General features: G+C 70.2%; 52 protein-coding genes and 5 tRNA genes (1 of these 57 running past the window's edge). 35 read left to right on the top strand and 22 right to left on the bottom strand.

What is annotated here, in order from left to right:
• The 3 genes from ACZ5VQ_RS34195 to ACZ5VQ_RS34185 all read left to right on the top strand — a co-directional run.
• Window positions 1-588, top strand: partial view of a polysaccharide lyase 8 family protein gene (locus ACZ5VQ_RS34195; RefSeq protein WP_469108332.1) — the end only. Its footprint begins 1752 nt before the window's first position; the window shows 588 of its 2340 coding nt (coding positions 1753-2340); its start codon lies off the left edge, out of view; its stop codon occupies window positions 586-588.
• Window positions 589-742: 154 nt separating this feature from the next.
• Entirely contained in the window at window positions 743-2335 is a 1593-nt protein-coding gene (locus tag ACZ5VQ_RS34190; RefSeq protein WP_469108331.1) for an acyl-CoA carboxylase subunit beta, read from the top strand.
• Window positions 2336-2395: 60 nt separating this feature from the next.
• Window positions 2396-2590 (top strand): acyl-CoA carboxylase subunit epsilon, encoded by a 195-nt coding sequence (locus ACZ5VQ_RS34185; protein ID WP_189843606.1) that lies wholly within the window; start codon window positions 2396-2398, stop codon window positions 2588-2590.
• A 287-nt stretch (window positions 2591-2877) separates the two neighbouring features.
• Here ACZ5VQ_RS34185 and ACZ5VQ_RS34180 read toward each other — a convergent pair whose 3' ends face one another.
• The 8 genes from ACZ5VQ_RS34180 to ACZ5VQ_RS34145 form a co-directional block, all read right to left on the bottom strand.
• Window positions 2878-3459: a GTP-binding protein gene (locus ACZ5VQ_RS34180; RefSeq protein ID WP_026248371.1), complete on the bottom strand. Its 582-nt coding sequence runs from the start codon at window positions 3457-3459 to the stop codon at window positions 2878-2880.
• Window positions 3440-4021 (bottom strand): DUF742 domain-containing protein, encoded by a 582-nt coding sequence (locus ACZ5VQ_RS34175; protein WP_055614001.1) that lies wholly within the window; start codon window positions 4019-4021, stop codon window positions 3440-3442. The genes ACZ5VQ_RS34180 and ACZ5VQ_RS34175 overlap by 20 nt, the downstream gene beginning before the upstream one ends.
• 92 nt (window positions 4022-4113) lie before the next feature.
• Window positions 4114-4527 carry a roadblock/LC7 domain-containing protein gene (locus ACZ5VQ_RS34170; protein ID WP_033321188.1) on the bottom strand — a complete coding sequence of 138 codons (414 nt, stop codon included), beginning with the start codon at window positions 4525-4527 and terminating at the stop codon, window positions 4114-4116.
• Between the two features lie 10 nt (window positions 4528-4537).
• Window positions 4538-7777 (bottom strand): sensor histidine kinase, encoded by a 3240-nt coding sequence (locus ACZ5VQ_RS34165; protein ID WP_469108330.1) that lies wholly within the window; start codon window positions 7775-7777, stop codon window positions 4538-4540.
• A 386-nt stretch (window positions 7778-8163) separates the two neighbouring features.
• On the bottom strand, window positions 8164-8739 hold the full coding sequence (locus ACZ5VQ_RS34160; RefSeq protein WP_055614002.1) for a GTP-binding protein: 576 nt from the start codon (window positions 8737-8739) through the stop codon (window positions 8164-8166).
• Complete coding sequence (locus ACZ5VQ_RS34155; RefSeq protein WP_055614003.1) at window positions 8720-9118, bottom strand: DUF742 domain-containing protein; 399 nt, start codon at window positions 9116-9118, stop codon at window positions 8720-8722. The genes ACZ5VQ_RS34160 and ACZ5VQ_RS34155 overlap by 20 nt, the downstream gene beginning before the upstream one ends.
• Window positions 9119-9237: 119 nt before the next feature.
• Window positions 9238-9651, bottom strand: a complete 414-nt coding sequence (locus ACZ5VQ_RS34150; RefSeq protein ID WP_044471908.1) for a roadblock/LC7 domain-containing protein — start codon at window positions 9649-9651, stop codon at window positions 9238-9240.
• Window positions 9652-9660: 9 nt separating this feature from the next.
• On the bottom strand, window positions 9661-13440 hold the full coding sequence (locus ACZ5VQ_RS34145) for a sensor histidine kinase (RefSeq protein ID WP_469108329.1): 3780 nt from the start codon (window positions 13438-13440) through the stop codon (window positions 9661-9663).
• A 602-nt stretch (window positions 13441-14042) separates the two neighbouring features.
• Here ACZ5VQ_RS34145 and ACZ5VQ_RS34140 point away from each other — a divergent pair.
• From ACZ5VQ_RS34140 to gltX, 3 genes are all read left to right on the top strand, one after another.
• The gene (locus tag ACZ5VQ_RS34140; RefSeq protein WP_186001304.1) at window positions 14043-14231 is read left to right on the top strand and encodes a hypothetical protein; all 189 of its coding nucleotides are present in this window, start codon (window positions 14043-14045) and stop codon (window positions 14229-14231) included.
• Window positions 14232-14336: 105 nt separating this feature from the next.
• Window positions 14337-15143, top strand: coding sequence for a fumarylacetoacetate hydrolase family protein (locus ACZ5VQ_RS34135; RefSeq protein ID WP_398893411.1), 807 nt, complete (start codon window positions 14337-14339; stop codon window positions 15141-15143).
• On the top strand, window positions 15136-16620 hold the full coding sequence (gene gltX, locus ACZ5VQ_RS34130; RefSeq protein ID WP_469108328.1) for a glutamate--tRNA ligase: 1485 nt from the start codon (window positions 15136-15138) through the stop codon (window positions 16618-16620). Before ACZ5VQ_RS34135 ends, gltX begins: the two co-directional genes overlap by 8 nt.
• Window positions 16621-16680: 60 nt before the next feature.
• Here the strand turns inward: gltX and ACZ5VQ_RS34125 are convergent, their stop codons facing one another.
• The 3 genes from ACZ5VQ_RS34125 to ACZ5VQ_RS34115 form a co-directional block, all read right to left on the bottom strand.
• Window positions 16681-16965 (bottom strand): type II toxin-antitoxin system RelE family toxin, encoded by a 285-nt coding sequence (locus ACZ5VQ_RS34125; protein WP_469108327.1) that lies wholly within the window; start codon window positions 16963-16965, stop codon window positions 16681-16683.
• 347 nt (window positions 16966-17312) lie between these two features.
• The gene (locus ACZ5VQ_RS34120; protein ID WP_469108326.1) at window positions 17313-17486 is read right to left on the bottom strand and encodes a hypothetical protein; all 174 of its coding nucleotides are present in this window, start codon (window positions 17484-17486) and stop codon (window positions 17313-17315) included.
• Between the two features lie 12 nt (window positions 17487-17498).
• Window positions 17499-17828 (bottom strand): hypothetical protein, encoded by a 330-nt coding sequence (locus ACZ5VQ_RS34115; RefSeq protein ID WP_469108325.1) that lies wholly within the window; start codon window positions 17826-17828, stop codon window positions 17499-17501.
• Window positions 17829-17843: 15 nt separating this feature from the next.
• On the opposite strand from ACZ5VQ_RS34115, the gene ACZ5VQ_RS34110 reads away from it, so the two are divergent.
• From ACZ5VQ_RS34110 to ACZ5VQ_RS34080, 7 genes are all read left to right on the top strand, one after another.
• Window positions 17844-18785: a hypothetical protein gene (locus tag ACZ5VQ_RS34110; RefSeq protein WP_469108324.1), complete on the top strand. Its 942-nt coding sequence runs from the start codon at window positions 17844-17846 to the stop codon at window positions 18783-18785.
• On the top strand, window positions 18782-19549 hold the full coding sequence (locus ACZ5VQ_RS34105) for an HAD family hydrolase (protein ID WP_469108323.1): 768 nt from the start codon (window positions 18782-18784) through the stop codon (window positions 19547-19549). Before ACZ5VQ_RS34110 ends, ACZ5VQ_RS34105 begins: the two co-directional genes overlap by 4 nt.
• An 89-nt stretch (window positions 19550-19638) precedes the next feature.
• Window positions 19639-19710: transfer RNA gene (locus ACZ5VQ_RS34100), tRNA-Gln, on the top strand.
• Window positions 19711-19752: 42 nt separating this feature from the next.
• Window positions 19753-19825, top strand: a tRNA-Glu gene (locus ACZ5VQ_RS34095).
• 62 nt (window positions 19826-19887) lie between these two features.
• A tRNA-Glu gene (locus tag ACZ5VQ_RS34090) sits at window positions 19888-19960 on the top strand.
• Window positions 19961-19980: 20 nt separating this feature from the next.
• Window positions 19981-20052 (top strand) — tRNA-Gln (locus ACZ5VQ_RS34085).
• Between the two features lie 29 nt (window positions 20053-20081).
• Window positions 20082-20154, top strand: a tRNA-Glu gene (locus ACZ5VQ_RS34080).
• Between the two features lie 151 nt (window positions 20155-20305).
• On the opposite strand, the gene ndgR is transcribed toward ACZ5VQ_RS34080, so the two are convergent.
• Entirely contained in the window at window positions 20306-21022 is a 717-nt protein-coding gene (gene ndgR, locus ACZ5VQ_RS34075) for an IclR family transcriptional regulator NdgR (protein ID WP_200395674.1), read from the bottom strand.
• 189 nt (window positions 21023-21211) lie between these two features.
• Here ndgR and leuC point away from each other — a divergent pair, with 189 nt between their 5' ends.
• The 4 genes from leuC to ACZ5VQ_RS34055 all read left to right on the top strand — a co-directional run bounded on the left by leuC (window position 21212) and on the right by ACZ5VQ_RS34055 (window position 24563).
• Window positions 21212-22648: a 3-isopropylmalate dehydratase large subunit gene (gene leuC / locus ACZ5VQ_RS34070; protein WP_269650694.1), complete on the top strand. Its 1437-nt coding sequence runs from the start codon at window positions 21212-21214 to the stop codon at window positions 22646-22648.
• A gap of 5 nt (window positions 22649-22653) precedes the next feature.
• A complete protein-coding gene (gene leuD, locus ACZ5VQ_RS34065; RefSeq protein ID WP_200395672.1) occupies window positions 22654-23247 on the top strand; it encodes a 3-isopropylmalate dehydratase small subunit in 594 nt (197 codons plus the stop codon).
• A gap of 302 nt (window positions 23248-23549) precedes the next feature.
• Complete coding sequence (locus tag ACZ5VQ_RS34060; protein ID WP_055614012.1) at window positions 23550-23780, top strand: SCO5555 family protein; 231 nt, start codon at window positions 23550-23552, stop codon at window positions 23778-23780.
• A gap of 138 nt (window positions 23781-23918) precedes the next feature.
• Window positions 23919-24563: an HU family DNA-binding protein gene (locus ACZ5VQ_RS34055; protein ID WP_469108322.1), complete on the top strand. Its 645-nt coding sequence runs from the start codon at window positions 23919-23921 to the stop codon at window positions 24561-24563.
• A gap of 66 nt (window positions 24564-24629) precedes the next feature.
• Here the strand turns inward: ACZ5VQ_RS34055 and ACZ5VQ_RS34050 are convergent, their stop codons facing one another.
• A complete protein-coding gene (locus ACZ5VQ_RS34050; RefSeq protein ID WP_469108321.1) occupies window positions 24630-24851 on the bottom strand; it encodes a hypothetical protein in 222 nt (73 codons plus the stop codon).
• 56 nt (window positions 24852-24907) lie between these two features.
• Window positions 24908-25540 carry a 2-phospho-L-lactate guanylyltransferase gene (gene cofC / locus ACZ5VQ_RS34045; RefSeq protein ID WP_469108320.1) on the bottom strand — a complete coding sequence of 211 codons (633 nt, stop codon included), beginning with the start codon at window positions 25538-25540 and terminating at the stop codon, window positions 24908-24910.
• Window positions 25541-25685: 145 nt separating this feature from the next.
• Here cofC and ACZ5VQ_RS34040 point away from each other — a divergent pair, with 145 nt between their 5' ends.
• The 3 genes from ACZ5VQ_RS34040 to ACZ5VQ_RS34030 all read left to right on the top strand — a co-directional run bounded on the left by ACZ5VQ_RS34040 (window position 25686) and on the right by ACZ5VQ_RS34030 (window position 28829).
• Complete coding sequence (locus tag ACZ5VQ_RS34040) at window positions 25686-26549, top strand: lysophospholipid acyltransferase family protein (RefSeq protein ID WP_469108319.1); 864 nt, start codon at window positions 25686-25688, stop codon at window positions 26547-26549.
• A complete protein-coding gene (locus ACZ5VQ_RS34035) occupies window positions 26546-27565 on the top strand; it encodes an NAD(P)H-dependent glycerol-3-phosphate dehydrogenase (RefSeq protein ID WP_469108318.1) in 1020 nt (339 codons plus the stop codon). The genes ACZ5VQ_RS34040 and ACZ5VQ_RS34035 overlap by 4 nt, the downstream gene beginning before the upstream one ends.
• A 103-nt stretch (window positions 27566-27668) precedes the next feature.
• Window positions 27669-28829: a D-alanine--D-alanine ligase family protein gene (locus ACZ5VQ_RS34030; RefSeq protein WP_055614015.1), complete on the top strand. Its 1161-nt coding sequence runs from the start codon at window positions 27669-27671 to the stop codon at window positions 28827-28829.
• 103 nt (window positions 28830-28932) lie between these two features.
• Here ACZ5VQ_RS34030 and ACZ5VQ_RS34025 read toward each other — a convergent pair whose 3' ends face one another.
• Complete coding sequence (locus ACZ5VQ_RS34025) at window positions 28933-29442, bottom strand: DUF3515 domain-containing protein (RefSeq protein ID WP_469108317.1); 510 nt, start codon at window positions 29440-29442, stop codon at window positions 28933-28935.
• Between the two features lie 20 nt (window positions 29443-29462).
• Window positions 29463-29696: an Lrp/AsnC ligand binding domain-containing protein gene (locus ACZ5VQ_RS34020; RefSeq protein WP_055614017.1), complete on the bottom strand. Its 234-nt coding sequence runs from the start codon at window positions 29694-29696 to the stop codon at window positions 29463-29465.
• A gap of 206 nt (window positions 29697-29902) precedes the next feature.
• On the opposite strand from ACZ5VQ_RS34020, the gene ACZ5VQ_RS34015 reads away from it, so the two are divergent.
• Both ACZ5VQ_RS34015 and thiD read left to right on the top strand, forming a co-directional pair.
• On the top strand, window positions 29903-30868 hold the full coding sequence (locus tag ACZ5VQ_RS34015) for a thiamine-phosphate kinase (protein WP_143640639.1): 966 nt from the start codon (window positions 29903-29905) through the stop codon (window positions 30866-30868).
• Entirely contained in the window at window positions 30865-31683 is an 819-nt protein-coding gene (gene thiD / locus ACZ5VQ_RS34010) for a bifunctional hydroxymethylpyrimidine kinase/phosphomethylpyrimidine kinase (protein ID WP_469108316.1), read from the top strand. Before ACZ5VQ_RS34015 ends, thiD begins: the two co-directional genes overlap by 4 nt.
• Before the next feature lie 179 nt (window positions 31684-31862).
• Here the strand turns inward: thiD and rpmB are convergent, their stop codons facing one another.
• Window positions 31863-32048, bottom strand: coding sequence for a 50S ribosomal protein L28 (rpmB, locus tag ACZ5VQ_RS34005; protein WP_004924906.1), 186 nt, complete (start codon window positions 32046-32048; stop codon window positions 31863-31865).
• Window positions 32049-32296: 248 nt separating this feature from the next.
• Between rpmB and ACZ5VQ_RS34000 the strand changes: the two genes are divergently transcribed.
• The gene (locus ACZ5VQ_RS34000) at window positions 32297-34135 is read left to right on the top strand and encodes a DAK2 domain-containing protein (RefSeq protein ID WP_469108315.1); all 1839 of its coding nucleotides are present in this window, start codon (window positions 32297-32299) and stop codon (window positions 34133-34135) included.
• 130 nt (window positions 34136-34265) lie between these two features.
• Here ACZ5VQ_RS34000 and ACZ5VQ_RS33995 read toward each other — a convergent pair whose 3' ends face one another.
• On the bottom strand, window positions 34266-37214 hold the full coding sequence (locus ACZ5VQ_RS33995; RefSeq protein WP_469108314.1) for a tetratricopeptide repeat protein: 2949 nt from the start codon (window positions 37212-37214) through the stop codon (window positions 34266-34268).
• A complete protein-coding gene (locus ACZ5VQ_RS33990; protein ID WP_469108313.1) occupies window positions 37211-39058 on the bottom strand; it encodes an HSP90 family protein in 1848 nt (615 codons plus the stop codon). The genes ACZ5VQ_RS33995 and ACZ5VQ_RS33990 overlap by 4 nt, the downstream gene beginning before the upstream one ends.
• 163 nt (window positions 39059-39221) lie before the next feature.
• Between ACZ5VQ_RS33990 and recG the strand changes: the two genes are divergently transcribed.
• From recG to mutM, 8 genes are all read left to right on the top strand, one after another.
• Window positions 39222-41432: an ATP-dependent DNA helicase RecG gene (recG, locus tag ACZ5VQ_RS33985; RefSeq protein WP_469108312.1), complete on the top strand. Its 2211-nt coding sequence runs from the start codon at window positions 39222-39224 to the stop codon at window positions 41430-41432.
• A 108-nt stretch (window positions 41433-41540) separates the two neighbouring features.
• Window positions 41541-42278 (top strand): 16S rRNA (guanine(966)-N(2))-methyltransferase RsmD, encoded by a 738-nt coding sequence (gene rsmD, locus ACZ5VQ_RS33980; RefSeq protein WP_469108311.1) that lies wholly within the window; start codon window positions 41541-41543, stop codon window positions 42276-42278.
• 26 nt (window positions 42279-42304) lie between these two features.
• Entirely contained in the window at window positions 42305-42784 is a 480-nt protein-coding gene (gene coaD, locus ACZ5VQ_RS33975) for a pantetheine-phosphate adenylyltransferase (protein WP_469108447.1), read from the top strand.
• A 110-nt stretch (window positions 42785-42894) separates the two neighbouring features.
• Window positions 42895-43986: an ATP synthase F0 subunit B gene (locus ACZ5VQ_RS33970; protein WP_362075663.1), complete on the top strand. Its 1092-nt coding sequence runs from the start codon at window positions 42895-42897 to the stop codon at window positions 43984-43986.
• A 128-nt stretch (window positions 43987-44114) separates the two neighbouring features.
• Window positions 44115-44768 carry a YceD family protein gene (locus tag ACZ5VQ_RS33965; protein WP_469108310.1) on the top strand — a complete coding sequence of 218 codons (654 nt, stop codon included), beginning with the start codon at window positions 44115-44117 and terminating at the stop codon, window positions 44766-44768.
• 2 nt (window positions 44769-44770) lie between these two features.
• Window positions 44771-44944: a 50S ribosomal protein L32 gene (gene rpmF, locus ACZ5VQ_RS33960; protein ID WP_006139588.1), complete on the top strand. Its 174-nt coding sequence runs from the start codon at window positions 44771-44773 to the stop codon at window positions 44942-44944.
• A 19-nt stretch (window positions 44945-44963) separates the two neighbouring features.
• Window positions 44964-45932: a ribonuclease III gene (rnc, locus tag ACZ5VQ_RS33955; protein ID WP_469108309.1), complete on the top strand. Its 969-nt coding sequence runs from the start codon at window positions 44964-44966 to the stop codon at window positions 45930-45932.
• A gap of 150 nt (window positions 45933-46082) precedes the next feature.
• Window positions 46083-46943: a bifunctional DNA-formamidopyrimidine glycosylase/DNA-(apurinic or apyrimidinic site) lyase gene (mutM, locus tag ACZ5VQ_RS33950; RefSeq protein ID WP_362075673.1), complete on the top strand. Its 861-nt coding sequence runs from the start codon at window positions 46083-46085 to the stop codon at window positions 46941-46943.
• Here the strand turns inward: mutM and ACZ5VQ_RS33945 are convergent.
• Both ACZ5VQ_RS33945 and ACZ5VQ_RS33940 read right to left on the bottom strand, forming a co-directional pair.
• Window positions 46916-47305: a winged helix-turn-helix transcriptional regulator gene (locus ACZ5VQ_RS33945; RefSeq protein ID WP_469108308.1), complete on the bottom strand. Its 390-nt coding sequence runs from the start codon at window positions 47303-47305 to the stop codon at window positions 46916-46918. The genes mutM and ACZ5VQ_RS33945 overlap by 28 nt on opposite strands.
• 104 nt (window positions 47306-47409) lie before the next feature.
• A complete protein-coding gene (locus tag ACZ5VQ_RS33940; protein WP_469108307.1) occupies window positions 47410-48543 on the bottom strand; it encodes a CAP domain-containing protein in 1134 nt (377 codons plus the stop codon).
• 131 nt (window positions 48544-48674) lie between these two features.
• Here ACZ5VQ_RS33940 and ACZ5VQ_RS33935 point away from each other — a divergent pair, with 131 nt between their 5' ends.
• The 4 genes from ACZ5VQ_RS33935 to ACZ5VQ_RS33920 all read left to right on the top strand — a co-directional run bounded on the left by ACZ5VQ_RS33935 (window position 48675) and on the right by ACZ5VQ_RS33920 (window position 55073).
• The gene (locus ACZ5VQ_RS33935) at window positions 48675-48956 is read left to right on the top strand and encodes an acylphosphatase (protein WP_143640652.1); all 282 of its coding nucleotides are present in this window, start codon (window positions 48675-48677) and stop codon (window positions 48954-48956) included.
• Between the two features lie 393 nt (window positions 48957-49349).
• A complete protein-coding gene (locus ACZ5VQ_RS33930) occupies window positions 49350-49553 on the top strand; it encodes a hypothetical protein (protein WP_028802434.1) in 204 nt (67 codons plus the stop codon).
• Between the two features lie 202 nt (window positions 49554-49755).
• Complete coding sequence (gene smc / locus ACZ5VQ_RS33925; RefSeq protein WP_469108306.1) at window positions 49756-53385, top strand: chromosome segregation protein SMC; 3630 nt, start codon at window positions 49756-49758, stop codon at window positions 53383-53385.
• 269 nt (window positions 53386-53654) lie between these two features.
• Window positions 53655-55073 carry a sugar porter family MFS transporter gene (locus tag ACZ5VQ_RS33920; RefSeq protein ID WP_469108305.1) on the top strand — a complete coding sequence of 473 codons (1419 nt, stop codon included), beginning with the start codon at window positions 53655-53657 and terminating at the stop codon, window positions 55071-55073.
• A gap of 147 nt (window positions 55074-55220) precedes the next feature.
• Here the strand turns inward: ACZ5VQ_RS33920 and ACZ5VQ_RS33915 are convergent, their stop codons facing one another.
• Entirely contained in the window at window positions 55221-56195 is a 975-nt protein-coding gene (locus ACZ5VQ_RS33915; RefSeq protein WP_469108304.1) for an LLM class flavin-dependent oxidoreductase, read from the bottom strand.
• Between the last annotated feature and the right edge of the window lie 334 nt (window positions 56196-56529).

The following is a 56529-nucleotide window of genomic DNA, read 5'->3' as shown; positions in this document are numbered from 1 at the left end:
TGGGCGCACCTGGAAGGCCACGGCGGCTGGGTGGTCCTGGACCGGTCCGCCCTGCGCACCCTCCGCGAGGACCGCACCGGCGCCTGGTCCGACATCAACACCACCAGTACCGCCGAACGCCGGACCCGCCGCTGGCAGACCCTGTGGCTGGACCATGGCACGGACCCGGTGGACGCCACGTACGCGTACGCGGTCCTGCCCGGAGCCTCGCGCCGCACGGTCGCCGACCGCGCGGCCGACCCCGGCCGGCTGTCGATCCTCGCCAACGACTCCGGCCGACAGGCCCTGTCCGTGCCTTCCCTGGGCCTGACCGCCGCCAACTTCTGGCGGGCGGGCAGGGCGGGCCCGCTCACCGCCTCGGCCCCCGCGAGCGTGCTCGTACGCCGTCGCGGCCGCACCGCTACCCTCTCCGTCAGCGAACCGCCGCGCACCGGAGAGGCCCTGGAGATCGTCTGGGACCGTCCCGTACGCCGGGTCGTTCATGCCGGTCCCGGCGTCGAGGTGCTTGCCACCGGACGCCGTCTGAGGGTGCGTGTCACTCCGGGGATGGCATGCGCCACGCATGAATGTGAGGTGGCTCTCAGCTGACGGCTTTGTGCGACCCCTACAAGCCACACGCCCCCTGAGCAGTCGGATCGCCTGCATGCGGTCGTGGTTCTGTTCAGGGGTACCAGTAAAACGGGCCGGAGACTGTACGGAGTCGACGGCCCGCTTTCCTTGGTGGGCTTCGTAAGGTCGCTACATGACCGTTTTGGACGAGACCGGATCCTCGGCAGGCGAACCCACCGACGCCCGCGGGCGCGTGGCCGAACTGCACGCGATCCGTGCGGAGGCTCTTCGCGGACCCAGTGACAAGGCGACCGCGGCGCAGCACGCCAAGGGCAAGCTGACCTCCCGGGAGCGGATCGAGCTTCTGCTGGACGCCGGCTCGTTCAACGAGGTCGAGCAGTTGCGCCGGCACCGGGCGACCGGGTTCGGCCTGGAGGCCAAGAAGCCGTACACGGACGGTGTGATCACCGGCTGGGGCACGGTGGAGGGCCGCACGGTCTTCGTGTACGCGCACGACTTCCGGATCTTCGGCGGCGCGCTGGGCGAGGCCCACGCCACGAAGATCCACAAGATCATGGACATGGCCATCGCGGCCGGTGCCCCGCTGGTCTCGCTGAACGACGGTGCGGGCGCCCGGATCCAGGAGGGCGTCAGCGCGCTCGCCGGTTACGGCGGCATCTTCCAGCGCAACACGCGCGCCTCCGGTGTGATCCCGCAGATCTCCGTGATGCTCGGTCCGTGCGCGGGCGGCGCGGCCTACAGCCCGGCCCTGACGGACTTCGTGTTCATGGTCCGCGAGACCTCGCAGATGTTCATCACTGGCCCTGACGTCGTCAAGGCGGTCACCGGCGAGGAGATCACCCAGAACGGCCTGGGCGGCGCCGACGTGCACGCCGAGACGTCCGGGGTGGCGCACTTCGCGTACGACGACGAGGAGACGTGCATCGCGGAGGTCCGCTACCTCCTGTCGATGCTTCCGCAGAACAACCGCGAGAACCCCCCGGTGACCCACTCCGAGGACGAGGCCGACCGCCGCTCGGACGTGCTGCTGGACCTGGTCCCGGCGGACGGCAACCGTCCGTACGACATGACCAAGGTCATCGAGGAACTCGTCGACGACGGCGACTACCTGGAGATCCACGAGCGCTGGGCCCGCAACATCATCTGCGCTCTCGCCCGTCTCGACGGCCAGGTGGTGGGCATCGTCGCCAACCAGCCGCAGAGCCTGGCCGGGGTGCTGGACATCGAGGCGTCGGAGAAAGCTGCGCGTTTCGTCCAGATGTGCGACGCTTTTAACATCCCGATCGTCACGCTGCTGGATGTACCCGGCTTCCTTCCGGGTGTCGATCAGGAGCACGGCGGCATCATCCGCCACGGCGCGAAGCTCCTCTACGCCTACTGCAACGCGACCGTGCCGCGGATCTCACTGATCCTGCGCAAGGCCTACGGCGGCGCGTACATCGTCATGGACAGCCAGTCCATCGGCGCGGACCTCACCTACGCGTGGCCCACCAACGAGATCGCCGTGATGGGCGCCGAGGGCGCCGCGAACGTCATCTTCCGTCGGCAGATCGCCGAGGCCGAGGACCCCGAGGCGATGCGCGTCCGCATGGTCAAGGAGTACAAGTCCGAGCTGATGCACCCCTACTACGCGGCCGAACGCGGTCTGGTCGACGACGTCATCGACCCCGCCGAGACCCGCGAGGTACTTATCCGCTCCCTCGCGATGCTGCGTACGAAGCACGCCGACCTGCCCTCCCGCAAGCACGGAAACCCGCCGCAGTAGTAACTCGACGGACCCATCGCGGCAACCCCGCGGACCCCTCTCTCACGGAGACTCACACACATGGACATCCCTGATATTCGCGTCGAGAAGGGCCACGCCGAGCCCGAGGAAGTCGCCGCCATCACGGCCATCCTCTTGGCCCGCGCCGCCTCCGCCCCGGCGGCGGCCCCGACCCACCGAGGCCGCGCGAAGGCAGGCTGGCGCCGACTGGAACGCGAGCCGGGCTTCCGCGCCCCGCACAGCTGGCACGGATAGGCTGCGCCGCTCAGGCGTATGTGAAGGGCCCCCTCCCGGCGGAGGGGGCCCTTTCTCGTGTGCCTGGACGCGGGTTCGTTCGTAGGGTGCGGGTTGCCTGTGGTTGCGCTCGCGCAGTTCCCCGCGCCCCTAAAAGACCAAGGGGCGGACCGGTGCTTTTAAGGGGTGCGGGGAACTGCGCGGGCAACCACGGCGTGCCCGCAGCCGAAGACGTACCCGGGGCCGAACACAAAGGGGGCCCCTCCCAAAAGGAAGGGGCCCCCTTCGTACGGCTGAGTGCCGCAGGCCTACCGCAGGCGCGCCATCAGCGCATGCTCCACCAGCGTGATGAGCGCCGACTTGGCGTCCGCGCGGTGGCGGGCGTCCGTGGTGATGATCGGGGTGTCGGGCCCGATCTGGAGCGCCTCCCGGACCTCGTCCGGGTTGTACGGCTGGTTGCCGTCGAAGCCGTTCAGGGCGATCACGAACGGCAGTCCGCTGTTCTCGAAGTAGTCGACCGCGGGGAAGCAGTCGGCGAGACGGCGGGTGTCGACCAGGACGATCGCGCCGATCGCGCCGCGTACCAGGTCGTCCCACATGAACCAGAAACGGTCCTGGCCGGGCGTACCGAACAGGTACAGGATCAGGTCCTGGTCCAGGGTGATACGGCCGAAGTCCATGGCCACCGTGGTGGTGGTCTTGTCTCCCGTGTGGGTGAGGTCGTCGATGCCCGCCGAGGCGGACGTCATGACGGCCTCGGTACGCAGCGGGTTGATCTCCGAGACGGCCCCGACGAACGTGGTCTTGCCCACGCCGAAGCCGCCCGCCACCACGATCTTCGCGGACGTGGTGGAGCGGGAAGGCCCTCCGCTAGAGCTTGCGAAGTCCACTGAGCACCCTTTCGAGCAAAGTCACGTCTGGCTGACCGCCGGCGTTCTCGTCGCCGCCGGGCTGATGGATGGCGACCAGGCCCGCCTCCGCCAAGTCGGCGACGAGGATCCTGGCCACGCCGAGAGGGATCGTCAGGAGGGCCGAGATTTCGGCCACCGACTTGATCTCCCGGCAGAGGTTGCAGATCCGCTGATGCTCGGGCAGCTGGCCCTGCATCTGGTGCGGCTGCGCGGTGGTGTGCACCAGTGCCTCGATGGCGAGCTGATACCGAGGCCTGGTGCGGCCGCCCGTCATGGCGTAGGGGCGGACCAGCGGGTTGCTGGCGCCCCCCGCGGGCGACGGTTCGGGAGAGCGCCGCTGCGGCTGCACGGGCTGGATGCGCGGCGCCGGCGGCTGGTCGTACGGGGAGGGCCCGGGACCCTGGGGTGCGTAGGGCTGTTGGCGCCGCGGAGACGGTGCGGAGGGGAAGTTGTACCGGTTCGGCGAGTCGTTCCCGCCCTGGCCCTGGCCAGGGCCATAGGACCAGTTGCCCGAAGACGAACCGCCTGGGGGTGTTGCCACTTTCTCCTCCTCCGACTGTGCCGGGCCCATCAATGTGGAGCCGCGTCCCGAAACCTTAAGGCCACGGGACGCCAAAACGCATCGCTTGTCTGCTAGTTGAGAAGGCTCCCCTGGAGCTCCGCACGCAGATCAGGCGTCAGGACCGTACCGGCACGGTCCACCAGAAGGGCCATCTCGTACCCGACGAGACCGATGTCCGCTTCCGGATGTGCAAGTACTGCGAGCGACGATCCATCGGAAATGGACATGATGAACAGGAATCCCCGCTCCATCTCCACAACCGTCTGATTCACGCTCCCGCCCTCGAAGATGCGGGACGCGCCCGCGGTCAGCGAGGTGAGACCCGACGCGACGGCCGCCAGCTGGTCGGCACGGTCACGCGGGAACCCTTCGGACATCGCCAGAAGGAGTCCGTCGGCGGAGACCACCACCGTGTGCGACACCCCGGGGGTGTTGTCCACGAAGTTGGTGATCAACCAGTTCAGGTTCTGCGCCGCCTGGCTCATCGGGCTCACACTAACGCTCCTGGTTGTAGGTGCTGTCAGGACCGAAGCCCTGGCCGTTCGTTTCGCTTCCTGCGTTACGCCCCCTCTGGACCCCTCGGCGCAGGTTGCTCAGCCTGCCCCGGACGTCCTCAGGAGCGCGGGAGACCTGGGGGCCGCCCTGTGGGGTCGATTCCGCGGTGCCCTCGACCAGATTGGCCTTGGGTACACGCCTCGGCAGGCCGGAGGAGGTGACCCCGCCCGCCTTGGGCTTCTTGAGCTGCTCGGCGCGTTGCCACATCTGGTCGTTGTTCGACCGCCAGTCGCCCTTGCCGCCGCTTGAGTTGCCGTCGTTGCCGCCGCCGAAGGGAGCCGGCGATTCCTGGCCCACGGACTGCTTGCCGCCCGCGCTCGCGGTGGAGCCGCGGCGGGGAAGCCCGGCGTCGGTGGATCCGCGGCGCGGAAGCCCGGCGTCGGTCAGCGCGTGGGCGGCGGGAGAGGCCGTTCCCGGACGCTCGAAGCCTACGCGGTCCTGCTCGGCCACGTCAGCGGCCTGCACGGGTTCCGCTTCGGGAGCGTACTCGGAACGGTAGCCGTTCTGGTACGTGTCCTGCTGCGGCCAGTCGTCCTGGTAGGACTGCTCTTCGAAGGCCGAGAACGTGTCCCGCGCGGGAGCGTGGGCCGGCTGCGGCTCCTCCTGGACGGGCTCCGCATAGGCGGTTTCCGGGTACCCGCCGTTGGCCGGGAAGTACGTCTCGTCGTACGACGCCTGCTGCGGCTCCTCGTACGGCGTCTGCTGGTCGTACGCGGGCGCCTCGCTGTACGCGGCCGCTCCGTTGTCGTACGCCGCGGCCCCGTTGTCGAAGGCCTGCTGACCGTTGTCGTAGCCCTGCTGCGGGTTGAACTCGTCGCTGAACGACGGGGCCCCGCCCTCCAGCTCGCCGTGCGTCTGGGCCTCCAGGGCCGCCCGGCGCTCCTCACGCATCAGCGAACGGCCCACGGGGTCCAGCTCGCGTATGTCGTCCGGGACCTCGGCGTAGCGGCTGTCGTCGAAGCCCAGCTCGGCGGCCGTACGCATCGACTGGCCGCCGCTCTGGAACTCCTCGCCGCCGAAGGGCTGCTGCTCCGGGATGATCTGCGAGACGGTGAACTCGTCGCGCTGCGGTGCCGTCTCGCCACCACCACCGTGCGTGATGATGTCGGGCAGCATGACGAGCGAGGTCGTACCGGCCTGCTCGCCCGAGGGGCGCAGCTGGACGCGGATGCCGTGCCGGTCGGACAGCCGGCCGACCACGAACAGACCCATGCGCTGCGAGATCGCGGCGTCGACGGTCGGCGGGTTGGCCAGCTTGTGGTTGATGTCCGCGAAGTCCTCGGCGGTGAGGCCGATGCCCTTGTCGTGGATCTCGACCATGATGCGGCCGTCCGGAAGACGGGTCGCGGTGACGCGGACCTTCGTCTGCGGCGAGGAGAACGTGGTGGCGTTCTCTAGGAGCTCGGCGAGCAGGTGCACGAGGTCGGTGACCGCGCGGCCGTGGATCTCGGCCTCCGGTACGCCCGACAGCTCGATGCGCTCGTACTGCTCCACCTCGGAGGAGGCGGCGCGCAGCACGTCGACCAGCGGGACCGGCTGGTCCCAGCGGCGGCCCGGCTCCTCGCCGGCGAGGACCAGGAGGTTCTCGCCGTTGCGGCGCATGCGGGTCGCGAGGTGGTCCAGGCGGAAGAGGTTCTCCAGCTGGTCCGGGTCGGCCTCGTTGTTCTCCAGCTCGGTGATCAGGGTCAGCTGGCCCTCGATCAGCGACTGGTTGCGGCGCGACAGGTTGGTGAAGATCGCGTTGATGTTTCCACGGAGCAGGGCCTGCTCGGCGGCCAGTCGTACGGCCTCGCGGTGGACCTGGTCGAAGGCGCGGGCGACTTCGCCGATCTCGTCCGTGGTGGTGATCGGGATGGGGGTGACCCGGGTGTCGACACGTCCCGGGTCGGTGCGCGAGAGCTGGTCGACCAGCATCGGCAGGCGCTGCTCGGCGACACCGAAGGCCGCGTTGCGCAGCTGGCGCATCGAGCGGCTCATCTGGCGGGCCATGAGGCCGGCGATGATGAAGGCGGCGAGCAGGGCCACGATGACGATGGCGCCGTTGACGAAGGCGTCGCGCTGGGCATCGGTGGCGATGTCGCCCGCGTCGCTCACCGCCCGGTTGATGAGCTCCTGCTCGACCTCGCTGTAGCCGTCGAACTTGAGGGTGGAGGCCGCCATCCAGGTCTCGGGCGTGACGCCCTGCTGGGCCAGGTCGCTGGGTGAGGCACCGGTGGCGATGGCCTGGATCATGCCGGTCATGGAGGGCGGGGCCTTGTAGGTACCGCCGGCGGCCTCGGTCTTGCTCTTGGCCTCGGCGGCGAGCTTCTTGCCGTCGGCCTCCTTCTCGGCCATGACCTGCTTGAGACGCGCGGCGTCCTGCGCCGTACCGCCGGAGACGTACTCCTGGACGGCCACGTTCTCGAGGTAGGCGTACGACGTGAAGGCCGTGACCTGCTGCCTGAAGATCTTCTCGTTGCTGCTGGGCTTCACCAGGAGGTGCATGCCGATCGAGCGCTGCAGCGAGGCGGCACCCTTCGACAGGGCGACGGCGTACACGGTACGGCCGTAGCTCGTGATGTTGCCCGTGCCGAGGCCCAGCTCGTTCGAGAACTCCATGAGGAGGTGCTCGACGGTGACGTAGCCCTCTTCGGTCTTCGTCGGGTCCATCGCGGTGGTGAAGGCGGCCTTGCGCAGCTGGGTCAGCGTCGGCTCGGCCTGCTCCACCAGATTCAGCCGGCGCTCCAGGCCCTGGCCGGACGGCATCCCGACGACTTCCTTGTGGAACGCGTCCTGCTTCTCGTCCGTGAAGGCACGGGCCTGCTTGACCGTCGCGTTGTCGCGGTCGCCCTCCAGCAGCGGCTGGGCGGAGACGTCGCGCTCGTTGAGGAGCGCCTCGGCGTACTGCCCGGCCGCGTCGACGATCTTGGCGACCTTCTCCGCGTCCTGGGCCTCCTGCCAGGTGTCGATGGAGCTCTTCACCTGGAAGCCGCCCATGACGAGCCCGACGATCACGGGTATGAGCAGAATGGCGTTCAGCCTGGTCGGCACACGCCAGTTGCGCGGGGACAGACGTCCGCCGCTCTTCGGGGGTGGGGCCGCCGGCTCCGAGCCGGACACATGTGCGGGTGCCGCTCCGCGCGGCGGCGGGGTGAAGTTGCCCCGTGCCGACGGCTCGGGACCGTTCTTGCTACGCCTCACTCGACCAACAACCTCTCGGCGTGTGCACCTTCGTCGTGCCGCGTGTGTCTTCCGGCCCTTACTACTGGGCAGTTCTGGCATTCCAGCACGTCAGGGTGTGCTCGTCCAAACACTCGGAACCAAGGGTTCCGAGTGATGTAAGCCCTAGATAAAACGGTCATAAAGAGCGAGCCCCGCCAAAAGGCGGGGCTTTTGTGAGCACAGCGGCATCAGACGACCGCGACGCGTGTCGGTACCACTCGATATCTCTGTCGAAACGTTATGAACACCAAGGCCGACCGTGTCAAACGACACAGCCGGCTCCAGTGCGTCTACGACAACTGCCGTACGGCGTTGCCAACTTGTGTGCCAGGCCTGCCAGGACATAGCCCTTCGCACGACGATACCTAGCGCAGACGAGCCATCAAGGCGTGCTCGACCAGGGTGATCAGCGCGCTCTTGGCGTCCGCGCGGTGGCGGGCGTCCGTCGTGATGATCGGGGCGTCCGGGCCGATCTGCAGGGCCTCGCGGACCTCGTCGGGGGTGTACGGCTGGTGTCCGTCGAAGCCGTTCAGGGCTATGACGAACGGCAGTCCGCTGTTCTCGAAGTAGTCGACCGCGGGGAAGCAGTCGGCGAGACGACGGGTGTCCACGAGCACGACGGCGCCGATCGCGCCGCGTACCAGGTCGTCCCACATGAACCAGAAACGGTCCTGGCCGGGCGTGCCGAACAGGTACAGGATCAGGTCCTGGTCCAGGGTGATACGGCCGAAGTCCATGGCGACGGTGGTCGTCGTCTTGTCCCCGGTGTGGGTGAGGTCGTCGATGCCCGCCGAGGCGGACGTCATGACGGCCTCGGTGCGCAGCGGGTTGATCTCGGAGACGGCACCCACGAACGTGGTCTTTCCGACGCCGAAGCCACCCGCCACCACGATCTTCGCGGAGGTGGTCGCCCGACCTCCGTCAGAGCTTGCGAAGTCCACTGAGCACCCTTTCGAGCAGTGTCACGTCCGGGGCGCCGCCATTGCTCTCGTCGCCACCGGGCTGGTGGATCGCGACGAGTCCGGCCTCCGCGAGGTCCGCGACGAGAATCCGTGCCACGCCCAGGGGCATGGACAGCAGGGCCGACACCTCGGCCACCGACTTCACCTCACGGCAGAGGTGGCAGATCCGCTGGTGCTCCGGGAGGAGCCCCATCAGCTGCGCCGGGTCGGCCGTGGTGCTGATCAGTGCCTCTATGGCGAGCTGGTAGCGCGGCCGGGTCCGGCCGCCGGTCATCGCGTACGGACGTACCAGCGGCTGGTCGCCCTCATCCTCGTACGGCTGTGCGTACGGATCATGAGAGGCGGTGGGCGGGGTCATTGATCCTCCGGGCGGGACAGCAGGTCGGTCAGTCGTGCCGTCTGACGGGGCCGGTGGGGGGAGGGCGGCCGACGGATTGTGCGGACGTTCGGTGAAATTCGGACGTACGTAAAACCTGACTAGTGAAGCAGGCTGCCCTGAAGTTCGGCCCGCAGATCCGGCGTGAGCACCGCACCCGCACGGTCGACAAGCAGAGCCATCTCGTATCCGACAAGGCCGATGTCGCAGTCCGGGTGGGAGAGGACCGCGAGGGACGATCCGTCCGAGACCGACATCAGGAAAAGGAAGCCGCGTTCCATCTCGACGACCGTCTGGGCGACGGTGCCGCCCTCGAAGATCCGGGAGGCACCGGCCGTGAGTGAGGTGAGTCCGGAGGCGACGGCCGCGAGCTGGTCGGCGCGGTCGCGCGGAAAGCCCTCGGACATCGCCAGAAGGAGTCCGTCGGCGGAAACGACGACGGTGTGGGACACCCCGGGGGTGTTGTCAACGAAGTTGGTGATCAACCAGTTGAGGTTCTGTGCCGCCTGGCTCATCTGGCTCAACTAACGCTCCTGCTGGTGAGTGGGGCTGGGGAAGCTGCCGGTCTGGCCGTTGCCGGCCTGCCGGCCTTGCTGGATGCCCCTACGAAGATTGGTCAGCCGGCCGCGTACGTCATCGGGCGCACGCGAGACCTGCGGACCGGTTTGGTGCTGTTGCTGCTGAGCCGTCCCCGCGACGAGGTTCGCGCGGGGGACCCGGCGCGGCAGACCCGAGACGGTCACGCCACCCGCGGAGGGCTGGCGTACCCGCTCGGCCTGCCGGCCGAGTTCGTCATTGGGGGTGGTCCGCCAGGAGGCGGACCCTGATGCGGCGGGCGCCGGACGCTGCGGGGCCGCGGGAGCGGCAGCCTGTGCGGGCTGCTGCTGCGGTGCCTGCTCGCCGTTGCCGGCCTGGGCCTGGTTGAACCAGTTGGTCTCCAGGGTGTCGTACAGCGGCGTACGCCCGTCACCGGGACCCGTCGCCGGCGGCAGCGCCTCGGGCTCCGGGGGGAGCGCGGGACGCCGACGCGACTGCGGACGCTGGGGGCGGGAGCCGTTGGTGCCGTTCGTGCCATTGGCGCCGGGACGCTCGAACTGCCCGGTGCCGCCGCCCTGCCGCTCGCCGTGGTTCGGCGCCGGGAACTGGCCGGTGTGGCTCTGCTGAACGTCCTGACCCGGTGCCGCGTACTGACCGGTGGGACCACCGTCGTAGCCGGGCATCGAGAACTGGCCGGTGGAGGCGGGGTCCTGGCGGTTGTACTGGCCGCCCGCGGACGGGTTCTGGCCGGCGCCGGAAGGATTCGGCGTACCGAAGACGTCCGGGCGGACGAACTGTCCGTTGCTCTGCGGCGCACCCGCGCCGGAACCCTGGGCGTCGTGGTCGGGCCGCGGGTACTCGCCCGTGGCACCGGCACCCTGACGGTCGTCGATCCGCGGGAACTCCGACGTGGAAGCCGGGCCCTGCCGGTCGTTGATCCGCGGCATCTGCGAGGTGGCGTCCGGCTCCTCGTGGCCGCGCGGGGCGTCCATCGAGGAACGCGGCACCGGCGGCTGCGCGTTGTCGTCGCTCCAGCTGGGCACCCGCGGCTGCGGGTTGCCGCCGGGCAGCTCGGCACGCGGACCACCGCGCGGCGGCAGCTGCGGCTGCTGAGGGGGACGACGGCCCTGGTCGCCACCGGTCGGACGCTGCTGGGGCTGCGGGGGCACGGGGCCGCGGTTGTTGCCGCCCATCGTGTCCTGACGTCCGCCGCCGAACGCGTCCTGCCGACCGGAGTCGTTGTTGCCGAAGTCGTTGAAGCCCTGCGGGGCACCGGCACCGGCCGGTGCCGGCCTGCCCTGCGGGGGCTGCTGGGGGCCACGCGATCCGCCCGGTCCGCCCGGGCGACCGCCCGCGTCCGGCCTGGGCAGCGCGGCACGCGCTCCGGTGCCGGCACCGACCTGGCCGCGCTGCGGAGGGGCGTTGAGCCGTCCGCCGTTGCCGCCGGTGGGAGCACCCGCGCCGAGGGCGGGACCGCCACCGGCGCCGCCCCGACGGGCCGCCGCGACACCGGCCGCGGCCTGCGCGGCGGCGGGGCCGCCGCCGTTCGGAACGCCCTGGCCCTGCTTGTTGCCCGGAACCTTCTTGCCGCCCTGGGCGACATCGACGGGCAGCATGACCAGCGCGGTCGTACCACCGGAGTCGGACGGGCGGAGCTGGATCCGGATGCCGTGGCGCTGGGACAGCCGGCCGACGACGAACAGACCCATGCGGCGGGAGACCGAGACGTCCACGGTGGGCGGCGAGGCGAGCCGCTCGTTGATCGCCGCGAGGTCCTCGGGCGAGAGGCCGATACCGGTGTCGTGGATCTCGATCAGTACACGGCCGTCGGGCAGCGCGTGACCGGTGACCTTGACCTTGGTCTGCGGGGAGGAGAACGACGTGGCGTTCTCCAGCAGCTCGGCGAGCAGGTGCACGAGGTCGTTGACGACGCGGCCTGCGACCTCGGTGGAGGGCACGGCCGACAGCTCGATGCGCTCGTACTGCTCCACCTCGGAGGCGGCGGCACGGAGCACGTCGACCAGCGGGACCGGACGGGTCCAGCGGCGGCCGGGCTCTTCACCGGCGAGGACGAGGAGGTTCTCGCCGTTACGGCGCATGCGGGTCGCGAGGTGGTCGAGCTTGAACAGCGAGGACAGCTGGTCCGGGTCGGCCTCGCGGGACTCCAGTTCGGAGATGAGCGACAGCTGACGCTGGATGAGGCCCTGGGAGCGGCGCGAGAGGTTGGTGAACATCGCGTTGACGTTGCCTCGCAGGAGGGCCTGCTCGGCGGCGAGTCGTACGGCCTCGCGGTGCACGTCGTCGAAGGCCGCGGCCACCTGGCCGATCTCGTCCTTGGAGTGCACACCGACCGACTCGACGGACGTGTCGACGTCCTGCGGGTCGGACTCGGAGAGCTGCTTGACCAGTTCGGGCAGTCGGTCCTGGGCGACCTTCGTCGCGGTGTCCTGGAGGCGGCGCAGCGAGCGGATCATGGAGCGGGCCACCACGAAGGCGCCGACCAGCGAGACACCGAGCACCAGCAGGATCAGCGCACCGGAGATGATCGCTTCCTGCTCGGCCTCGTTGCGCAGCTCGCGGGCCTTCTGCTCCATCTCGTTGAGCAGCGTGAGCTCGATGTTCGACATCTGCTGGTACCTGGCGGAGTCGGCGTCCACCCAGTCCAGGTACGAGCGCTTGTCGCGCAGCTGGAGACCGTTCTCCCGCTTGAGCACGCGCTCCGCGTAGCTGTCGGCTTCCTTGATGGTCGGGCTCGGCTCGTCGAGCGCCTTGGTGAGCTTGGCGGCGTTGCCCTCGTAGATGCTGGCGAAGCTGGTGAGTTCGGCCTTCTGGTTCTCGAAGGCCGAGAGGCCGTACTGCCGGTCGTTCTCGGAGAGTTTGCCGTACGTCGCGTCGGTGGCCGGCAGGGCCGCGGCGATGACCGCGCGCTGGATGGACGCGTACTCCTTGGCCGTGGAGAAGGCGGCCAGGGCGCGCGTGCGCTGGATCATCTCCGGGTTGCTGGTCGCCTGGGCCATGTCCTGGGAGAGGCCGAGCAGTTGCTCGATCAGCCGGTGGTACGCCTCGACCGACTGGGAGGAGTTGTTCTCGTCCTGGAAGGCGTTGTTGCGGATGCCGCTCAGGGTGTTCAGCTGGGTGGCGATGGCCACCACGTTGTCCCGGACGCCGTCGAGGTTCTCGCCGTTGCCCGCGTCGTCGAGCTCGTGGGTGCCGTCCATGAAGGCGGCGCGCGCACGGTCCGTCTTGTCGCGGACGCCCTTGACGGTGAAGTCGGACGCCTTCGTGCCGTTGGCGAGCGGACCGGCCGACTTGTCGCGCTCCTCCTGGAGTGCGACGGCGAGCTGGGTCGCCTGCTTGGTCATGTCGGTCAGCAGCTTCATGTTCTCGAGCTGCTGGATCTCGTCCATCGTGTCGCTGATGCGCAGGGCACCCAGCGAGGTGGCGGCGACCACGGGCAGCGCGAGCAGTGACACCAGGCGCGTGGAGATGCGCCAGTTGCGCAGAGCTATTCGCGAGCCGGGGCCACTGGGGTTCTTGGCCTTGGGCGGTGCGGCGGGCGGTGCGCCGGGGCCACCGGTCACCGCGGTCGGGCCGCCCTTGCCCTGGGCACCCTTGGGCGCACCGGGGCGCGAAGAGCGCTCACCCCCGTCGCCGGCCCGTGTCGGTCCTTGGTTCTGGGCGTGCTGGGGCGAGGAACCGGTGCCGGTCCCGCCGTGCGGCTCCGGCTCCGCCGAAGCGCTGCCATCCCTCTTGAAACGTCCCTGCACTAGCGTCGCAACCTCTGGACCAGGCGCCTCTCCGCGTGAACGGCGAGACGGTGTCGGCGTCTTGGGAGCGCCCTGAACGCGCCCCCATGTGTGGTCGTGAGTGACCGGCGCAGGCCCCCCTCCCCGCCGCCACTCGGCGCTGCGTTCGCGCCCCTTGCGCGCCGGTTCGATCCCGCGGCGGTTCCGTGGAATTCCAGCACAGTGCCGGATCTCCAACAAGGCCCATGGGTCATGCTGTGACCATCGTGACACCTAGTGAAGGCGGTGTTACGGCACGTGGAAAGCGATTCCGTTTATATCGGACACAGGTGCACGAGTCATTCGCCCGTAAGCGGTGTCCCAGTCGCCATGATCAGGAGCGGAATAGGGGCTTCGGTTAGGCAATGTCCGTTTCGGTGGCGGGAGTTGAGAGTCCGTATTGACCGGATTGCCTACCTGTGAGTGAGGAAACTCACACGACGATCACGCCGCCTTCACGCGTTCCACAGGGAAGCGCATGTTTAGCCTGACGCTTTACAGGGATGGCAAATCCGACAACCCGCGCCCGCGCGGCGGTTCCCGAAGCCGCCCGGCGCCCGTACCGACAGGGTCCGAAACCGCAGATGAAGACGACGATGATGTTCCTCAACATAGCCAACCCGCGACGCACGACACTGGCGCACCTCGAGGACGCCGAAGAACTGCGGACGCCGGAGCAGCAGGAGCACTCCGTCGAGCTCCCCGCACAGACCGCCAACCCCCGGCGCACGATCCTGATGGACGCCCCGGTCGCCGCCATGGCGGCGGAGTAACCGTCCCACGCCCCGCCCACAGCAGTTCCGCGAGGTCGCGCCCCTCTCCCGAGTTAGCCTGGAGCCTCAGACTCCAGCCAGCTCAGTGAGGGGCGCAGGCATCTCGTGCGCATCGCCAGGTTCTCCATCGACGGCAACGTCGCGTTCGGCGCGGTCGAGGGCGAGAGCCCTCCTGGGTCGACCGACGGGCTCGTGCTCGACATCATCAAGGGCCATCCGTTCACGGACTTCGAGCTCTCCGGCACGAAGGTCCCGCTGGCCCCTTCTGATTCAAAAACGAGGGTCCGGCTCCTGCCGCCCATGCTCCCCAACAAGGTCGTGGCCTTCGGCCGCAACTACGCGGAGCACGCCAGGGAGATGGGCAACGAGGTGCCCGACGCCCCGTTCGCCTTCTTCAAGCCGTCCACCTCGGTGATCGGCCCCGGCGACGAGATCGCGTACCCCTCCTTCTCCAACGAGGTGCACCACGAGGCCGAGCTGGCCGTCGTCATCGGCCGGATGTGCCGCGAGGTCCCGCGTGAGCGGGTCAAGGACGTCATCCTTGGCTACACCTGCGCCAACGACGTCACCGCACGTGACGTCCAGAAGCGCGAGAAGCAGTGGGCGCGGGCCAAGGGCTTCGACTCCTCCTGCCCGCTCGGCCCCTGGGTGGAGACGGACCTCGACCCGTCCGACCTGACCATCATGTGCACGGTCAACGGCCAACAGCGCCAGCTGGGCCGCACCAGCGAGATGATCCACTCCGTCGAGGACCTGATCGTCAACATCACCGAGGCCATGACGCTGCTCCCCGGCGACGTGATCCTCACGGGCACCCCCGCGGGGGTCGGCCCGCTCACTGTCGGCGACGAGGTCGCCGTCACCATCGAAGGCATCGGCACTCTCACCAACAAGGTTGTCAAGCGTGGCTAGCGCACCCGGCTCCCCCGTACGCGTCCGTTTCTGCCCTTCGCCCACCGGTAACCCCCACGTGGGCCTGGTCCGCACCGCCCTGTTCAACTGGGCGTTCGCCCGGCACAACGAGGGCACGCTGGTCTTCCGCATCGAGGACACCGACGCGGCCCGCGACTCCGAGGAGTCGTACGGCCAGCTGCTCGACTCGATGCGCTGGCTGGGCTTCGACTGGGACGAGGGCCCCGAGGTCGGCGGCCCGCACGAGCCGTACCGCCAGTCACAGCGGATGGACATCTACCGCGATGTGGCGGCCAAGCTCCTCGAAGCGGGCCACGCCTACCACTGCTACTGCTCCACGGAGGAGCTGGACGCCCGCCGCGACGCCGCCCGCGCCGCCGGCAGGCCGTCCGGCTACGACGGCCACTGCCGCGAGCTGACCGCCGAGCAGACCGAGGCCTACAAGGCGGAGGGCCGCACGCCCATCGTCCGCTTCCGCATGCCCGACGAGACGATCACCTTCACGGACCTGGTCCGCGGCGAGATCACGTACCTCCCGGAGAACGTGCCGGACTACGGGATCGTACGAGCCAACGGAGCCCCGCTCTACACGCTCGTGAACCCCGTCGACGACGCCCTGATGGAGATCACCCACGTCCTGCGCGGCGAGGACCTGCTCTCCTCCACCCCCCGCCAGGTCGCCCTCTACAAGGCGCTCACCGAGCTGGGCATCGCCAAGTCGGTGCCCGCCTTCGGACACCTGCCGTACGTGATGGGCGAGGGCAACAAGAAGCTCTCCAAGCGCGACCCGCAGTCCTCGCTGAACCTCTACAGGGAGCGCGGTTTCCTCCCCGAGGGCCTGCTCAACTACCTCTCCCTGCTCGGCTGGTCGCTCTCCGCCGACCAGGACATCTTCACGATGGACGAGATGGTCGCGGCCTTCGACGTGACGGACGTGAACCCGAACCCGGCCCGCTTCGACCTCAAGAAGGCCGAGGCGATCAACGCCGACCACATCCGCCTGCTCGACGCGAAGGACTTCGCCGAGCGCTGCGCCCCCTGGCTGAAGGCCCCCTTCGCGCCCTGGGCGCCGGAGGACTTCGACCAGGCCGCCTGGGACGCGATCGCCCCGCACGCCCAGACCCGCCTCAAGGTCCTCTCCGAGATCACGGACAACGTCGACTTCCTGTTCCTGCCGGAGCCGGCCTTCGACGAGGCGTCCTGGACGAAGGCCATGAAGGAGGGCAGCGACGCGCTGCTCCGCACGGCCCGCGAGAAGCTGGACGCGGCCGACTGGTCCTCGCCCGACTCCCTCAAGGAGGCCGTCCTGGCCGCCGGCGAGGAGCACGGCCTCAAGCTGGGCAAGGCGCAGGCCCCGGTCCGCGTCGCCGTCACGGGCCGCACGATCGGCCTGCCGCTCTTCGAGTCCCTGGAGATCCTGGGCAAGGAGAAGACGCTGGCCCGTATCGACGCGGCGCTGGCGAAGCTGACCGTGTAGCTCGAGCATGCGTGAGGGGCGGCCCCCCCGGATGGCGGGGGCCGCCCCTCACGACGTTCGTCAGACGGCGTCGTTCTCGTCGATCAGATACGCGCTCTCGTCGAAGATCTCAAGTACCACGACGACCATGATCGCGCCGGCCACCATGTACTCCAGCTTCACGCCAGGGGCTACGTAGGCCTTGCGCAGATGCTCGTCCGGACCCAGCTGGGCGGTTGAGTTCTTGCGGAACGGGTCACGAGCCAGTATGCGCACCGCCTTGTCCAACTGGGCTCGGCGCTCTCCGGGCAGGGCGTCGAACGTCGTGCGGGCCTCGACGGTGAACTGGACGCGGTACTCGGTCACGGCTGCAGCTCGGTCTCTCACTCGGTGGGCCCACCACGCTACGGCATCCGCCGCCCGGGCCGTCTCCGCTCCGGCAACCTGACCTGCGCCTCCCCGCGGTAACGCCACCGCACCGCTCCACCGGCGCGACCGCCACCGTCACGATCCCGGCGGGCCAGACGTACAGGGCCATGTCGGGCTGGAGCGTGCTCACCCAGGACGCCGACGGCGCCCTGCACGTCCTGCACGTCCTGCGCGCCGCCGCCGACGGCACGACCACCGATCTCCCGGTCACCGGCCTGCCGCCCGGTGCCCAGCCCACCTGGCCCGTACGTGACCGGCGGCTCGGTCCGCCGCCTCGCCGTCGCCTACACCCTGGAGGGCGCTATCCCGGTGGGTCTCGTCGATCTCGCGGACGGCACGTTCCGTACGTACGTCGGGGGCGTCGGCACCGAACCGGTGATCACCTTCAGCGACCGCTGGGTCGTGGTGAACAGGAAGGCGATCCGGGTGGACTCGGCGCCCGGCACCGAACCTGCCACGGTCAGCTTCCCCTACAACGCCCTCGGGGTCGTGGGCGACCAGATCCTCGGCGGCAACCCCGAGTTCACCTCCTCGGACGCCGATCTGGCGCTCACCGCCGTCTCACTCGTCACCGGTGCCAGGCGCACGGTCCTCGACCACGCGGACGGGACGTACAAGGTGACCACCGACGGCGGCCTGGTCGCCGACTCCGGGAAGTCGAACAGCGACCGGCACGTGTACCGCGTCCTGCCCACCGTCGACGGGGACGTCTCGGCCCAGCCGGTGTTCACCGTGCCGCCCGGCCGCGCCAGGGTGGACGGACTGATGCTCGCCGGTGGCGAACTGCTGATGTTCGGCAACGCGACCAACGTCGGATGGGACGCCGCGTACGCCGTTCCGCTGGACACGGCAGGGAAGCCCGCCGGCCCGCCGGCCCGCAGGATCGCCGCAGCCCGTATGCCGACTCGTCGCCGTGTCTCGGCGGCGACGCTGCCTGCCCCCAACTGGAGGCCCTCGGCGACGGCCGCTTCGCCTACCTCCACACCAACTCGGACGGCAAGGAGTCAGTGCACGTCGCCGGGGACACCGACACCTTCTTCACCGAACCCACCGGCTCCGCCGGCGGCCGCATCGGCACCGGCACCGGCCGCTGTGTCCTCTACAACGGCGGAACCCCCGCCACCCAGAAGATCGCCGACTTCCCCCGCGGAGCCGACGGGGAGACCGCGCTCGACCGTACCCGCAGCGCCGCCGCGGTCTGGGGCCAGCGCCTGTGGACCCCCGGCACCACCCAGGACAGCGTCGTCGCGTACGACCTCAAGGCCAAGCGGAACGTCGCCACCGTGAACACCGGCGCCCACTGCACCCCCAGCGAGATCCAGGCCGTCAACACCTGGCTCTACTGGAACTGCGGCAGCGCAGGACCCGCCGGTGTCCACGACCGGGCCACGGGCCGGAACATCACGGTCCCGGCCGGCCCGTCCCGGCTCGCCGACGGCTACCTCGTCCGTGAGAACCGCACCACCCACGAGCTGCTGCTCACGGACTTCCACACCGGTACGGCGACCACCCGGACCGCGGCCGTGCTGCCCGCCATGGACCAGAACACCGGCGGCAACACCGGCCGCTGGGCCGTCGACCGCTTCGGCGGCAACGTCGCCTACCTCACCGCCCAGGGCCAGGTGGCGATCGTCACCGCAGGCGTCCCCACCTCGCCGCTCGCGCAGCCGTGGTCCGGGACGTGGACACTGCGTTCTTCGGGGGATGACCCCCGAACCCCCAGCCGGGCCCGCGCTGCCGGTACCGTCGGGACATGACGATCAGAGCCGTGGTCTGGGACGTGGACGACACGATCTTCGACTACACCACGGCCGACCGGGCCGGTATGCGCGGACATCTCGCAGCCGAGGGCCTGCTCGACGGATACGCCTCCGTCGAGCAGGCCCTCGGCCACTGGCGCGACCTCACCGACCAGCAGTGGGCGAGGTACGCGGCGGGTGAGGTGGGCTGGGAGGAGGGCCGCCGGGACCGGGTGCGGGCCTTTCTGGGCAAGCCCCTCACCGACCCGGAGGCGGAGGACTGGTTCCTCCGGTATCTCGGGCACTACGAGGCGGCCTGGGCGCTCTTCCCGGACGTCCTGCCCGTCCTCGACACCCTGGCCGGCAGCCACCGCCACGCCGTGCTGTCCAACTCCAGCATCCGCGTCCAGGACCGCAAGCTGCGCGTTCTCGGTGTACGGGACCGGTTCGAGTCCGTGCTCTGCGCGGCCGAGCTGGGTGTCTCGAAGCCCGCGGCGGAGGCGTTCCACGCGGCCTGCGAGGCCCTGGAGCTGCCGCCGCACCAGGTCGCGTACGTCGGGGACCACCCGGAGATCGACGGACAGGGCGCGGCCGACGCGGGAATGTTCTCGGTCTGGATCGACCGCGGGGGAGTGAGGGCCGTCACGGCCCCGGACCCCGACGCCGCACCGGGCGGGGTGCCGGATCGGCTCACCGGCCTGCGCCGGATCGCCTCGCTGGCCGAACTCCCCGTGATCCTCCGGCCCCATACCCGTTTTGGAGCGCCGTCCACCTTCAGGTAATGTTCTTCCTGCGCCGCCGGAGAGCGGGCCGAAAGGCCGGACCGGAGGCGCACGCTAAAGCAGGATCCCTGCGGGGGTTTGTGTTTCAGTGGCCTATGGTGTAATTGGCAGCACGACGGTTTCTGGTTCCGTTAGTCTAGGTTCGAGTCCTGGTAGGCCAGCTCGCAGAGCTCATCTGCAACCGCGGGGATCAACTCCGCAAAGCCCCCGTTGTGTAGCGGCCTAGCACGCTGCCCTCTCAAGGCAGTAGCGCCGGTTCGAATCCGGTCGGGGGTACAGATCCTTCCCAGGGAGACAGTCCGGGTCGCACCCGCTGATTCTCATGCAGGATCGCTAGGGCCCCCGTTGTGTAGCGGCCTAGCACGCCGCCCTCTCAAGGCGGTAGCGCCGGTTCGAATCCGGTCGGGGGTACGAACTGGTATGAACCACATTGGTCTATGGTGTAATTGGCAACACTACGGTTTCTGGTACCGTCATTCTAGGTTCGAGTCCTGGTAGACCAGCTCGGATCTGCGGAAACGCAAGATCCTGGGCCCCCGTTGTGTAGCGGCCTAGCACGCCGCCCTCTCAAGGCGGTAGCGCCGGTTCGAATCCGGTCGGGGGTACGTCATCGAAGAGGCCCTCCCCAACAGGGGAGGGCTTCTTCGCGTTGGGCTTCGTGTTGAGCGCCGGGTCGACGTCAACTCCTGTCGGTCGCTGCGGCGTTGAAGCGACCGGCGGGAGGAAGTCGAATCGGGCGTCAGCCTGCGATGCACGTCAGCCGGTGCGGCGCAGGGCCTCCGAGAGGCGGGTGGCCGCGTCGATGATCGCCTGGGCGTGCATCCGGCCGGGGTGACGCGTGAGGCGCTCGATCGGTCCGGAGACCGAGACGGCGGCGACCACGCGGTTCGACGGCCCGCGCACCGGGGCCGAGACGGACGCGACGCCCGGCTCGCGCTCGCCGATCGACTGGGCCCAGCCCCGGCGCCGTACACCCGACAGGGCCGTCGCCGTGAAGCGGGCGCCCTGGAGGCCGCGGTGCAGACGCTCCGGCTCCTCCCAGGCCATCAGGATCTGGGCCGAGGAGCCCGCCTTCATGGTGAGCGTCGAGCCGACCGGGACCGTGTCCCTGAGGCCAGACAGGCGCTCCGCCGCGGCGACGCAGATGCGCATGTCGCCCTGGCGGCGGTAGAGCTGCGCGCTCTCGCCCGTGACATCGCGGAGGTGGGTGAGCACCGGGCCCGCCGTCGCGAGGAGGCGGTCCTCGCCCGCGGCCGCGGCCAGCTCGGCGAGGCGGGGGCCGAGAATGAAGCGGCCCTGCATGTCGCGCGCCACCATCCGGTGGTGTTCAAGTGCCACGGCGAGGCGATGTGCCGTGGGTCGTGCCAGCCCGGTTGCCGCGACCAGCCCTGCGAGGGTGGCCGGACCGGACTCCAGGGCGCTCAGGACAAGGGCTGCCTTGTCCAGAACGCCGACGCCGCTACTGTTGTCCATGAAACGATACTCGCGTCTCACTCTGTGAAACGCAAGTTCAATTTTCCGTGGAACGCGCCACCCTGGTAGGTACAGCGGCCCGCGGACCAACGGGCCCGGCGGAGGGCGCCCGGTACGAGGGGTACGGGCGCGCCGCATCGGAAATCTCTAGTTGGGCCGGCGCCACACAGGCCGGCCGGAGGGAAAGCGATGGGTAGGACACTCGCGGAGAAGGTCTGGGACGACCATGTCGTCCGGCGCGCGGAGGGCGAGCCCGACCTTCTCTTCATCGATCTGCACCTGCTGCACGAGGTGACCAGCCCGCAGGCCTTCGACGGCCTCCGCCAGGCGGGGCGCCCCGTGCGCCGTCTCGACCTCACCATCGCGACCGAGGATCACAACACCCCGACCCTCGACATCGACAAGCCCATCGCGGACCCGGTCTCCCGCGTCCAGCTGGAGACGCTGCGCAAGAACGCAGCCGAGTTCGGTGTGCGCCTGCACTCGCTGGGCGACGTCGAGCAGGGTGTCGTGCACGTCGTGGGCCCGCAGCTGGGCCTGACCCAGCCCGGCACCACGGTCGTGTGCGGTGACTCCCACACCTCCACGCACGGCGCCTTCGGCGCGCTCGCGTTCGGCATCGGCACCTCCCAGGTCGAGCACGTGCTGGCCACCCAGACGCTGCCCCTGGCCCGCCCCAAGACCATGGCCATCACGGTCGACGGCGAACTGCCCGAGGACGTCACGGCCAAGGACCTGATCCTGGCGATCATCACCAAGATCGGTACGGGCGGCGGCCAGGGCTACATCCTGGAGTACCGCGGCTCCGCCATCGAGAAACTCTCGATGGAGGCCCGCATGACCATCTGCAACATGTCGATCGAGGCCGGCGCCCGCGCGGGCATGATCGCCCCCGACGAGACCACCTTCGCGTACATCAAGGGCCGCGCCCACGCCCCCGAGGGCGAGGACTGGGACGCCGCCGTCGCGTACTGGAAGACCCTGAAGACGGACGAGGACGCGGAGTTCGACGCCGAGGTCGTCATCGACGGCGCCTCCCTCGCGCCGTTCGTCACCTGGGGCACCAACCCCGGCCAGGGAGCGCCCCTTTCGGCGTCCGTCCCCGATCCTGCTTCGTACGAGGACGCTTCGGAGCGCCACGCCGCCGAAAAGGCCCTGGAATACATGGGGTTGGAGGCCGGACAGCCGCTGCGCGACATCAAGGTCGACACCGTCTTCGTAGGTTCGTGCACCAACGGCCGTATCGAGGACCTGCGCGCGGCCGCCTCGATCGTCGAGGGCCGCAAAGTCGCCGACGGCGTACGGATGCTGGTGGTCCCCGGCTCCGCGCGCGTCGGTCTGCAGGCCGTCTCCGAGGGCCTGGACCTGGTCTTCAAGGAGGCCGGCGCCGAATGGCGGCACGCGGGCTGCTCGATGTGTCTGGGCATGAACCCCGACCAGCTGGCCCCCGGCGAGCGCTCCGCGTCCACCTCCAACCGCAACTTCGAGGGCAGGCAGGGCAAGGGCGGCCGTACGCACCTGGTCTCGCCGCAGGTCGCCGCCGCCACCGCCGTGCTGGGCCATCTGGCCTCTCCCGCCGACCTGAACGACCAGTCGTCTGCCGCCCGCACGCCCGCTGGAGTCTGAGAGTCATGGAAGCATTCACCACGCACACCGGCCGGGCCGTCCCGCTGCGCCGCAGCAACGTCGACACCGACCAGATCATCCCTGCTCACTGGCTCAAGAAGGTGACCAGGGACGGCTTTGAGGACGGGCTCTTCGAGGCCTGGCGCAAGGACCCGTCCTTCGTCCTCAACCAGCCCGAGCGCACGGGTGCCACGGTTCTGATCGCCGGACCCGACTTCGGTACGGGCTCCTCGCGCGAGCACGCCGTCTGGGCGCTGCAGAACTACGGCTTCAAGGCCGTCATCTCGTCCCGTTTCGCGGACATCTTCCGTGGCAACTCGCTCAAGAACGGCCTGCTCACAGTGGTTCTGGAGCAGAAGATCGTGGACGCGCTGCAGGAGCTCACGGAGAAGGACCCAAAGGCCCCGGTCACGGTCGACCTGGAGGCCCGTGAGGTGCGTGCCGAGGGCATCACGGCCCCCTTCGAGCTCGACGAGAACGCCCGCTGGCGGCTGCTGAACGGGCTGGACGACATCTCCATCACCCTGCAGAACGAGGCGGACATCTCCGCGTACGAGTCCAAGCGGCCCTCCCACAAGCCGCGGACCGTTCAGGTGTGATCGCCTTCGGGGCTCCGAACCCCTTCGGATCCGATCGGAGCCGCACCCCACAAGGCTGATTCCAGCCAGCGCAACAGGCCTCTGTACCCCCAATCGTGGACGGTTGGGGGTACATCTGTGTCTGCCTCCGGAAGGAGTGTTCAGGACTTTGTGATTGGCCTCAACTGCCCTTGTTTCAAGGGGCTTTGATGGGGTAGCCGACTCTCGGCAGAGCCTTGTGGGGAGGTGCGCAGGAGGCCCTCGGGAGGCGGTAGTTACCCCCTGCGCAGGCGACAACTCGCCCCAGATGGCACAATCTGTGCATGGAACACGACGGCCAACTCGAGCTCTATGCGGCAGTCGCGTCCCAACTCAAGGAAGCGCACACAAGGGTGCGCGCACTGCAAGTCCCGGAGGGCGTACGGATGGCGCTGACCCGGAAGCTGCTGGTCATTACGGCCGTGGCCAAGCACGATCTCGCCGATGCGACAAGGCGGCTGGAGCGGTTCACGACGGACCTCGACGAGGGCCGAATCCCCGAAGAGGAACGCTGAGGAACTTCGCAACAGCCCCAGTTCGTTGCGGCACAAGGGTGATTAGCCCGTTTCGTGTTTGATTTGCGGTATATATCTGCCTAACGTGCGAAAAAGCTTGAACACTTTCGTTCTGGCAATGTCTCCGAAGGGGAAGACGTGAACAAGGCGCAGCTCGTAGAAGCGATTGCCGACAAGGTCGGCGGGCGTCAGCAGGCCGCGGAAGCGGTCGACGCCGTACTGGACGCCATCGTGCGTGCAGTTGTCAGCGGGGACCGGGTCTCGGTCACCGGCTTCGGTTCCTTCGAGAAGGTGGACCGTCCGGCCCGCTACGCCCGCAACCCGCAGACCGGGGAGCGCGTTCGGGTCAAGAAGACCTCGGTGCCGCGCTTCCGTGCGGGCCAGGGCTTCAAGGACCTGGTGAGCGGCTCGAAGAAGCTGCCGCGCGGTGGCGAGGTCGCGGTCAAGAAGGCCCCGAAGGGCAGCCTGTCCGGCGGCGCCACCGCGACGGTCAGGAAGGCCGCCGCCAAGAAGGCCACCGCCAAGAAGGCCACGGCGAAGAAGACCACCGCCAAGAGGACCGTCGCGAAGAAGACGACGGCCAAGAAGACCACGGCGACGGCCAAGAAGACGACCGCCAAGAAGACCTCGGCGGCCGCCAAGAAGACCACGGCCAAGAAGACCACCGCGAAGAAGGCGGCGGCCAAGAAGGCCCCGGCGAAGAAGGCCGCGGCGAAGAAGGCGCCGGCCAAGAAGTCGGCGGCCCGCAAGACCACCGCCAAGAAGGCCACCGCCCGCAGGTAGACAGGGGCGCTGGGATACTCACGCGCCGGGCCGGGCTCCCTCTGGGGAGCCCGGCCCGCGGCGTTTTCAGAACGTTTGCAGCGTGATGAGTGTGATGCGCCGGGCTGTGCCCTCACCGTCCCCGCCGTCCCCGCTCTCGACCTCGATCCGCACACGTTGACCCGGGCGGAGCAGTCGGAGGCCGCCCTTGTCGAACGCCGGGGCGTCGAAGGGGACGGGGGTGCCGTCGTCCAGCAGTACCTGGCCTGTGCGGGTTTCTGGGTCGTATGTGTACGCGGTCGCCTGCATGGGGGAAGGGTATGCGGTTTGTTCGGGGACGCGCCTGCCTGAACGGGCCGAGCGGTTCAGGCTGCTTTCAGGCGCTCCACCGCCGTCGCCGTGCGCGGGCCCACCCCGAGCGCCAATGCCGCTCGGAGGTCCGCGCCCGTGTCCACGTCCTGGCGTACGGAGAGTACGTCGGCCAGGAGGAGTTCCGCGGCGCCCGAGACTCGGTGGCGGGAGCGGGAATCGGGACCGAATGCGGGAAGCAATTCGCGGTTCGGGGACGCGGCCAGGAGAGTGGTACCGATTCCGGCGGCGTCCGGGAGGAAAGCGCGGGGGAATTCGGCGGCCGCGTCGAGGACCCGGGCCAATTCAAGAGGGCGCAGGGCGGGCAGATCGGCGTTCAGAGCCGCCAGTGGACTTTGCGGGCTTCTGGTGCGTACGACCGAGGCGGCGTGCGTCAGAGCGGCGTTGAGGCCGCCCCCGGGCTCGTCCGGGACGATGCGGGCGCCCAGGGCCGCCAGCTCGCGTCCGGCCAGCACATCACCCGTGACTACGGCCACATCCCCGACCGCCGGGCTGGCCAGCGCCGCGGCCACCGTGTCCTGCGCGAACGCGAGGGCGAGCCCCGGGCGCAGACCGTCGGCCGCGGTGTCCGAGAGCCTGCTCTTCGCCCGCGACAGGGCTTTCAGGGGTATGACCAAGGTCCACTGCACGTGCGCTCCGTCCCTCCCTCGTCGCGCCCATTGTGACCCGGGCACCCTGGCGGGCCCGTGGCCGGGGCGTACGGTGTTCTCGACAGACAGGCGGCCTGGAGCGACACTTGTGCGGCCCCCCAGGCCACAGGAGGAAGGTGTACGCGTGTCCCGCCGCAGAATCGGCTTCTGGTACCGCTTCGCAGCGGTTCTCTGCAAACCGCCGCTGATGGTTCTGATCAAGCGGGACTGGCGCGGAATGGAGAACATTCCTGCCGAGGGCGGATTTATCACCGCGGTGAACCACAATTCCCACGTGGATCCGTTCGCGTACGGGCACTTTCAGTACAACACTGGCCGGGTTCCGCGATTCCTCGCCAAGAGCGGTCTTTTCAGGAAGGGCTTCGTCGGGGCGGCCATGCGCGGGACCGGGCAGATCCCGGTGTACCGCGAGAGCACCGACGCGCTCAGCGCCTATCGTGCCGCGATCGACGCCGTGGAGCGCGGGGAGTGCGTCGCGTTCTATCCCGAGGCCACCCTGACCCGCGACCCCGACCTGTGGCCGATGACCGGCAAGACGGGTGCCGCGCGGGTCGCGTTGCAGACCAGGTGCCCGGTGATTCCGGTGGCCCAGTGGGGCGCCAACCACCTGCTGGCCCCGTACGCCAAGAAGCCCGACCTTCTGCCGCGCAAGACGCATCAGGTGCTCGCGGGCCCGCCCGTGGACCTCTCGCGCTTCTACGGCAAGGAGATGACCCCGGACCTCCTGAAGGAGGCGACCGAGGTCATCATGGCCGCGATCACTGCGCAGCTGGAGTTGATCCGCGGCGAGAAGGCGCCCTCGACGCCGTACGACCCGCGCCAGGTGCGTATCGAGCAGCGGCGCAGGACGCGGGGCAAGGAAGAGGCGCGGGTGCAGGAGGAGCAGGAAACGGCCGTGCAGGAGAAGACGGCGCAGGGAAACACCGCGCCGGAGACGGCTGTGCGGGAAATGACCGAGGTTGAGCACGAAAAGGGGCACGGCAAGTGACGACATCCGGCAAGCCCGTCAAGGCGGCCGTCTTCGGGACCGGATCGTGGGGCACGGCCTTCGGCATGGTGCTCGCCGACGCCGGGTGCGACGTGACGCTGTGGGGACGGCGGGCCGAGCTCGCCGAAGCGGTCAACTCCACCCATACGAACCCCGACTACCTGCCGGGCATCGAACTCCCGGAGAACCTGCGGGCCACCACGGACGCCGCCGAGGCCGCCCGTGACGCCGACTTCACGGTGCTCGCGGTGCCCTCCCAGACACTGCGCGGAAACCTCGCGGACTGGGCACCGCTGCTCGCCCCCGGCACGGTCCTCGTCTCCCTCATGAAAGGCGTCGAACTCGGCTCCGCCATGCGGATGAGCGAGGTGATCGAGGACGTCGCGAAGGTCGGCGCCGACCGGATCGCCGTGGTCACCGGGCCCAACCTCGCCCGTGAGATCGCCGCCCGCATGCCGGCCGCCGCGGTGGTCGCGTGCAGCGACGAGGCGGTGGCCCAGCGGCTCCAGGCGGCCTGCCACACGCCGTACTTCCGCCCGTACACCAACACCGACGTGGTCGGCTGCGAACTGGGCGGCGCCGTCAAGAACGTCATCGGTCTCGCCGTCGGCATCGCGGACGGCATGGGGCTCGGCGACAACGCCAAGGGGTCCCTGATCACACGGGGGTTGGCGGAGACGACCCGGCTCGGCCTGGCCATGGGCGCCGACCCGCTGACGTTCTCCGGGCTCGCGGGCCTGGGCGACCTCGTGGCGACCTGCTCCTCGCCGCTCTCGCGCAACCACACCTTCGGCACCAACCTCGGCAAGGGCATGACCCTCCAGGAGACCATCGCGGTCACCAGGCAGACCGCCGAGGGCGTCAAGTCCTGTGAATCCGTACTGGACTTGGCGCGCCGGCACGGCGTCGACATGCCCATCACGGAGACCGTCGTCGACATCGTCCACGACGGCAAGCCCCCGGTCGTCGCCCTCAAGGAAATGATGTCGCGCAGCGCCAAGCCGGAGCGACGCTGAGCAACCGCCTTTTCCCGGTCCGCCTCCGGTGCGCCCCTTCGGCTCACTCGCGGGTCGAGGCACGCTGACTCGGGGCACTACCAACGGGTACTCTCAACGCGATATGAGCACTGAGAACCTTCCCCAGAGCCCTGAGCAGCAGCCGCCTCGCAAGCCGCGCGTGGCCGTCGTCTTCGGCGGGCGCAGCTCCGAACACGGGATCTCCATGGTCACCGCCGGAGCCGTACTGCGGGCCATCGACCGGACCAAGTACGACGTCCTGCCGATCGGAATCACCCGGGAAGGCCGCTGGGTGCTCACCGCGGACGAACCGGAGCGCATGGCGATCACCGAGCGTCGTACGCCCGACGTCGAGGAACTCGCCGAGTCGAGCGAGGGCGGCGTGATCCTGCCCGTCGACCCCGCCAACCGCGAAGTCGTCTACAGCGAGCCCGGATCGGTCCCCAAGGCGCTCGGCGAGGTCGACGTCGTCTTCCCGATGCTGCACGGCCCGTACGGCGAGGACGGCACCCTCCAGGGCCTCCTGGAGCTCTCCGGCGTCCCGTACGTCGGCTCGGGCGTGCTCGCCTCGGCCGTCGGCCAGGACAAGGAGTACATGAAGCGGGTCTTCATCTCCTTCGGGCTGCCGGTCGGCCCGTACGTGGTGATCCGGCCCCGCGAGTGGGAGCTCGACGAGTCGACGGCCCGCAAGAAGATCATCGACTTCGCGGGGGAGCACGGCTGGCCGCTCTTCGTGAAGCCCGCGCGCGCGGGGTCCTCGATCGGCATCACCAAGGTCGACGACCTGTCCGGCCTCGACGAGGCGATCGCGGCGGCCCGGCAGCACGACCCGAAGTTCCTCGTGGAGGCGCTGCTGCGCGGCCGCGAGATCGAGTGCGGGGTCCTGGAGTTCGAGGACGGCCCGCGGGCCTCCGTACCGGCCGAGATCCCGCCGGTGCAGTCGCACGACTACTACGACTTCGAGGCGAAGTACATCGACTCGACGCCCGGTCTCGTGCCCGCCCCGCTGACCCCCGAGCAGACCGCCGAGGTCAGGCGCCTGGCCGTCGAGGCCTTCGACGCCGCCTCCTGCGAGGGCCTGGTCCGCGCGGACTTCTTCCTCACCGAGGACGGCACCTTCGTCATCAACGAGATCAACACCATGCCCGGCTTCACCCCGATCTCCATGTACCCGCAGATGTGGGAGGCGACGGGAGTGCCCTATCCGGAACTGGTGGACCGCCTGATCCAGGCGGCACTGCGAAGGTCCACCGGCCTACGCTGAGGTTTCTGGTTTTCAGGGGCGCGGGGCTCTGTCGTATGCGGCTCCGCCGCGGGGGCGCGACCAGCCACGACGCACCCGCAGCCGACAAACAGCCGAGGCAGTCTCAGTCCGCAATCCCCTTGGGGATCGCCTTCTTGATCGCCCCGGCCAAGTCGACAAGCGCAGAGGCCGTGTCCCGCCCCTCCGGCACAGTCACCTCGACGTACGCCAGACGCTGAGCGGAGGTGAAGCGGGTCGACCCGTCGTCCCGCTTCTCCATCAGCCAGCCCACCCCGTTCACCCCGCCGCCGACCGCGTCGGGGTCACCGCCCTCGGCGACCTTGGGATCGACCATCTTGGGCGGCCGCTGTACACCACAGCGCAGTATGATCGCCGGGCTTCCCCAGCCCGCGGTCAGCGCGGACCGGGGCTCGGGATCCTCCCGGTCGAGTCCGTCCACCTTCCGCGGCAGCGACTTGTCCAGGTTCTGACACAGCTCGGTGGCCTTCGTGCCCGGACTGGGAACCGCGGTCCGGGTGTTGTCGTCTGCTGAGGAGCAGCCTGTGGCCGCGATCAGCAGAACGAGGGCGGGCAGCCCGGGACGAAAGAAGCGCCGGTGACGGAAGAAGTCCACCGGCCAAGGGTAGACGGGGGCTACAGGTGCACGACCGGGCAGGTCAGGGTACGCGTGATGCCGTCCACTTGCTGGACCTTCGCGACCACCATGCGGCCGAGATCGTCCACTGTGTCGGCTTGGGCCCGCACGATCACGTCGTACGGTCCTGTCACATCCTCGGCCTGGATCACCCCTTGTATCTTGCTGATCATTTCGGCGACGGTCGACGCTTTGCCGACCTCCGTCTGGATCAGGATGTACGCCTGTACCACGGAACCTCCAGGGCGGCCACGAGGATCATGTGGGGAAAAGGAACGCCACGGTATCGCGTCGCCGCGCGCCGCGGGGAGACCCGCGGGGGCAGGGGCCCCCGCGAAGGGGTGCACGGACCGCACAGGTTGACGGTCGAATCGACCGTACCCAGGTCGGAGGCGGCCCGCGACCGGGCGGACGCAGCAACAAAAGGAGACGTACAACGATGAAGGGCACCGTGGGCGAGTTGGGGGAGTTCGGGCTCATCAAGGAGCTCACCTCACGGCTCACCACCACTCCGGCGGTACGCGTCGGGCCGGGCGACGACGCCGCCGTGGTGGCCGCCCCCGACCGCAGGGTCGTGGCGAGCACCGACATCCTCCTGGAGGGTCGGCACTTCCGTCGCGACTGGTCCACGGCGTACGACGTCGGTCGCAAGGCGGCCGCGCAGAACCTCGCGGACATCGCCGCGATGGGTGCCGTGCCGACCGCGCTGCTGCTCGGCCTGGTCGTCCCGGCGGAACTGCCGGCCACCTGGCCGTCCGAGCTGATGGACGGCATCCGTGACGAGTGCCAGGTCGCCGGCGCGGCCGTGGTCGGCGGCGATGTCGTACGCGGCGACACGATCACCGTGGCGATCACCGCGCTCGGCGATCTGCGCAACCACGAGCCGGTCACGCGCGCGGGTGCCCAGCCCGGTGACGTGGTGGCCGTGACGGGCTGGCTGGGCTGGTCCGCGGCCGGGCACGCCGTGCTCTCCCGCGGCTTCCGCTCGCCCCGCGCGTTCGTCGAGGCCCACCGGCGCCCGGAACCGCCGTACCACGCGGGCCCCGCGGCCGCCGGGCTCGGCGCGACCTCGATGACGGACGTCAGCGACGGGCTGATCGCCGACCTCGGGCACATCGCCGAGGCCAGCAAGGTGCGCATCGACGTCCGCTCCGGCGCCGTCGACATCCCCTCGCAGATGAACGACATCGGTCAGGCCGTCGGTGTGGACCCCCTCCAGTGGGTGCTCACCGGCGGCGAGGACCACGCGATCGTGGCGACCTTCCCGCCGGACGTGAAACTGCCGGCCCGCTGGAAGGTGATCGGCGAGGTCCTCAACCCGTCGGCGCTGCCGCAGGTCACGGTCGACGGGGCGCCGTGGACCAGCAAGGGCGGCTGGGACCACTTCGCGGACATCGAGTCATGAGTGCCTCGTCCCGTGCGAGTGCCCCGCCCAGGGTTCTGACGGTCGCGGGCTCCGACTCCGGTGGCGGCGCCGGGATCCAGGCCGACCTGAAGACGATGCTCGCGCTCGGCGTGCACGGCATGAGCGTGCTCACCGCCGTCACCGCGCAGAACTCCCTCGGCGTACAAGGCGCTTGGGAACTGCCGGTGGAGGCGGTGCGCGCGCAGTACCGCAGTGTGGTCGACGACATCGGCGTCGACGCGGTGAAGACCGGCATGCTCGCCTCGGCCGAACTCGTCGAGACCGTCGCCGAGTTGATCGGCGGCACGGCCGTGCCCTCCGTCGTCGACCCGGTCGGTGTCTCCAAGCACGGCGACTCGCTGCTCGCCGCGTCCGCGTTGGATTCCGTACGCACCAAGCTGCTGCCCGTCGCGACGGTGGCGACGCCGAACCTCGACGAGGTGGCCCAGCTGACCGGCCTGCAGGTCGAGTCGGAGGACGGGATGCGGCGTGCGGCGGCGGCCGTGCTGGCGTACGGGCCGATGTGGGTGCTGATCAAGGGCGGTCACCTCAGTGGCGACGCCGTTGATTTCCTCACGGACGGCTCGGAGGAGTACTGGCTGCGGGCGCCCCGGTTCGACAACCGGCACACGCACGGGACGGGGTGCACCCTCGCGAGCGCCATCGCTTCGGGGCTCGCGAAGGGGCAGGCGGTGCCGGAGGCGGTCGCGGCGGCGAAGGAGTACGTCACCGGGGCGATCGCGGGCGGCTTCGCGCTCGGGGGCGGGATCGGGCCGGTGGATCATGGGTGGCGGTTCGGGGCGGGCGGCGCGTAAGCGCTTGCGCAATCGTTTACGTCCGCAGGCGAGGAAGTCACGCGCCCGTCTGCGGTCTCAGTGGACTCGGCGGGCTCAGCGAACTCGGCGGACGCTGCGGACACAGCAAAAAGCCGGTCCACCGTGAAGTGGACCGGCTTTGAGCAGCGAACCAGCAGTGGCCGCGCGCTAGCAGAGCGTCAGCGCGAGACCTTGCCGGCCTTGATGCACGAGGTGCAAGCGTTCACGCGCTTCGGCGTCCCGCCCACTACGGTACGGACGCGCTGGATGTTCGGGTTCCAGCGACGGGGCGTACGGCGGTGAGAGTGCGAGATGTTGTTGCCGAAGCCCGGCCCCTTGCCGCAGACGTCGCAGTTGGCAGCCACGGGTCACTCCAAAGACTTCAGATGCTCTTACGGATGATCCCGGCATGCCGGGATCAAGATCTAGGATCTGAGTGGCGGTGCCAGGAGGAAGGCCCGATCGGATCGGGCAACCGGAGCAGCATACAACGACTGCGTCCGTACAACGAAACTACCATGGCTGGCCCGGAGACCTGGCCCGGCCCTCTTCCGGTGGGGACCTGACCGGGGTCTACGCTGCGTCGGACGTTCGGCTGCTCAAGGAGGCGCAGGTGCCGCAGGTGCCGCAGAGACTGGACGCGTCCGCGGTACGTGCATGGTGCGGCCTCGCGCTGCGGGCACTCGGCCGCGCGCGCGAGGAGATCGACGCGATCAACGTGTATCCCGTCGCGGACGGGGACACCGGCACCAATCTGTACCTGACCGTGGAGTCGGCGGCCGCGGCGGTCGAGGCCGTCTTCGCGGGTCACGCCGCGCTTGCGGGCGGCCGGGAGGTCTTCGAGGGCCAGGCGGTTTTCGACGGCCAGGAAGCCCTCGAAGGGCGCGAAGCCGTCGCCGGGCAGGCCGTCTCTCCCGGCCGGGCGCCCGAGGGGCCCGCCCTCGCCGACGCGGTGCACGCGATGGCGCACGGCGCGCTCATAGGAGCCCGGGGGAACTCCGGGACGATCCTCGCGCAGCTCCTGAGGGGCATGGCCCAGGTGCTCGCCGCCGACAGTGACGCGACACACACCGACGGGCAGGGTCTGGGGCTCGCCCTCCGCCGCGCGGCCGACTCGGCCCGGCAGGCCGTCGTGCACCCGGTCGAGGGCACGGTCCTCACGGTCGCCTCCGCCGCCGCCGACGCGGCCTCCGGCGCCGAGGGCGACTGCGGGGCGGTCGCGCGTGCGGCGTACGAGGGCGCGCGGGCGGCGCTCGCGGCGACTCCGCGGCAGCTGGCGGTCCTGGAGCGGGCCGGGGTTGTCGACGCGGGCGGACGCGGGCTCGTGGCCGTGCTGGGGGCCCTGGTGGAGACGTTCACGGGGGAGGCGCCCGCCGCGGCGGCGGTGCCGGTTCTCGCGGGGCACGCGCGCGTGGGGGCGGGTCCGGACGCGACGGGGCTCCACGCGCGCGTGGACGACGCTGTGACGGAACCCCTCGGAGAGCTGGGGGAGTGCGCGGACGGAACCCCCGCTCCCGATGAAGGCGGGCCGGCCTTCGAGGTGATCTACCTCCTGGAGGCGGAGGACGCGGCGGTGACGCGCCTGCGGGACCGGCTCGACACACTCGGCGACTCGCTCGTCGTGGTCGGCGGGGACGGCCTGTGGAACGTCCACGTGCATGTCGACGACGCCGGCGCGGCCGTGGAGGCGGGCGTCGAGGCCGGGCGGCCGTACCGGATCCGGATCACACACTTCGGGCTCGGCGACGTGCACACGGCGGGCGCCGGGAGCAGGCCGGTCCGGGAGCGCGCCCAGCGCGCGGTCGTGGCCGTCGTCCCCGGAGAGGGCCTCGCGGGGCTCTACACCGAGGCGGGGGCCACCACCGTCCTCGCGCGCCCCGGGGAGCCGCCCGCCAGCGGGGAGCTCGTCGAGGCCGTACGGCGGGCCCACGCGCGCGAGGTGGTGCTGCTGCCGAACGACGCCGAGTTGCGCCACACCGCGGCCGCGGCGGCCGAGCAGGCCCGCACCGAGGGCGTCAGGGTGGCGCTGATCCCCACCCGGTCCGCGGTGCAGGGCATCGCGGCGCTGGCCGTGCACGAGCCCGGGCGGCGCTTCGACGAGGACGTCGTCGCGATGACCTCGGCCGCCGGCGCGACCCGGTACGCCGAGGTCGAGGTCGCGGAACGCCAGTCCTGGACCATGGCCGGCATCTGCCAGGCCGGCGACGTCCTCGGCCTCATCGAGGGCGACGTCGCCGTGATCGGCTCCGACATCACGGCCACCGCCGAGGCGGTCCTGAACCGCATGCTCGCGGCGGGCGGCGAGATGGTCACCCTGGTCCTCGGCGACGAGGCCCCCGACACGATCGCGGCCCACCTCGAAGCCCGCGTCCGGGAGTCCTACCTCGCCGTGGACACGGTCGTGTACCGGGGCGGCCGCCAGGGGGCCCTGCTGCTGATCGGCGTGGAGTAGCAGCCGGACCGGTCTCGCGCCCCGACAGAGGCGCGGGCTGTGACCTATGAGGCCCTGCCGCGCGGGCGCGACCAGCCACAGCCCGCCCGCGGACAAAGACCGGCCCCCAAGCGGAGCACTGCGCGGAGCGCTACGGGCCCGACTCCGTCGCCCGCAGCAGCCGCTCCGCCTCACCACGCCGGGCGGCCACCGTCTCGTCCGAGCCGTCCTCCTCGGCGTACGCGGCGAGAACCTCACGCGCGCGTGCGGCCGCCCAGTCGGGGTGCTCCAGGTCGGCCTCCAGCCAGCCGGCGGCGAGTTGGGCTCCGGTGCGGCTGTGCAGGGCGTCCTCGCCGAGGGAGAGGAAGCCCCCGACGGCCAGCGTGACGTGGGCCAGGGCCTCCTCGAACAGGGCCTGGATCAGCTCGTCGTCGGCGTCGTCGGGCGCGGAGCGGGCGACCAGGTCGCCGAACTGCCGGTGAGTCTGGGCGAGTTCGGCGACGAGCTGCTCGCGCGCCTCGTGGTCCTCGGGCACCTCTTCCTCGCATGCGCGGACCGCCTCGCCCATCAACTCGCGTGCCGTGTCCAGCCCCGAGCCCTCCTCGCGCACCGCGAGCCACGCGCGCGCCCGCAGGGAGCGGATCAGCCCGTGGACGTTGCCGAGGGACCGCCAGAGGTCACCGGCGCGCGCGTAGGCCTGCTCCGCCTGAGGGAGCAGCTCCGCGTGGCCGAGGGCCTCCGCGGCGAGATGGGCGAGCATCGCGTGGTCGCGCTGCTCGGGCCAGTGCCGGGCGATCTCGGCCGCTCGGAGCCAGTGTTCGGCGGCCTCGCGGTGTTCCCCGAGCTCGGTGAGACAGTCGCCGAGCCACCAGTGGGTCTGCACGATCGCCCCGTCGCCGTGCGTCTGCGCGCTCAGCTCCGGCAGCGCCGACTCCAGGACCTCCGCGGCCTCGGCCCAGTGGCCCTGACGGAGCAGGAAACCGCCGAGCTGATGTCTGGCCCAGGCGCCGAGCGTGGGTCCCTCGCCGGCCTCGTCGGCCCAGTGCGACGCCTCCAGGGCGTGGTCGGCGGCGGGACCGAACTGTCCGGTGGCGCCGAGTATCTCGGCCAGCTGGAGGTGCAGTTGGGCGTGGCCGGTCGGCTCAAGGAAGGCCGCGCCGTGCTCCAGCGCCGCCCGGGCCGCGCGCTCGGCCGCCTCGGCGTCGCCCAGGTGGCGTGCGATCCCGGTGAGCCGGGCTTCGTACTCCACCGCGAACCACGGCAGCCCGGCCGCCACGAACGCCTCCGAGCCCCGCGTGAGCAGCTCCGCGGCCCTCTCCGCGTCCCCGGCGTGCGCCGCGAGCTCGCCGAGCATGGCCTGCGCCTCCGCGGCCCGGGAGGCGACCAGGACGTTGTTCCCGGCCTCCGGCTCGGCGAGGGCAAGCAGCTCCCGTGCGGCCGTCTCCGCGGCGGCCAGGGCCTCGGTGCCGTCTCCAGAGCCGTTCACCTCCGCCGCCTCATGCACCCGCTGCAGCAGGATGCGCGCCCGTCCCACCAGCACCGAGGCGGCCTGCTGGACCCCGGTCCCGCCCTCCGCGAAGAGGGCGAGCACCCGCTCGTACGGCTCCGAGACCGCGGCCAGCGCCTCGCGGGTCCGGCCGGAGAGGGCCAGTACGTACGCTCCACGCGCGCGTGCCGCCAGGGCCTCGCCCGGGTCGCCCGCGGCCTCGTACAGCTCAGCGGCGCGGGCGAACAGCTCCACGCCCCCGGGGCCGAGGCCCATCGCCTCGTGGTCGGTCAGCTCCGCGCGGTCGCGGGGAGTCAGGTCCTCGTCGTCGGCCGCCTCCGCGACCGCGGCCCATGCCGCGACGGAATCCGGGTGCAGAGCGGCCGAGAGCCGGCGGGCCTCGGCGAGCAGCGCGGTCAGGTCCGGCCCGCCGTCGGCAGCGGCATCCGCGGACGGGGCGGGCGCGGGCCGCACGGGAGAGGCCACGGCCGGTGTCGCGCGTATGCCCAGGGGCAGTCGTTCCACCAGGGGCAGTTGGTCCATGCGCTCCCGGACGCGTCCGCTCACGTACGCCGTGCCGTTGCGCTCGTCGAAGCGGCCCGCCAGCGAAAGGGCCTCCACGCGCGCGTGGGCGGCGAGTTCGGCCGCGGTCCAGGTGCGGCCGGCCGGTCCCGGCACGGTCTGCGCGCCGAGCCCGAGCGAGGTCAGCCGGTCCGTCAGCAGGGCGACCACGGCCAGGAAGTCCATCCGGCTGCGCGGTTCCCCGGCGTCCGTGAAGTAGGCGGGACGTTCCGCCAGCAGCTCCAGGGCCCGTGCCTCGTTGCCGGTGAGCGCGCAGAACTCCACATGGTCCGCGTACGCGCCGCGCATGCTCTCCATGGGGCGTACGAGCCGGAAGCCGCGCAGATGGTGGGCCCGCGCCTCGTCCAGACGGCCCAGCCGCAGCAGCGGCAGCAGCGAGGACGCGAGGACCGCGTGCGGCTCGTGGGCGCAGGTGTACTCGCCCTCCAGGACAGGCCGCCACAGCTCCAGGGCCTCGGCGTCGGCGCCCCGCTCGGCCCGCCACCAGCCCTGGTCGTGCAGTTCGCAGGCGTGGCAGTCGGCCATGCTGTCCCGGTCGGCGGCCAGCCATGCGGTGTACGCCCGCTCGGCCCTCGCCAGGTCCCCTATGGAGCGCGCCACCGTGAACTCGGTGCTGCGGACCGCCCGTTCGGAGTGACCGGCGAGCCGGTAGCGGTGCTCCATCTCGCCGAGCCACTTCTCGATGGAAGCGAGCGGCACATGCGGCTGGCCGACCATTCCGGAGGACACCCACTTGAAGACCCAGTGCAGGGAGTGGGTCTCGTACTCGTCGAAGTCCTCGGGCCGTTCGTCCCACATGCGCAGCAGGCGCGCGAAGGGGACGAACATCCGGTCCTTCTCGGAGCTGTAGTTGTAGACCTTCAGCTGGTGGCCGAGCGCCTCGATCACGGCGAGCGGGATGTTCAGCTTCTCGGCCTCGGCGAGCAGGACCTCCGCGCGCGCGTTGCGGGCCGGGCCCTCCGGCTGCTCGTAGTTCTCCTGCATCGCCCGGCGCAGCGCGTCGAAGTCCATGCTTTCACTGGTCCGGCTCATCGGTGGCCCTCCTCTGGGGAGTCGCTGTGGGTGGCCCACTCCAGGAGGCCGATGAACGACCGGTTCAGGAGTGCCGAGTCCGCCGGTCGCAGCGGGCGCTGCGCCATCAGCAGGGCCTGACCGTAGAGGGACTCCGTCGCCGTCCCGATCAGCTCCCGGTCGTCGAGCGAACTGATCTTCCGGATCAGCGGGTTGAGGTGGTTGAGCACCAGCCGCGCGCGCGGTGCGCTGCCCCGCAGCGAGCCGAGGATGCCCGCCCACAGGTCGTCGGCCTGCTCCTCGGCCTCCGCGCGCGCCTGCTCGTGGCGGGCCGCCCGGTCGTCCAGGTGCAGCGCGGGCACGGAGAGCGGGTGGAAGGCGCGCAGGACCACATCGCACCCCAGGGGGTCGAGTTTGGCCCGCGCGGCCCCCAGGAAGGCCGACAGGGCCAGCTCCACCGCCGGGTCGACCGAGTCCAGATGCGCGGTCACCGTGTCGGCGTCCAGCTCCGCCACGACCGTCCCGGGCCGCACCGAGGGCAGCGCCTCGACCAGCTCGCTGTCGTACGTGTAGCCGCCGTTGACGACACCCACGCCCTGCGCGGACGCGATCGGCGCTACCTGGCGGAACTCCTCCACGGACCGGGTGAAGTGCACCACCGGGTGCCGCTGGGCGAACTCCTCCAGGGACAGCTGTCCGTCGGTCGTCTCGAACGGCAGCCACGGCAGCATCGTGCGCAGCATCTCGCTGTCGTGCCGTGCCAGGGACTTGACGCCCAGGTGGTGCACCGAAAGGAAGGCCGCGAGCCGCTCGGGATCACCGGCCGCGAGCCCCGTCAGCCAGGCCCTGATCCGCTCGCCCAGCGCCTCCCGTACGCCCGCCAGGGCATCGTCCTCGTACAGCGCCTCCCGGGACGCGGTGGGCCGCAGGCTGTCCGTGTCGAGGACGCAGCGCACGAAGAACGCCCAGTCGGGCAGCAGCTGTTCGGCCCGCTCGGTGAGCAGCATGCCCTTCAGGTGCACGCGATGACCGGCGCGCTGGGCGGGACTGACCGCGGACGGCAGCACGTACGCCACCCCGCGTATCCCGGCGAGCGGCACGTCCAGGTCGATGGAGTCCAGCGGCGTGAACCCGAACAGGTCGTGGCAGTGCCGTCCCAGGGCCACCCTCCGGGTGGCGGGGCTCGGGTACGCGCGGTCCCAGGGCGCCGGGAGGTCCGTGACCGCCTCGTCGCCCACCCGTACGTCGTAGGGCAGCAGCGACCCGAAGTCCCGGGCCAGCGAGAGGACCCGCTCCTCGGACAGCCAGTCGGCGGCGCCCGGACGCGCCACCAGGTACACGGTCGTACCCGGTTCGGCGCGGGCCTCGTGCGGCAGCGTACGGACCGTGTATGAGCCGTCGTCGGCCGCCGTCCACTCCACGGGCGGTGCGTCCGGCGTACGGGCGCTGCGGCTGACCACCCGGATGCGCTCGGCGACCACGAAGCAGGCGAGCAGGCCGATGCCGAACTGCCCGAGGAAGTCGGAGCGCGCCGACTCCAGGCCCTCCGCCCGCTTGGAGCTGCGGCCGATGGTCGCCAGGAGGCTGTGCACGTCCGTCTCGGTGAGCCCGATCCCGGAGTCCTCCACACGAAGGGCACCGCCCGCGCCGCCCTCGACGAACAGCCGCACCAGGGCAGGCGCGTCGGGCTGCTCGGCACGCCGGGCGGTGATCGCGTCCACGGCGTTCTGCAGCAGCTCGCGCAGATAGACCTTGGGGCTGGAGTAGAGGTGGTGGGAGAGAAGGTCCACGAGGCCGCGCAGGTCGACCTGGAACGTATGGGGTGACTGGGAGCCTTGAGCTGACTGTGAGATCTGGGAGTCCATCGTCGCTGCGCCGGTGGGGGGACGTGCGACGGCGCGGGGTCGGGCGGTCCCAAGAGGAGGTGACCGCGAACAGGGCCGGAGCCGGACATCCTAGGCCCCGAACCAGCCGTCTGACCAGCGGATTTCCGGGACGTATACGGCATTGTCAGTGCGGTGGTGTGCAATGGATCTCGTGCCCGCGCTCGAAGAACCACTGAAGAAGGTGCTCGGACCCGCCACCGCGAAGGTGATGGCCGAGCACCTCGGCCTGCACACCGTCGGCGACCTGCTGCACCACTATCCCCGCAGGTACGAGGAGCGCGGCCAGCTCACCCACCTCGCCGACCTGCCCCTGGACGAGCACGCGACGGTGGTCGCCCAGGTCGCCGACGCCCGCCTGCTCACCTTCTCCTCGCCCAAGGCCCCCCGCGGCAAGGGCCAGCGCCTCGAAGTGACCATCACGGACGGCAGCGGCCAGCTCAAGCTGGTCTTCTTCGGCAACGGCGTGCACAAGCCCCACAAGGAGCTCCTGCCCGGCACCCGCGCGCTGTTCGCGGGCAAGGTCTCCGTCTTCAACCGCCGCCTCCAGCTGGCCCACCCGGCGTACGAGCTGCTGCGCGGCGAGGACGTGTCCGAGACGGTGGACACCTGGGCGGGTGCCCTCATCCCGCTCTATCCCGCCACCGCCAAGCTGGAGTCCTGGAAGATCGCCAAGGCGGTCCAGACGGTGCTGCCGAGCGCCCAGGAGGCCACCGATCCGCTGCCCGACTCCCTGCGGGCCGGCCGCGGTCTGGTCCCCCTCCCCGAGGCCCTGCTGAAGATCCACCGCCCGCACACCAAGGCGGACATCGAGGACGCCCGCTCCCGCCTGAAGTGGGACGAGGCCTTCGTCCTCCAGGTCGCCCTGGCCCGCCGCCGTCACGCGGACGCCCAACTGCCCGCCGTGGCCCGCAGACCCAAGAAGGACGGCCTGCTCTCCGCCTTCGACGCCAAGCTCCCCTTCACCCTCACCGAGGGCCAGCAGAAGGTCACCAAGGAGATCTTCGACGACCTGGCCACCGAACATCCGATGCACCGGCTGCTGCAGGGAGAGGTCGGTTCCGGAAAGACGATGGTCGCGCTGCGCGCCATGCTCGCCGTCGTCGACGCGGGCGGTCAGGCCGCGATGCTCGCGCCCACCGAGGTGCTCGCCCAGCAGCACCACCGGTCGATCACGGAGATGATGGGGGAGCTGGCCGAGGGCGGGATGCTCGGTGGCGCCGAGCACTCCACCAAGGTGGTGCTGCTCACCGGGTCCATGGGGGCGGCCGGGCGGCGACAGGCACTGCTCGACCTGGTCACCGCGGAGGCGGGGATCGTCATCGGGACGCATGCGCTGATCGAGGACAAGGTGCAGTTCCACGACCTGGGCCTGGTCGTGGTGGACGAACAGCACCGGTTCGGCGTCGAGCAGCGAGACGCCCTGCGCGGCAAGGGCAAACAGCCCCCGCACCTCCTCGTGATGACCGCCACCCCGATCCCGCGCACGGTCGCCATGACCGTCTTCGGCGACCTGGAGACGTCCGTCCTGGACCAGCTCCCCGCCGGCCGCTCGCCCATCGCCAGCCATGTCGTCCCGGCCGCCGACAAGCCCCACTTCCTCTCGCGCGCGTGGGAGCGCGTGCGAGAGGAGGTGTCCAACGGCCATCAGGCGTACGTGGTCTGCCCGCGCATCGGCGACGAGGACGACGACCCGAAGAAGTCCAGGAAGAAGCCGTCCCCCGAGGACGAGGCCGAGAAGCGCCCGCCCCTCGCCGTCCTCGACGTCGCCGACCAGCTGGCCAAGGGCCCGCTCCAGGGACTGAAGGTCGAGGTCCTGCACGGCCGTATGCCCCCGGACGACAAGGACGCCGTGATGCGCCGCTTCGCCGCGGGTGAGACGGACGTGCTGGTCGCCACGACGGTCATCGAGGTCGGGGTGAACGTCCCGAACGCCACCGCGATGGTGATCATGGACGCCGACCGGTTCGGCGTCTCCCAGCTCCACCAGCTGCGCGGCCGCGTCGGCCGTGGCTCCGCCCCGGGCCTCTGCCTCCTGGTCACCGAGATGGCCGAGGCCAGCCCGGCCCGCCAGCGGCTGACCGCGGTCGCCTCCACCCTCGACGGCTTCGAGCTCTCCCGCATCGACCTCGAACAGCGCCGCGAGGGCGATGTCCTCGGCCAGGCCCAGTCCGGCGCCCGCACCTCACTGCGGATGCTCGCCGTCATCGACGACGAGGAGATCATCGCCGAGGCCCGCGAGGAGGCGTCCGCGGTGGTCGCGTCCGACCCGGACCTGGAACACCTCCCCGGCCTGCGCACGGCACTCCAGGCCCTGCTGGACGAGGAGAGGGAGCAGTACTTGGAAAAGGGCTGAGCACGGGCACGCCCCGTCGGCTGCGCTCCGACGACTGAGCCCCTGGCTGCGCTTCCATGGCCGGGCTCCCATGGCCGCGCCCCAAAAGGGGCGCGGGGCTGTGCCGATATGCGGCTCCGCCGCGTGGGCGCGACCAGCCCCCACAATCCCGCGGCCGCGCCCACCGCGGACCCCCACCCCCGTAGTCCAGAAAACGCACCCGCCACCCCCGCCTGCCAGACTGGGGTCCGTGACCATCCCCTCCGGCAAGGACCCCAGATGACCCGCGTGATCGCCGGCACGGCCGGCGGACGACGCCTGGCAGTCCCCCCGGGCACCGGCACAAGGCCCACCTCGGACCGCGCCCGCGAGGGACTCTTCTCCACCTGGCAGTCCCTGCTCGGCGGCCCCCTGGAAGGCGACCGCGTCCTCGACCTGTACGCGGGCTCCGGCGCCGTCGGCCTGGAGGCGCTGAGCCGCGGCGCCGGACACACCCTCCTCGTGGAGGCCGACGCCCGCGCGGCCCGCACGATCCGGGAGAACGTGAAGGCACTGGGCCTCCCCGGCGCCGAGGTCAGACCCGGCAAAGCGGAACAGATCATCCGTACGGCGGTGCCGGCAGCCCCGTACGACCTCGTCTTTCTCGATCCGCCGTACGCCGTCACGGACGACGATCTTCGCGAGATCCTGCTCACACTCCGCTCCGGGGGCTGGCTCGCGGGCGAAGCGCTCGTCACCGTTGAACGCAGTACTAGAGGTGGCGAATTCCGGTGGCCCGACGGCTTCGAGGCATTGAGGTCCCGTCGCTACGGCGAGGGAACGTTTTGGTACGGTCGCGCCGCCTCTACGTGCGAAGACGCACGATGACCGGACCGGAGAGCGAGGGATCTCAAGTGCGCCGCGCCGTCTGTCCCGGGTCGTTCGACCCGATTACCAACGGACATCTCGACATCATCGCCCGAGCCTCCAAGCTGTACGACGTCGTGCACGTCGCGGTGATGATCAACCAGTCCAAGAGGGGCCTGTTCGAGATCGAGGAGCGGATCGACCTGATCCGCCAGGTCACCGCGGAGTTCGGCAACGTCGAGGTGGAGTCCTTCCACGGCCTCCTCGTCGACTTCTGCAAGGAGCGCGACATCCCGGCCATCGTCAAGGGCCTGCGCGCGGTCAGCGACTTCGACTACGAGCTGCAGATGGCCCAGATGAACAACGGCCTCTCCGGTGTCGAGACCCTCTTCGTCCCGACCAACCCCACCTACAGCTTCCTGTCCTCCTCGCTGGTCAAGGAGGTCGCGACCTGGGGCGGCGACGTCGCCCACCTGGTGCCGCCGGTGGTCCTGCAAGCCCTCAGGGAGCGGCTCAAGAAGGACTGACGGAGCTCCGGATACCTGACAGTGCGTCACCCGGTGTCGGGAGGGGCGGGTGTGGTCGTACAGTCGAGGCGTCCGTCTCCATCACAGCTGTAGAGAGTGGCGAGCACACGGTGGACGTGCAGAAGAAGCTCGATGAGATCGTCTCGGCGGTCGGCAGCGCCCGTTCCATGCCCATGTCGGCCTCGTGCGTGGTCAACCGCGCCGAGCTCCTCTCCCTGCTCGAAGAGGTGCGCCAGGCGCTGCCCGGCTCCCTCGCCCAGGCCGAGGAGCTGATCGGCGGCCGCGAGCAGATGGTCGAGCAGGCCCGCCTGGAGGCCGAGCGGATCATCGAGTCCGCGCACGCCGAGCGCGGCAGCCTGATCTCCGACACCGAGGTCGCCCGCCGCTCGCAGAACGAGGCGGACCGCATCCTCTCCGAGGCCCGCAAGGAGGCCGAGGACGTCCGCGCCGAGGCCGACGAGTACGTCGACTCCAAGCTCGCCAACTTCGAGGTCGTCCTCACCAAGACCCTCGGCTCCGTCGGCCGCGGTCGCGAGAAGCTCCTCGGCACGGGCCCCGGCACCGACGAGCAGGGCTACGAGGACGAGGACGCTCCCGAGCGCAGCCACGACCCGGAGACCCTGCGCCGCAACGCCGACGAGTACGTCGACGTCAAGCTCGGCGCCTTCGAGGCCGTGCTCGCCAAGACCCTGGACGCCGTCGGCCGCGGCCGCCAGAAGCTGCACGGCCGGATCGCCAGCGACGACCTCGGCGACCTGGGCGGCTTCGCCGAGGACGGCAACGCGCAGCACACCACCGACGCCGAGTACCTGGACGGCCTCTCGGACCTCTCCGAGCGGCCCGCCCAGCCGGCCGTCCAGCCCCAGGCCCCGGCGGCCGTGCCCCAGCAGCAGTACGCCCAGCAGGACGCGTACGCCTATCAGCAGCAGACCGCCGATCCGTACGGGTACCAGCAGCAGTACGCGCAGCAGGACGGATACGGCTACCAGCAGCAGACCGCCGATCCGTACGCGGCCTATCCGCAGCAGCAGGGCTACGACCAGCAGGCCGCGTACGACCCGAATCTTCAGCAGGCGTACGGCCAGGCCCCGCAGGCTCCCCAGCCGCAGCAGGCGCAGGCGAACGCCCTCGACGAGACCAGTCTCTTCGACACCACCATGATCAGCGCGGAGCAGCTCAGGGCGTACGAACAGGGGCGCTGAGGCCGGATTGGGCCGAAAGCGAAAGGTCCAGTATCCTGGCTCTTCGGTCGCGTGTACGTCCGCGATCAACGCTGCCCGGGAAGCACCGAAGGGCGGCGCCCCACAGAGTTTCAAGATCGAAAGCAGGAATGGCCCTGAAAGCCCGCCTCGACCACCGCAACCCTCTCGTGTTCGACACACACGAGCTGGGGCGGCGTCCTGGCGCGCTGCAGCGCCTGACCCGTGAGATCGACGCTCCCAAGGATTTCGGTATCCAGGGAGTCATCGGAGTGCCGGAGGGCGCCCCGGTGAAGCTCGGCCTCCGCCTTGAGTCGGTCATGGAAGGTGTGCTTGTCACAGGCACCGCCCGTGCACAGGCCAAGGGGGAGTGCGTAAGGTGTCTGGAGCCGGTCGAGCAGCAGCTCGAAGCGGATTTCCAGGAGATGTTCTCGTACCCTGACGCCGACGACCGGGGCCGTGTGAAAGCGGAGCCGGCCGACGACGCCGAGGACGACGAGGACACGCTCTTCATCGAGGACGGCTTGTTCGACCTCGAACCCGTGCTGCGTGATGCGGTGGTGCTCGCACTGCCGATGCAGCCGGTGTGCCAGGACGACTGCCCCGGCCTGTGCTCCCAGTGCGGAGCCCGGCTCGCGGACGACCCGGACCACCAACACGACGCCGTCGACATCCGTTGGGCGGCACTGCAGGGACTCGCCGGTTCACTCGAAGATGGCGAGAAGGACGAGATGAGTGGCGAAGCGCCTCGATCGGCGCGCGCCAACGAGAAGCAGGAGAAGTAGCCGTGGCTGTTCCGAAGCGGAAGATGTCGCGCAGCAACACGCGCCACCGCCGGTCGCAGTGGAAGGCTGCGGTCCCCACCCTGGTTGCGTGCGAGCGCTGCCACGAGCCCAAGCTGCAGCACATCGCGTGCCCCGCTTGCGGCACCTACAACAAGCGCCAGGTCCTCGAGGTCTGAGCGGCTGGTGAGAGGTCTGATGTCTGACGCCCAGGCGGACTCAAACGCCAAGAAAAAGGCGGACAACACAGCCTCGTCCCACACGCTTCTGGAAGGGCGGCTCGGCTACAAGCTCGAGTCCGCCCTTCTGGTGCGTGCACTGACCCACCGTTCGTACGCGTACGAGAACGGCGGTCTGCCCACCAACGAGCGGCTGGAGTTCCTCGGGGACTCCGTGCTCGGCCTTGTGGTCACGGACACGCTGTACACCACCCACCCCGACCTGCCAGAAGGCCAACTGGCCAAGCTGCGGGCCGCGGTGGTCAATTCGCGTGCGCTGGCGGAGGTGGGCCGCGGGCTCGAACTCGGCTCCTTCATCCGGCTCGGCCGGGGCGAAGAGGGCACGGGCGGCCGGGACAAGGCGTCCATCCTCGCCGACACCCTTGAAGCGGTGATCGGCGCTGTCTATCTCGACCAGGGTCTCGACGCGGCGGGCGAGCTCGTCCACCGCCTCTTCGACCCGCTGATCGAGAAATCCTCGAATCTGGGAGCGGGCCTGGACTGGAAGACCAGTCTCCAGGAGCTCACGGCGACCGAGGGGCTCGGCGTGCCCGAGTACCTGGTCACCGAGACCGGCCCGGACCACGAGAAGACCTTCACTGCTGCTGCCCGCGTCGGAGGCGTCTCGTACGGCACCGGCACCGGCCGCAGCAAGAAGGAGGCGGAGCAGCAGGCCGCGGAATCCGCGTGGCGTGCGATCCGCTCCGCCGCGGACGAACGCGCGAAGGTGGCGAAGGCCGCCGCGGAGGTCGAGGCGTCCGCAGCGGCCAAGGCCTCCGTGGAGGCCGAGGCCGTCGCGGCAGCCGAAGCTTCCGCGGCTGCTGAGAAGGCCGCGGCAGCCGAGAAGGCCGCAGCCACCAAGGAGGCCGCAGCCACCAAGGAGGCCGCGGCGGCCGAGGAAGCCGTCGAGGCTCCCTCGACGGCGGCATCCGACACCGCTTCCGCCTGACCGAACCGCAGTTCGGCGCTGTGACCGATCGCCCGTCCCCCGTCCGAGGGGGCGGGCGATCGTGTTCGGGAGCGCCGGCGGTACGCTGCGGGCGCGCGGCCCCGGTCCGGGGCGCCCGAGTCGTCGGCCCACGCATCCGGAGGAGAAGCCGTGCCCGAACTGCCCGAGGTCGAGGTCGTACGACGGGGCCTCGAACGCTGGGTCAGCGGACGGATCGTCGCCGACGTGCAGGTGCTGCACCCGCGCGCGGTGCGCCGGCACATCGCGGGCGGCGAGGACTTCGGGGCCCGGCTCAAGGGGCACCGGATCGGACTGGTCCAGCGTCGTGGCAAGTACCTCTGGCTGCCGCTCGCGGACTCCCCGAGTGCCGTTCTCGCGCACCTCGGGATGAGCGGGCAGCTCCTCGTCCAGCCGCAGGACGCGGCCGACGAGAAGCACCTGCGCATCCGCGTCCGGTTCGAGGACGCCCTCAACACCGAACTGCGCTTCGTCGACCAACGGACCTTCGGCGGGCTGTCGTTGCACGAGACGTCGCCCGACGGGCTGCCCGACGTCATCGCGCACATCGCCCGTGACCCGCTGGACCCGCTGTTCGACGACGACGCGTTCCACGAGGCGCTGCGGCGTCGGCGTACGACCGTCAAACGCGCCCTGCTGGACCAGTCGTTGATCAGCGGCGTCGGCAACATCTATGCGGACGAGGCGCTTTGGCGTGCGCGGTTGCACTACGAGCGCCCCACCACCGGGTTCACGCGCCCACGCACGGCCGAACTCCTGGGCCACGTACGGGATGTGATGAACGCCGCCCTCGCCGTCGGCGGCACCAGTTTCGACAGCCTCTACGTCAACGTGAACGGGGAGTCGGGCTACTTCGACCGCTCGCTCGACGCGTACGGCAGGGAGGGCCAGCCGTGCCGGCGCTGCGGCACCCTGATGCGGCGCAGGCCCTGGATGAACCGGTCCAGCTACTTCTGCCCGCGCTGTCAGCGGCCCCCGCGCGCCGTGTCGTAACGCTCGCGCGCTTCCAGTACGTCGTCCATGCGCCCCTCCACGAAGTGGATGAGGGACAGCAGGCGCTCGGCGACCCCGCGGCCCAGCGGCGTCAGTTCGTAGTCCACCCGCGGCGGATTCGTCGGCTGGGCCTCGCGGTGCACCAGGCCGTCGCGCTCCAGCGCGTGCAGGGTCTGGGACAGCATCTTCTCGCTGACACCGTCGACGCGCCGGCGCAGTTCGTTGAAACGGAACGAACCCTCGTACAGCGCCCCCAGCGTGAGCGCGCCCCAGCGCCCGGTGACGTGCTCCAGCGTGCCCCGGGACGGGCATGCCTTGGAGAACACGTCGAACTCGAGGTCCGGTCGCTCCGTGAGGTCCATGCGCCCAGAATACTCGCCGCAGCGCAAACCGAAGAGGGGGCGCTAACTTTTCGCTAGCGTCCCCTCTTCGGTGACCTTTTGTGTTCCTCTGCGGTCGCGCGCGGCTAGTAGCCGAAGTCCTGCGTCCACCAGGGGCCGCCCGACGCGAAGTGCGCGCCGACGCCCAGGGTCTTGAAGTCGCAGTTCAGGATGTTCGCGCGGTGGCCGGGGCTGTTCATCCAGGCCTCCATCACCGCGGCGGCGTCGGCCTGGCCGCGGGCGATGTTCTCTCCGCCGAGGTTCGAGATGCCGAGCTTCTCCGCGCGGTCCCAGGGGGAGGCCCCGCTCGGGTCCGTGTGGTCGAAGAAGCCCCGCGCGGCCATGTCCTCGCTGAAGGACTCGGCCAGGGCCGCCAGCGTGCTGGACGCGGTCACCGGACTGCAGCCGGCCTTCGCCCGCTCCTCGTTGACCAGCGACAACACCTCGGCCTCGGCCTTGGACGCGGTGGACACCGCCTTCGACGGAGCCTTCTCGGGTGCCTTCTTCTCCGGCGCCTTGGTGGTCGGCTCGGTCTTCGGCTTCTCCTTGACGGGAGCCTTGGTCGACGGCTTCGCGGAGGGAGTCTTCTTCTCGGTCTTCTCCGGGGCCTTCGTCGGCGAGACCGTCGGAGACGCGGAGCGCTCCAGGTCACGGCTCGTGCCCGAGTCCTCGCGGTCGTCCGTGGTGCCGTCCGTGCCGCCCTGGGTCTGCACGTCGCTCGGCGAGTCCTGGGCGCGGACCTTGTCCGCGTTGCCGCCGCCTATCGAGAGGCTGTCGCTGCCCGGGATCAGCCCGGAGGCGACCGCGACGGCACCCATCGCGACGGCGGCCGAGACACCGAGCAGACCGGTGCGTACGGGCGTCACGTTCTTCTTGCGGCGGCGGTGGCCGCGGCCGGCGCCGCCGTCCGGGGCGTAGCCGGTCGTGGCGTGGGTGGCGGGATCCGCGGCGAAGAGGTAGGTGTCGCTCTTCGAGTAGAGGTCGCCGGTCTCGTGTATGCCGCCCGGCGAGTCGTACATGCCCGCGGTCGCGTAGGGGCTGCCGTTCAGGTAGTCCCCGGCGGTCAGGTGGTCACCCGCGGTCGCGTAGTCGCCCTCACCCGCGTAATCACCCGAGTCTGCCGCCGCGTAACCGCCCGCGTATGTATCGTACGTTTGTGTGACCCCGGTGGCGCGGCCTGTGGCGGCGCGGCCGGCGGCGGAGCGTCGGTGGCGTCCCATCTCCTGGCCTTCCTCATCCTTGCGGTCAACGTTCCTCACCCGAACGAGTGAGGCTCATTGGGTCGGGACGGTACCCCATGGCGCAAGGGGAGGAAGTGCTCCGAGAGCATTTGGCCGGTTAGCGTGCAGCCATGAGCGAGGATGTAAGGCTGGTCGCGTGGGTACGCGGACGGGTCCAAGGTGTGGGTTTCCGCTGGTACACACGGGCCAAGGCGCTGGAGATCGGCGGCCTGAGTGGTTTTGCTCTCAATTTGGGGGACGGACGGGTCCAGGTGGTCTCCGAAGGCCCTCGGGCCGGATGCCAGCGACTCCTCGACTGGCTCCAGGGGGACGACACGCCGGGACGCGTCGACGGAGTCACTGAGATTTGGGACACGCCCCGCGGCGGCTACGACGGCTTCGCCATCCGGTGAGATCCACTCCGCTCCACCGGCCGCAACACCCCTGGCAGCGGGCGCGGGGCGTGCGCCGGGCACCTGCCACGGGCAGAAAGCGCCTGGTGGTTGCCAAGAATCGCTTGTCGTGGCAGGCTCCGCGAGTAAGGATGATCTCCACGCCCCCAGGGCCCCGAAACAGTGGCCGCGCCGCCAGTTCTCAAGCCGCGCGCCCCGGGTTGGCCCCCAATACGGGGCGTGATCGTGTTGACCGTCAAACTTTTTGGTGAGACGCTGAAAGTCCCCGCGCACCTTAGCTGTTTGGCATGTAAGAGCGGCAGCAAAAACTCGTCAGTGCCAAGCATCGCGGGTGCGATTCCCTCACGACCCACACCGCTTCGGTCGGTCACTCAGTGTGGAGGACCATCCATCATGGCAAAGGCGCTTCTCGGTTACGTCGGCGGCTCCGACCCGCGACTCATTGCCGAGATGCGACGGCTCCAGCAGCGCGTCCAGGACCTGGAATCCGAGCTCGTACGGATCCAGGCCGAGAACGACGCGCTCGCGGCTGCCGCTTCTCACGACTCGCTTCTCGAAAGCATCGACGTACCCCAGGCGGAGCCTGCGCTCACCTGATCACTGAATCGCATCGTCGCCACCAGTGAGCAGGCTGCCCGTGTCAGCCGCTGACAGAGTTGCAAGGGACGCTTCGGCGTCCCTTCTTTCTTGCCCCCGCGCACTCTTTCACTGTCTTTAACGTTTGGTGTGCCCTGCACGTTCAAGGGTGAAACCGCGCGTTCATGGAGTGAGACCCACCCGGAAGGTAGAGTCCGGCTGCGTGCACCTCAAGGCCCTGACCCTGCGCGGGTTCAAATCGTTCGCCTCGGCGACCACGCTGCGGTTCGAGCCGGGCATCACCTGTGTCGTGGGCCCCAACGGCTCGGGCAAGTCCAATGTCGTGGACGCCCTCAGCTGGGTCATGGGCGAGCAGGGCGCCAAGTCGCTGCGCGGCGGCAAGATGGAGGACGTCATCTTCGCCGGCACCACCGGGCGGCCCCCGCTCGGCCGCGCCGAGGTGTCCCTGACCATCGACAACTCCGACGGCGCGCTGCCCATCGAGTACGCCGAGGTCACCATCACGCGGATCATGTTCCGCAACGGCGGCAGCGAGTACCAGATCAACGGCGACACGTGTCGCCTCCTCGACATCCAGGAACTCCTCTCCGACTCCGGCATCGGCCGCGAGATGCACGTCATCGTCGGACAGGGCCAGCTCGACTCCGTCCTGCACGCCGATCCGATGGGCCGCCGCGCCTTCATCGAAGAGGCCGCGGGCGTCCTCAAGCACCGCAAGCGCAAGGAGAAGGCGCTGCGGAAGCTGGACGCGATGCAGGCCAACCTCGCGCGCGTGCAGGACCTCACGGACGAACTGCGGCGCCAGTTGAAGCCGCTGGGCCGGCAGGCCGCCGTCGCCCGCCGGGCCGCCGTGATCCAGGCCGACCTCCGAGACGCCCGCCTCCGGCTGCTCGCCGACGATCTCGTACGGCTCCGGGGGGCGCTCCAGGCCGAGGTCGCCGACGAGGCCGCGCTCAAGGAGCGCAAGGAGGCGGCCGAGGCCGAGCTGAAGAAGGCGCTCCAGCGGGAGGCGATGCTGGAGGACGAGGTGCGGCGGCTCACCCCGCGTCTGCAGCGAGCGCAGCAGACCTGGTACGAGCTGTCGCAGCTGGCCGAGCGGGTGCGCGGCACGGTCTCCCTGGCGGACGCGCGGGTCAAGAGCGCGACCGCCCAGCCGCCGGAGGAGCGGCGCGGGCGCGACCCCGAGGACATGGAGCGCGAGGCCGCCCGGATCCGTGAACAGGAGGCCGAGCTCGAAGCCGCCCTGGAAGCGGCCGAGCGGGCCCTGGAGGACACCGTCTCCCACCGGGCCGACCTTGAGCGCGAACTGGCGGTGGAGGAGCGGCGCCTGAAGGACGTGGCCCGCGCCATCGCGGACCGTCGCGAAGGCCTGGCCCGGCTGAACGGGCAGGTCAACGCGGCCCGTTCGCGTGCCGCGTCCGCCCAGGCGGAGATCGACCGGCTGGCCTCCGCCCGCGACGAGGCACAGGAACGGGCCGTCGCCGCCCAGGAGGAGTACGAGCAGCTCAAGGCCGAGGTCGACGGCCTGGACGCGGGTGACGAGGAACTCGCCGAGCGGCACGAGACGGCCAAGCGCGCCCTCGCCGACGCCGAGTCCGCCCTGACCGAGGCCCGCGAGGCGGCCACCGCGGCCGAACGCAAGCGCGCCGCCACGCAGGCCCGCCACGAGGCCCTGTCCCTGGGGCTGCGCCGGAAGGACGGCACGGGGGCGCTGCTCGTGGCGAAGGACCGGCTGACGGGTCTGCTGGGCCCGGCGGCCGAACTGCTCTCCGTCACACCCGGCCACGAGGTCCCGGTCGCGGCCGCCTTCGGAGCGGCGGCGGACGCGATCGCGGTGACCAGCCCGTCCGCGGCGGCGGACGCCATCCGTCTGCTGCGCAAGCAGGACGGGGGACGGGCGGCGCTGTTGCTGGCGGGGGCGCCGGACGCGCCCGCCGGGGGCGCGCTCGGCATCCCGGGCGCCGTACCGGGAGGGCAGTCCGGTGGGGGCGCCGATGAGATGCCCTCCGGGGGAGATCCGGAGCGCGGTGGTCCGCCGTTCGCCGCCGATCTCGTCCGTGGACCCTCCGATCTCATGCCCGCCGTACGCCGGCTGCTGCGAGGCATCGTCGTGGTCGGGACGCTGGAGGACGCCGAGGATCTCGTCTACTCCCGGCCCGAGCTGACCGCCGTGACCGCCGAGGGGGACCTGCTCGGGGCGCACTTCGCCCAGGGCGGTTCCGCCGGGGCGCCGAGCCTGCTCGAAGTACAGGCGTCCGTGGACGAGGCGGCGGCCGAGCTGGACGAACTGGGCGTGCTGTGCGAGGAGTTGACCGAGGAACAGCACCGGGCCGCCGAGCTGCGCAGGGAACGGGCCGCTCTCGTCGAGGAGTTGGGCGAGCGTCGGCGGGCCGGTGAGCGGCAGAAGTCCCAGGTCGCCCAGCAGCTCGGGCGGTTGGCCGGGCAGGCGCGGGGCGCCGCAGGAGAGGCCGAGCGGAGCACCGCGGCCGCGGCCCGCGCACAGGAAGCCCTCGAACGGGCCGTCCAGGAGGCGGAGGAGCTGGCCGAACGGCTCGCCGTCGCCGAGGAGATGCCGTTCGAGGAGGAGCCCGACACCTCCGTACGGGACCGGCTCGCGGCCGACGGGGCCAACGCCCGGCAGACCGAGATGGAGGCCCGGCTCCAGACGCGTACGCACGAGGAGCGGGTCAAGGGGCTTGCCGGGCGGGCCGATTCGCTGGATCGGGCCGCGCGGGCCGAACGCGAGGCACGCGCGCGTGCCGAGCAGCGCAAGGCGCGGCTGCGGCACGAGGCCGCCGTCGCCGGGGCCGTCGCCTCCGGCGCCCGGCAGCTGCTCGCGCACGTCGAGGTCTCGCTCGCCCGGGCGGACGAGGAGCGTACGGCCGCGGAGCGCGCCAAGGCGCGGCGCGAGCAGGATCTCGTCGTCGCCCGCAACGAGGGCCGCGACCTCAAGGCCGAGCTGGACAAGCTCACGGACTCGGTGCACCGCGGCGAGGTCCTCGGGGCCGAGAAGCGGATGCGGATCGAGCAGTTGGAGGCCAAGGCGCTGGAGGAGCTGGGGGTCGAACCGGCCGGACTGATCGCGGACTTCGGCCCCGACCAGCTCGTACCGCCCTCCCTGCCCGCCGAGGGCGAGGAGCTGCCGGAGGATCCGGAGCATCCGCGCAACCAGCCCCGGCGCTTCCACCGTGCCGAGCAGGAGAAGCGGCTCAAGTCCGCCGAACGGGCCTACCAGCAGCTGGGCAAGGTCAACCCGCTCGCCCTGGAGGAGTTCTCCGCGCTGGAGGAGCGCCACAAGTTCCTCAGCGAGCAGCTGGAGGACCTGAAGAAGACGCGTGCCGATCTTCTTCAGGTGGTGAAGGAGGTCGACGAGCGGGTCGAGCAGGTCTTCACCCAGGCGTTCTGGGACACGGCGCGGGAGTTCGAAGGGGTCTTCAGCCGGCTGTTCCCGGGTGGGGACGGGCGGCTCATCCTGACCGATCCCGACAACATGCTCACCACGGGTGTCGATGTGGAGGCGAGGCCGCCGGGGAAGAAGGTCAAGCGGCTGTCGTTGCTGTCCGGCGGGGAGCGGTCGCTGACCGCCGTCGCCATGCTCGTGTCGATCTTCAAGGCGCGGCCCAGTCCGTTCTATGTGATGGACGAGGTCGAGGCGGCGCTGGACGACACGAATCTTCAGCGGCTGATCCGGATCATGCAGGAGCTGCAGGAGGCTTCGCAGCTGATCGTGATCACGCATCAGAAGCGGACGATGGAAGTTGCCGACGCACTTTATGGCGTGTCCATGCAGGGGGATGGCGTGTCGAAGGTCATCAGCCAGAGGCTGCGCTAGCGTCGGCGCCCCCGGAGGGGGACCCCCTGGCCAGGCACCTTTAACAGACCGTTTCTCTTTCTTTAAGAGTTGAACACAAAGGCGTCAGATGGTGCCTCGAAAGTCACAGCTACCCCCCTGTTGACTTCGAAACTTGAAGGCATAGTCTCGACGGCGTTGCTTTTACCTTCAGGTGGTGGGCGGCGTAAACGTGTGCGCCACTGAAAACACCGTCCTGCAGGGCTCACCCCCACCCCCGGCAGTGAGGCCGGTGGCCCGAGGAGTTACACGTGACCAGCTCAGTGCAGCCGCTCAAGTCAGGAGCCCGTGAGGCTCATCCCGAACATCTCGGGCACGTCATCTTCATCGCGGCGGCGGCCGCGATGGGCGGTTTCCTCTTCGGTTACGACAGTGCCGTGATCAACGGCGCCGTCGAGGCCATCCGGGACCGCTACGACATCGGTTCCGCGGCCCTGGCCCAGGTCATCGCCATCGCACTGATCGGCTGTGCGATCGGTGCCGCCACCGCGGGCCGGATCGCCGACCGCATCGGCCGTATCCGCTGCATGCAGATCTCGGCCGTGCTGTTCATCGTCAGCGCTGTCGGGTCGGCGCTGCCCTTCGCCCTGTACGACCTGGCCTTCTGGCGGGTCATCGGCGGCTTCGCCATCGGTATGGCCTCGGTCATCGGCCCGGCCTACATCGCCGAGGTCGCCCCCGCCGCGTACCGAGGACGGCTCGGCTCCTTCCAGCAGGCCGCGATCGTCATCGGCATCGCCATCTCGCAGCTGGTCAACTGGGGCATCCTGAACGCCGCCGGCGGCGACCAGCGCGGCGAGATCATGGGCCTGGAAGCCTGGCAGGTCATGCTCGGCGTCATGGTCATCCCGGCCGTCCTGTACGGGCTGCTCTCGTTCGCGATCCCCGAGTCGCCGCGCTTCCTGATCTCCGCGGGCAAGGACGAGCGCGCCCGCGAGGTGCTGCGCGAGGTCGAGGGCGACAGCGTCGACCTGGACGCCCGCGTCGCCGAGATCGAGCACGCCATGAAGAGCGAGCACAAGTCGGTCTTCAAGGACCTGCTCGGCGGGACCTTCTTCTTCAAGCCGATCGTCTGGATCGGCATCGGCCTCTCGGTCTTCCAGCAGTTCGTCGGCATCAACGTCGCGTTCTACTACTCCTCGACACTGTGGCAGTCGGTCGGCGTCGACCCGTCCGAGTCGTTCTTCTACTCGTTCACGACCTCGATCATCAACATCGTCGGCACCGTGATCGCCATGATCTTCGTCGACCGGATCGGCCGTAAGCCGCTCGCGCTCATCGGCTCCGTGGGCATGGTCATCGGGCTCGGCCTGGAGGCCTGGGCCTTCTCCTTCGACCTCGTCGACGGCAAGCTGCCGGCCACCCAGGGCTGGGTCGCCCTGATCGCCGCCCATGTGTTCGTGCTCTTCTTCGCCCTCTCCTGGGGTGTCGTCGTCTGGGTCTTCCTCGGCGAGATGTTCCCGAACAAGATCCGCGCCGCCGCCCTCGGCGTCGCGGCCTCCGCACAGTGGATCGCCAACTGGGCCATCACCGCGAGCTTCCCGTCGCTGGCCGACTGGAACCTCTCCCTGACCTACGTGATCTACACGGTCTTCGCCGCGCTCTCCATCCCGTTCGTGCTCAAGTTCGTGACGGAGACCAAGGGCAAGACCCTGGAGGAGATGGGTTAGCCCCGTCCGCCCGGCGAGGCCTCCGCGAGTCGCGAGCCCTCGCCGGTTCCCCGAACTCGGGGAGAAGGGCCAAGTCCCCGCTGCCCCTCTCCCCGTATCCGTAGGACGTACTGCCCCGGCTCGGCCCCCGACGATCCGTCCCAGGATCTAGAGGCCCTTGAGCCGGGGCAGTACGTTCTCGCAGAACAGGTGCATGCTGCGCCAGCCCTCGTCGAGCGGCATCCCGCCGGACAGCGGATGCAGTACGTAGCTGTCGAGGCCCTGCGCCAGACACTCGTCCGGCGTAACGATCCGGTAGACGCCCTCGGCGCGCAGCTCGTCGACCGTCGTGGCCGCCGACCGCACCGCCGAGCGGATGTCGGACGACTGCCAGGAGGCGTACGTCCGCGCCTCGTGCAGGAAGTGCTCGCCGTGCTCGGCCCATACCCGGTCCGGGTCCTCGGCGAGGTGCAGGAGCGGGGTGACCGCCGAGGGCATCATGGTCCAGCCCTCCTTGCCGTACTCGACCAGCCGCTCCTTGTAGTAGGCCTCCAGCTCCGGCAGATGCGCGCTCGGGAAGAACGGCAGTCCGAGCCGGGCCGCGCGGCGGGCCGCCGCCTTGGAGGAGCCGCCGACCAGCAGCAGGGGGTGCGGATCGGAGAAGGGGCGCGGTGTGACCCGTACCGTACGGCCCTGGTACTCGAACTCCTCGCCGGTCCACGCCTTCAGCAGCGTCTCCAGGAGCTCGTCCTGGAGACGGCCGCGCCGCTTCCACTCCACGTCGAAGATCGCGTACTCCTCGGGCCGGTAGCCGATCCCCGCGACCGTGATCAGCCGGCCGCCGCTCAGCAGGTCGAGTACGGCGATGTCCTCGGCCAGCCGCAGCGGATCGTGCAGCGGGCCGATGATCGCCGAGACGGTGACCGCGATGCGCCGGGTCGCGCCGAAGACCGCACCCGCGAAGGTGAACGGCGAGGGCAGCCAGTTGTTGTCGACGCCGTGGTGCTCCTCGGTCTGCGCGGTGGTCATCCCGCGGTCGTCGGCATAGGCCGCCATTTCCAGCGCGGCCTTGTAGCGGGCGCTGAGCGAGGCGGGTGTGGCGCCGGGCTCAACGAGGTTGAAACGTACGACCGTTGCGGGCATGGGAAAGTCCCCCTTCGCCGAGCCGGGTGGGGTGCCGGTGATGTCGGTGCAGGGGGACGGTAGCTGACGGATCGTCAGACGGCCAGAGTGGTGGGCCGGTTGTCCGGCTCCGGCTCGGGCGGGTCACCGCGGGCTTGGGCAGAGGCGCGTACAGGAGCCCGGACGAGACGACCGGGCTCGCGCCCGTCGTGAGCAGCAGCCAGTTAATGACGAGGGCGTGTCACGGCCCACATCATGGGCCGTGACACGCCCCTGGGACGCGGTTGTTGCCCCTTGCATCCTACCCTTGGAGCGGGTTTCCTCCGGCCCTAGGGGGATTCCCGACGAAAGCGGG

The sequence above is a fragment of the Streptomyces sp. NPDC033178 genome (assembly GCF_055577685.1).
The sequence above is the reverse complement of the archived record's forward strand: the minus strand, read 5'-3'. Positions and strand labels throughout refer to the sequence as shown.

Excerpts from the sequence above, each read along its gene's own strand:
- ACZ5VQ_RS34150 (WP_044471908.1), bottom strand. The coding sequence starts at position 9,651 with ATGAGCCAGGCGGCACAGAACCTCAACTGGTTGATCACCAACTTCGTT.
- ACZ5VQ_RS34170 (WP_033321188.1), bottom strand. The coding sequence starts at position 4,527 with ATGAGCCAGGCGGCGCAGAACCTGAACTGGTTGATCACCAACTTCGTG.
- leuD (WP_200395672.1), top strand. The coding sequence starts at position 22,654 with ATGGAAGCATTCACCACGCACACCGGCCGGGCCGTCCCGCTGCGCCGC.
- ACZ5VQ_RS34110 (WP_469108324.1), top strand. The coding sequence starts at position 17,844 with ATGGGACGCCGCGTACGCCGTTCCGCTGGACACGGCAGGGAAGCCCGC.
- ndgR (WP_200395674.1), bottom strand. The coding sequence starts at position 21,022 with ATGGACAACAGTAGCGGCGTCGGCGTTCTGGACAAGGCAGCCCTTGTC.
- recG (WP_469108312.1), top strand. The coding sequence starts at position 39,222 with ATGGATCTCGTGCCCGCGCTCGAAGAACCACTGAAGAAGGTGCTCGGA.
- ACZ5VQ_RS34060 (WP_055614012.1), top strand. The coding sequence starts at position 23,550 with ATGGAACACGACGGCCAACTCGAGCTCTATGCGGCAGTCGCGTCCCAA.
- ACZ5VQ_RS34105 (WP_469108323.1), top strand. The coding sequence starts at position 18,782 with ATGACGATCAGAGCCGTGGTCTGGGACGTGGACGACACGATCTTCGAC.
- ACZ5VQ_RS33935 (WP_143640652.1), top strand. The coding sequence starts at position 48,675 with ATGAGCGAGGATGTAAGGCTGGTCGCGTGGGTACGCGGACGGGTCCAA.
- ACZ5VQ_RS33995 (WP_469108314.1), bottom strand. The coding sequence starts at position 37,214 with ATGAGCCGGACCAGTGAAAGCATGGACTTCGACGCGCTGCGCCGGGCG.
- ACZ5VQ_RS33940 (WP_469108307.1), bottom strand. The coding sequence starts at position 48,543 with ATGGGACGCCACCGACGCTCCGCCGCCGGCCGCGCCGCCACAGGCCGC.
- ACZ5VQ_RS33965 (WP_469108310.1), top strand. The coding sequence starts at position 44,115 with ATGGCCCTGAAAGCCCGCCTCGACCACCGCAACCCTCTCGTGTTCGAC.
- ACZ5VQ_RS34050 (WP_469108321.1), bottom strand. The coding sequence starts at position 24,851 with ATGCAGGCGACCGCGTACACATACGACCCAGAAACCCGCACAGGCCAG.
- leuC (WP_269650694.1), top strand. The coding sequence starts at position 21,212 with ATGGGTAGGACACTCGCGGAGAAGGTCTGGGACGACCATGTCGTCCGG.
- ACZ5VQ_RS34185 (WP_189843606.1), top strand. The coding sequence starts at position 2,396 with ATGGACATCCCTGATATTCGCGTCGAGAAGGGCCACGCCGAGCCCGAG.
- ACZ5VQ_RS34015 (WP_143640639.1), top strand. The coding sequence starts at position 29,903 with ATGAAGGGCACCGTGGGCGAGTTGGGGGAGTTCGGGCTCATCAAGGAG.
- rnc (WP_469108309.1), top strand. The coding sequence starts at position 44,964 with ATGTCTGACGCCCAGGCGGACTCAAACGCCAAGAAAAAGGCGGACAAC.
- ACZ5VQ_RS34030 (WP_055614015.1), top strand. The coding sequence starts at position 27,669 with ATGAGCACTGAGAACCTTCCCCAGAGCCCTGAGCAGCAGCCGCCTCGC.
- ACZ5VQ_RS33990 (WP_469108313.1), bottom strand. The coding sequence starts at position 39,058 with ATGGACTCCCAGATCTCACAGTCAGCTCAAGGCTCCCAGTCACCCCAT.
- ACZ5VQ_RS33945 (WP_469108308.1), bottom strand. The coding sequence starts at position 47,305 with ATGGACCTCACGGAGCGACCGGACCTCGAGTTCGACGTGTTCTCCAAG.
- ACZ5VQ_RS34140 (WP_186001304.1), top strand. The coding sequence starts at position 14,043 with ATGAAGACGACGATGATGTTCCTCAACATAGCCAACCCGCGACGCACG.
- ACZ5VQ_RS33915 (WP_469108304.1), bottom strand. The coding sequence starts at position 56,195 with ATGCCCGCAACGGTCGTACGTTTCAACCTCGTTGAGCCCGGCGCCACA.
- ACZ5VQ_RS34190 (WP_469108331.1), top strand. The coding sequence starts at position 743 with ATGACCGTTTTGGACGAGACCGGATCCTCGGCAGGCGAACCCACCGAC.
- ACZ5VQ_RS34155 (WP_055614003.1), bottom strand. The coding sequence starts at position 9,118 with ATGACCCCGCCCACCGCCTCTCATGATCCGTACGCACAGCCGTACGAG.
- rsmD (WP_469108311.1), top strand. The coding sequence starts at position 41,541 with ATGCGGCTCCGCCGCGTGGGCGCGACCAGCCCCCACAATCCCGCGGCC.
- thiD (WP_469108316.1), top strand. The coding sequence starts at position 30,865 with ATGAGTGCCTCGTCCCGTGCGAGTGCCCCGCCCAGGGTTCTGACGGTC.
- ACZ5VQ_RS33930 (WP_028802434.1), top strand. The coding sequence starts at position 49,350 with ATGGCAAAGGCGCTTCTCGGTTACGTCGGCGGCTCCGACCCGCGACTC.